Origin of the sequence: Pseudomonas fluorescens (assembly GCF_902497625.1) — a bacterium.
Taxonomy (GTDB): domain Bacteria; phylum Pseudomonadota; class Gammaproteobacteria; order Pseudomonadales; family Pseudomonadaceae; genus Aquipseudomonas; species Aquipseudomonas fluorescens_BQ.
The window spans coordinates 57,672-102,147 of the sequence record NZ_CABVGX010000021.1 but is presented as its reverse complement, the minus strand read 5'-3'; the positions used below and the strand labels follow the sequence as shown (position 1 = coordinate 102,147).

General features: G+C 58.5%; 41 protein-coding genes and 1 pseudogene (1 of these 42 running past the window's edge). 25 read left to right on the top strand and 17 right to left on the bottom strand.

Going from position 1 to position 44,476, the window contains the following annotated elements:
- Nucleotides 1-80: 80 nt before the first annotated feature.
- Genes F8N12_RS14765 through F8N12_RS14740 form a run of 6 tightly spaced genes read left to right on the top strand, consistent with a single transcriptional unit; the run spans nt 81 to nt 6,388 of the window.
- On the top strand, nt 81-1,334 hold the full coding sequence (locus tag F8N12_RS14765) for an MFS transporter (protein WP_150581085.1): 1,254 nt from the start codon (nt 81-83) through the stop codon (nt 1,332-1,334).
- A 13-nt stretch (nt 1,335-1,347) separates the two neighbouring features.
- Entirely contained in the window at nt 1,348-1,932 is a 585-nt protein-coding gene (locus F8N12_RS14760) for a cupin domain-containing protein (protein ID WP_150581084.1), read from the top strand.
- Nucleotides 1,932-2,915 (top strand): fumarylacetoacetate hydrolase family protein, encoded by a 984-nt coding sequence (locus F8N12_RS14755; RefSeq protein WP_150581083.1) that lies wholly within the window; start codon nt 1,932-1,934, stop codon nt 2,913-2,915. The genes F8N12_RS14760 and F8N12_RS14755 overlap by 1 nt, the downstream gene beginning before the upstream one ends.
- A gap of 10 nt (nt 2,916-2,925) precedes the next feature.
- Entirely contained in the window at nt 2,926-3,927 is a 1,002-nt protein-coding gene (locus F8N12_RS14750) for an NAD-dependent epimerase/dehydratase family protein (RefSeq protein WP_150581082.1), read from the top strand.
- The gene (locus F8N12_RS14745) at nt 3,905-4,699 is read left to right on the top strand and encodes a cyclase family protein (protein ID WP_150581081.1); all 795 of its coding nucleotides are present in this window, start codon (nt 3,905-3,907) and stop codon (nt 4,697-4,699) included. The genes F8N12_RS14750 and F8N12_RS14745 overlap by 23 nt, the downstream gene beginning before the upstream one ends.
- Nucleotides 4,700-4,744: 45 nt before the next feature.
- On the top strand, nt 4,745-6,388 hold the full coding sequence (locus F8N12_RS14740) for an arylsulfatase (RefSeq protein WP_150581080.1): 1,644 nt from the start codon (nt 4,745-4,747) through the stop codon (nt 6,386-6,388).
- Between the two features lie 98 nt (nt 6,389-6,486).
- On the opposite strand, the gene F8N12_RS14735 is transcribed toward F8N12_RS14740, so the two are convergent.
- The gene (locus F8N12_RS14735) at nt 6,487-7,560 is read right to left on the bottom strand and encodes an aromatic ring-hydroxylating dioxygenase subunit alpha (RefSeq protein WP_150581079.1); all 1,074 of its coding nucleotides are present in this window, start codon (nt 7,558-7,560) and stop codon (nt 6,487-6,489) included.
- A gap of 37 nt (nt 7,561-7,597) precedes the next feature.
- Nucleotides 7,598-8,551 carry a PDR/VanB family oxidoreductase gene (locus F8N12_RS14730; protein WP_150581078.1) on the bottom strand — a complete coding sequence of 318 codons (954 nt, stop codon included), beginning with the start codon at nt 8,549-8,551 and terminating at the stop codon, nt 7,598-7,600.
- A gap of 292 nt (nt 8,552-8,843) precedes the next feature.
- Between F8N12_RS14730 and F8N12_RS14725 the strand changes: the two genes are divergently transcribed.
- The 6 genes and pseudogenes from F8N12_RS14725 to F8N12_RS14700 all read left to right on the top strand — a co-directional run bounded on the left by F8N12_RS14725 (nt 8,844) and on the right by F8N12_RS14700 (nt 13,575).
- On the top strand, nt 8,844-9,314 hold the full coding sequence (locus tag F8N12_RS14725) for a MarR family winged helix-turn-helix transcriptional regulator (protein WP_150581077.1): 471 nt from the start codon (nt 8,844-8,846) through the stop codon (nt 9,312-9,314).
- 429 nt (nt 9,315-9,743) lie between these two features.
- Nucleotides 9,744-9,932: pseudogene (locus F8N12_RS14720) on the top strand (FAD-dependent oxidoreductase); the annotation flags it as partial.
- Nucleotides 9,933-10,012: 80 nt separating this feature from the next.
- The gene (cynR, locus tag F8N12_RS14715) at nt 10,013-10,897 is read left to right on the top strand and encodes a transcriptional regulator CynR (RefSeq protein ID WP_150581076.1); all 885 of its coding nucleotides are present in this window, start codon (nt 10,013-10,015) and stop codon (nt 10,895-10,897) included.
- Between the two features lie 135 nt (nt 10,898-11,032).
- Nucleotides 11,033-11,662 (top strand): glutathione S-transferase family protein, encoded by a 630-nt coding sequence (locus F8N12_RS14710; protein WP_150581075.1) that lies wholly within the window; start codon nt 11,033-11,035, stop codon nt 11,660-11,662.
- Nucleotides 11,663-11,743: 81 nt separating this feature from the next.
- A complete protein-coding gene (locus F8N12_RS14705; RefSeq protein WP_150581074.1) occupies nt 11,744-12,664 on the top strand; it encodes a LysR substrate-binding domain-containing protein in 921 nt (306 codons plus the stop codon).
- Entirely contained in the window at nt 12,664-13,575 is a 912-nt protein-coding gene (locus tag F8N12_RS14700) for a LysR family transcriptional regulator (protein ID WP_150581073.1), read from the top strand. Before F8N12_RS14705 ends, F8N12_RS14700 begins: the two co-directional genes overlap by 1 nt.
- Nucleotides 13,576-13,612: 37 nt before the next feature.
- On the opposite strand, the gene F8N12_RS14695 is transcribed toward F8N12_RS14700, so the two are convergent.
- Nucleotides 13,613-14,389 carry an alpha/beta fold hydrolase gene (locus F8N12_RS14695; protein WP_150581088.1) on the bottom strand — a complete coding sequence of 259 codons (777 nt, stop codon included), beginning with the start codon at nt 14,387-14,389 and terminating at the stop codon, nt 13,613-13,615.
- Between the two features lie 270 nt (nt 14,390-14,659).
- Between F8N12_RS14695 and F8N12_RS14690 the strand changes: the two genes are divergently transcribed.
- Nucleotides 14,660-15,283: a DJ-1/PfpI family protein gene (locus F8N12_RS14690; protein ID WP_263596518.1), complete on the top strand. Its 624-nt coding sequence runs from the start codon at nt 14,660-14,662 to the stop codon at nt 15,281-15,283.
- 39 nt (nt 15,284-15,322) lie between these two features.
- A complete protein-coding gene (locus F8N12_RS14685) occupies nt 15,323-17,395 on the top strand; it encodes a pyridoxamine 5'-phosphate oxidase family protein (RefSeq protein ID WP_150581071.1) in 2,073 nt (690 codons plus the stop codon).
- Nucleotides 17,396-17,467: 72 nt separating this feature from the next.
- On the opposite strand, the gene F8N12_RS14680 is transcribed toward F8N12_RS14685, so the two are convergent.
- The 4 genes from F8N12_RS14680 to F8N12_RS14665 all read right to left on the bottom strand — a co-directional run bounded on the left by F8N12_RS14680 (nt 17,468) and on the right by F8N12_RS14665 (nt 20,195).
- Nucleotides 17,468-18,130 (bottom strand): carbonic anhydrase, encoded by a 663-nt coding sequence (locus tag F8N12_RS14680; protein WP_150581070.1) that lies wholly within the window; start codon nt 18,128-18,130, stop codon nt 17,468-17,470.
- Nucleotides 18,131-18,164: 34 nt separating this feature from the next.
- Nucleotides 18,165-18,413, bottom strand: a complete 249-nt coding sequence (locus tag F8N12_RS14675) for a DUF2790 domain-containing protein (RefSeq protein ID WP_150581069.1) — start codon at nt 18,411-18,413, stop codon at nt 18,165-18,167.
- Nucleotides 18,414-18,515: 102 nt separating this feature from the next.
- On the bottom strand, nt 18,516-18,983 hold the full coding sequence (cynS, locus tag F8N12_RS14670) for a cyanase (protein ID WP_150581068.1): 468 nt from the start codon (nt 18,981-18,983) through the stop codon (nt 18,516-18,518).
- A 288-nt stretch (nt 18,984-19,271) separates the two neighbouring features.
- A complete protein-coding gene (locus tag F8N12_RS14665) occupies nt 19,272-20,195 on the bottom strand; it encodes a LysR family transcriptional regulator (RefSeq protein WP_150581067.1) in 924 nt (307 codons plus the stop codon).
- Nucleotides 20,196-20,306: 111 nt separating this feature from the next.
- Between F8N12_RS14665 and F8N12_RS14660 the strand changes: the two genes are divergently transcribed.
- Nucleotides 20,307-21,176 carry an SDR family oxidoreductase gene (locus F8N12_RS14660; RefSeq protein WP_150581066.1) on the top strand — a complete coding sequence of 290 codons (870 nt, stop codon included), beginning with the start codon at nt 20,307-20,309 and terminating at the stop codon, nt 21,174-21,176.
- A gap of 50 nt (nt 21,177-21,226) precedes the next feature.
- On the opposite strand, the gene F8N12_RS14655 is transcribed toward F8N12_RS14660, so the two are convergent.
- Nucleotides 21,227-22,123 (bottom strand): LysR substrate-binding domain-containing protein, encoded by an 897-nt coding sequence (locus tag F8N12_RS14655; protein ID WP_150581065.1) that lies wholly within the window; start codon nt 22,121-22,123, stop codon nt 21,227-21,229.
- A 103-nt stretch (nt 22,124-22,226) separates the two neighbouring features.
- Between F8N12_RS14655 and F8N12_RS14650 the strand changes: the two genes are divergently transcribed.
- The 4 genes from F8N12_RS14650 to cydB all read left to right on the top strand — a co-directional run bounded on the left by F8N12_RS14650 (nt 22,227) and on the right by cydB (nt 27,931).
- Nucleotides 22,227-23,138, top strand: a complete 912-nt coding sequence (locus tag F8N12_RS14650) for an SDR family NAD(P)-dependent oxidoreductase (RefSeq protein ID WP_150581064.1) — start codon at nt 22,227-22,229, stop codon at nt 23,136-23,138.
- A gap of 240 nt (nt 23,139-23,378) precedes the next feature.
- A complete protein-coding gene (locus tag F8N12_RS14645; protein WP_150581063.1) occupies nt 23,379-25,427 on the top strand; it encodes a pyridoxamine 5'-phosphate oxidase family protein in 2,049 nt (682 codons plus the stop codon).
- Nucleotides 25,428-25,540: 113 nt separating this feature from the next.
- Nucleotides 25,541-26,917, top strand: coding sequence for a cytochrome ubiquinol oxidase subunit I (locus F8N12_RS14640; RefSeq protein ID WP_150581062.1), 1,377 nt, complete (start codon nt 25,541-25,543; stop codon nt 26,915-26,917).
- A gap of 12 nt (nt 26,918-26,929) precedes the next feature.
- The gene (cydB, locus tag F8N12_RS14635; RefSeq protein ID WP_150581061.1) at nt 26,930-27,931 is read left to right on the top strand and encodes a cytochrome d ubiquinol oxidase subunit II; all 1,002 of its coding nucleotides are present in this window, start codon (nt 26,930-26,932) and stop codon (nt 27,929-27,931) included.
- Nucleotides 27,932-28,066: 135 nt separating this feature from the next.
- On the opposite strand, the gene F8N12_RS14630 is transcribed toward cydB, so the two are convergent.
- On the bottom strand, nt 28,067-28,996 hold the full coding sequence (locus tag F8N12_RS14630) for a universal stress protein (protein WP_150581060.1): 930 nt from the start codon (nt 28,994-28,996) through the stop codon (nt 28,067-28,069).
- A gap of 502 nt (nt 28,997-29,498) precedes the next feature.
- On the opposite strand from F8N12_RS14630, the gene F8N12_RS14625 reads away from it, so the two are divergent.
- Both F8N12_RS14625 and F8N12_RS14620 read left to right on the top strand, forming a co-directional pair.
- On the top strand, nt 29,499-30,737 hold the full coding sequence (locus tag F8N12_RS14625) for an MgtC/SapB family protein (RefSeq protein WP_150581059.1): 1,239 nt from the start codon (nt 29,499-29,501) through the stop codon (nt 30,735-30,737).
- Between the two features lie 105 nt (nt 30,738-30,842).
- Complete coding sequence (locus F8N12_RS14620; RefSeq protein ID WP_150581058.1) at nt 30,843-31,766, top strand: universal stress protein; 924 nt, start codon at nt 30,843-30,845, stop codon at nt 31,764-31,766.
- A gap of 54 nt (nt 31,767-31,820) precedes the next feature.
- Here F8N12_RS14620 and F8N12_RS14615 read toward each other — a convergent pair whose 3' ends face one another.
- Complete coding sequence (locus tag F8N12_RS14615; RefSeq protein ID WP_150581057.1) at nt 31,821-32,384, bottom strand: GNAT family N-acetyltransferase; 564 nt, start codon at nt 32,382-32,384, stop codon at nt 31,821-31,823.
- Between the two features lie 223 nt (nt 32,385-32,607).
- On the opposite strand from F8N12_RS14615, the gene F8N12_RS14610 reads away from it, so the two are divergent.
- From F8N12_RS14610 to F8N12_RS14600, 3 genes are read left to right on the top strand one after another with little or no spacing between them, the layout of a single operon-like run.
- On the top strand, nt 32,608-33,519 hold the full coding sequence (locus F8N12_RS14610) for a universal stress protein (protein ID WP_150581056.1): 912 nt from the start codon (nt 32,608-32,610) through the stop codon (nt 33,517-33,519).
- 48 nt (nt 33,520-33,567) lie between these two features.
- Nucleotides 33,568-34,452: a universal stress protein gene (locus tag F8N12_RS14605; RefSeq protein WP_150581055.1), complete on the top strand. Its 885-nt coding sequence runs from the start codon at nt 33,568-33,570 to the stop codon at nt 34,450-34,452.
- 2 nt (nt 34,453-34,454) lie between these two features.
- Nucleotides 34,455-35,396 carry a universal stress protein gene (locus tag F8N12_RS14600; protein WP_150581054.1) on the top strand — a complete coding sequence of 314 codons (942 nt, stop codon included), beginning with the start codon at nt 34,455-34,457 and terminating at the stop codon, nt 35,394-35,396.
- A 186-nt stretch (nt 35,397-35,582) separates the two neighbouring features.
- On the opposite strand, the gene F8N12_RS14595 is transcribed toward F8N12_RS14600, so the two are convergent.
- Nucleotides 35,583-36,335 (bottom strand): cyclic nucleotide-binding domain-containing protein, encoded by a 753-nt coding sequence (locus F8N12_RS14595; protein ID WP_150581087.1) that lies wholly within the window; start codon nt 36,333-36,335, stop codon nt 35,583-35,585.
- 222 nt (nt 36,336-36,557) lie between these two features.
- Between F8N12_RS14595 and F8N12_RS14590 the strand changes: the two genes are divergently transcribed.
- Nucleotides 36,558-38,930 (top strand): phosphoketolase, encoded by a 2,373-nt coding sequence (locus F8N12_RS14590; RefSeq protein WP_150581053.1) that lies wholly within the window; start codon nt 36,558-36,560, stop codon nt 38,928-38,930.
- A gap of 170 nt (nt 38,931-39,100) precedes the next feature.
- Here the strand turns inward: F8N12_RS14590 and F8N12_RS14585 are convergent, their stop codons facing one another.
- The 6 genes in view from F8N12_RS14585 to F8N12_RS14560 are tightly spaced (at most 11 nt apart) and all read right to left on the bottom strand, a layout consistent with a single transcriptional unit that may run on beyond the window.
- Nucleotides 39,101-40,471 (bottom strand): ATP-binding protein, encoded by a 1,371-nt coding sequence (locus tag F8N12_RS14585; protein WP_150581052.1) that lies wholly within the window; start codon nt 40,469-40,471, stop codon nt 39,101-39,103.
- A complete protein-coding gene (locus F8N12_RS14580) occupies nt 40,471-41,130 on the bottom strand; it encodes a response regulator (protein WP_150581051.1) in 660 nt (219 codons plus the stop codon). The genes F8N12_RS14585 and F8N12_RS14580 overlap by 1 nt, the downstream gene beginning before the upstream one ends.
- Before the next feature lie 11 nt (nt 41,131-41,141).
- Nucleotides 41,142-41,786, bottom strand: a complete 645-nt coding sequence (locus tag F8N12_RS14575; RefSeq protein ID WP_150581050.1) for a tetratricopeptide repeat protein — start codon at nt 41,784-41,786, stop codon at nt 41,142-41,144.
- Nucleotides 41,783-42,592 (bottom strand): SDR family oxidoreductase, encoded by an 810-nt coding sequence (locus F8N12_RS14570; RefSeq protein WP_150581049.1) that lies wholly within the window; start codon nt 42,590-42,592, stop codon nt 41,783-41,785. The genes F8N12_RS14575 and F8N12_RS14570 overlap by 4 nt, the downstream gene beginning before the upstream one ends.
- Nucleotides 42,579-43,253, bottom strand: a complete 675-nt coding sequence (locus F8N12_RS14565; RefSeq protein ID WP_150581048.1) for a TenA family transcriptional regulator — start codon at nt 43,251-43,253, stop codon at nt 42,579-42,581. The genes F8N12_RS14570 and F8N12_RS14565 overlap by 14 nt, the downstream gene beginning before the upstream one ends.
- On the bottom strand, nt 43,250-44,476 hold the 3' portion of the coding sequence (locus F8N12_RS14560) for an AMP-binding protein (protein ID WP_150581047.1). 255 nt of this gene lie beyond the right edge of the window; 1,227 of the gene's 1,482 nt are visible here — the last part of the coding sequence; the start codon falls outside the window, past its right edge; it ends in the stop codon at nt 43,250-43,252. The genes F8N12_RS14565 and F8N12_RS14560 overlap by 4 nt, the downstream gene beginning before the upstream one ends.

Here is a 44,476-nt window from a genome sequence, read left to right as displayed (position 1 = left end):
CGTCAACGTACTCAACGTTGCGGCACCGGACACGGCATTGATCGCCGACAATCAACCGTTGCGCACCCGGGAGAGTTGCCATGGGCGCTGAAACCAGTAGTGCAAATCACGCCCGCCAAGCCGGCCTGACCCAGTCCTTGCTGCTGCTGTTGGGCAGCTGCCTGCCGGTGCTGGGCGCGGTGTTGCTGGCACCTGTTTTACCGAAGATGCAGGCGCACTTCGCCGAGGTCACCGGCAGCGCCGTGCTGGTGCCGATAGTGCTGACGCTGCCAGCGTTGATGATCGCGCTCCTGGCGCCTTTCGCCGGGGTGATTGTTGACCGTCTGGGGCGCAAACCCTTGTTGCTGGCAAGCATGGCGTTGTATGTGGTCTGCGGTGTGCTGCCGCTGTGGCTCGACTCGCTGCCGGCGATCGTCGCCAGTCGTGCGGGCATCGGCCTTGCCGAGGCGGGCATCATGACCTGCTGCACGACGCTGATGGGCGACTATTACAGCGGCGCCCGACGCGAACGCCTGTTCGCCTTGCAAATGGTTGCGACCTCGTTGTCTGCGGCGGTGTTCATCGCCCTGGGCGGCTTTCTCGGCCAAAACGACTGGCGCACGCCGTTCGCCCTGTATGCCGTGGGCCTGGTATTTCTGCCGTTGATGGCCTGGAAACTCTGGGAGCCTCAACCGCGAGCAGCCAGCGAGCAGCCTTCACCCCTCGCGGCCGTCGCGGCGGCAACCTTCCCTTGGCGTGCCCTGATGCCGATGTATGCGGTGTCCATGCTGGCGGGCCTCAGCCTGTTTATCGTGCCGGTGCAGGCGGGGTATCTGCTGAACCTGCTGCATGTGGATGCGCCACAGCAAATCGGCATGACCATGGGTGCGAACCAGTTGGGCGTGCTGGTCGGCGCGCTGAGTTTTCGGCTGTTCAGCGGCGTGCGCAGTCAGCATCTGTTGTTGATCGCCTATGTACTCGCCGGTGCGGGCGGCCTGTTGATGGCGAATGCCGCCAGTCACGCGCAGGTGGTCGTCGCCGTGTTGATCAACGGCCTGGGCATCGGTTTGATGCTGCCGACCCTGATCACCTGGATCATGGCGCAGGTCGATTTTCATCAGCGGGGCAGGGCGGCGGGCTGTTTCACTGCGGCCATCTTCGCCGGCGAATTTATCAGCCCGCTGGTGGTACTGGGTATCAGCGCCGGCGTCACGTCGGCGTTACCCCAGGCGCTGGCCGTCATTGGCTGGTTGCAGATTCTGGTGGCGCTTTTCTGCCTGGCGGTGCCGAGGCTCTGTGGTCTGACGCTCAGCGCCACCGCGTCTGGTCGCAGCACAATTGGCAATGGCCACTGAACGAGGAAAAATCATGCAAGCACTTCCAGAATTCAAACGCGTGGTCACCGGACACAACGGTAAAAGTCAGGCCGTGGTGGTCAGCAGTGGCCCGGCCGCCAACGTCTTCCCGTTAGCGGCGGTGCCCGGCACGGTGTTTCACGAGCTGTGGAGCAGCAGCGCCAGCCCGGCAGTGCTGGATAACGCCGATGACCCCACGGTAAAACCCCTGCAACTGAGCCCCGCCCCCCACGGCAGCGTGATCCGCGTGGTGGACATCCCGCCGGACAGCCTGCACAGCGCACTGAGCGCGGAAAATGCTGCGGCGGTCTTTGCCGAAATTGGCGAGTGCCAGGCCGGCACCGGCCAGACCAACGCGCGGCACAAACTCATGCACCGCACCGAAACACTCGACTACGGCATCGTCACTGAGGGCGAGGTATGGCTGGTGCTGGATGAGGGCGAGGTTCACCTCAATCGCGGCGACGTCGTCGTGCAACGCGGGACCAATCACGCCTGGAGTAACCGCACCGAAGCCATGGCACGCATGGTCTTCATCCTTCTCGACGGACGCTTTGCCGCCGAGTTCGAGCCACGCAATGACCATGGAGCTGAATGATGAAACTGGCAACCCTGAAAGACGGCAGTCGTGATGGTCAACTGGTGGTGGTGTCGAGTGACGGGCTATGGGCGCTGGATGCCAGTCACGTAGCGCCGACCTTGCAGCACGCGATCGAACACTGGAGCAGTGCCGCACCGCAGTTGCTTGCTCTGGCCAACGCGTTGAATACCGGAGATGTTGATCAACGGCTGCCGTTCGATCCAGCTCGGGCCATGGCGCCGTTGCCGCGCGCTTATCAGTGGTGCGATGGCTCGGCGTTTCTCAGCCACGGCGCGCTGATGCAAAAGGCTTTCAATCTAGAGCCCATCGACGGTGCTGAAACCACACCGTTGATGTATCAGGGCGCCGGCGACGATTTTATCGGCGGGCGTGACGACATTGCGCTGCCGAGCGAAAGTCAGGGCATCGACTTCGAAGGCGAGTTCGTGGTGTTGGTGGATGACGTGCCAATGGGCTGTTCGGCCGAGCAGGCACTGACACACATCAAACTGATTCTGCAGATCAATGACGTCAGCCTGCGCGCCTTGGCACCAAGGGAAATGCGCACCGGTTTCGGTTTCCTGCAGGCCAAACCGTCGTCCAGCTTCGCCCCTCTGGCAATCACTCCGGATGAGTTGGGCGATGCCTGGCACGACGGTCGTGTGCACCTGCCACTGCAAGTGCAATGGAATGGCCAATGGTTCGGCCAGCCGCACGGCGCGCAGATGACCTTCGATTTTGGCCAGCTGATCGCCCACGCGGCACTGACTCGCCGCCTGGGCGCAGGCACGTTGATTGGTTCCGGCACTGTGTCCAACGCCGAACGCAGTGCCGGATCGGCCTGCATTGCCGAGCGCCGGGCCATCGAGATGATCGAGCATGGCGCGGCCAAAACCGCCTACATGCGCTTCGGCGATCGCGTGCACATGGACGTACTCGGCAGCGATGGCAAGTCGTTGTTCGGGGCGATCGACCAGCGTGTCGTTCAGGCTCAAGGCTGAGGAGCGGCATATGCGTGTGTTGATTACCGGCGCCAACGGTTTTGTCGGTCGCGAGTTGGTCCGCTGCCTGTTGGCACGGGGCCGTTTGCGCGAACGGACGATCCGCGCGTTGTTGGTCCTGGATACAGAGTTACACGGCGTACCCGAGGACCCGCGAGTGCGCCGTCACCCCGGCAGCCTCAGCGACAAGACATTAATGCGTCGGGTGCTGGCCGACGGCATCGACGTGGTGTTTCATCTGGCGAGCGTTCCGGGCGGCGCCGCTGAAGACCACTATGAATTGGGTTATCAGATCAACTTGCTGGCCAGCCTTGAGCTACTCGATCAACTGCGCGACAAGGAGCGGCCGCCGGTGTTGGTGTACGCCAGCAGCGTCGCGGTGTACGGCGGCCAGTTGCCGGCGAAGATGAATGAGCACGCCGAACTGCGGCCCGAACTCTCTTACGGCGCGCACAAAGCCATGGTCGAGGCCGCTGTGATTGACCTGGGTCGACGTGGCGATGTCGACGGGCGTGCGCTGCGCCTGCCCGGTATCGTCGCCCGCCCGCGTGAGCCCAACGGATTGCGCTCGGCGTTCATGAGCGACTTGATGCGCTCGTTCGCCGAAGGCGTTGTCTATCGTTGCCCGGTGTCGCCAGAGGCCACCGCCTGGTGGATGTCGGCACGTTGCTGCGTGAATAACCTGATCCATGCGGCCGAGATGGACAGCGCCGCACAGCCTGGTCGGGTGTGGCAATTGCCGGTGCTGCATTTGTCGATCGGGCAAATCGTCGATGCCCTGGCGACGGCGTACGGCCAGGATCGCCGCCAGCTGATCAGCTACGCCGCCGACCCCGCCCTCGAAGCCTTGTTCGGGCGCATGCCTGCGCTGAAAACCCCACAAGCCCGCGCCGCCGGTTTCAGCCATGACGGCAACGCTGCCGGGCTGATTCGCAACGCCCTGAATCCCGCACCCCCACGGCACCTGCCGATCACCGGAGAGACTCTTGATGTCACAGCCAGCCAAGCCTGAGCGGCGCCTTGTCGACCTGTCGGTCACCCTCGACAACAATCCTTACACCGATCCGCCGCCGCTGCTGCCCAGGATCGATTACATGGACCATCAGCAAGGCTGGCCGGAAATGGCCGCGATGTTTCCCGGGCTGCAACTGGAGCAGATGCCCGGCAACGAATCCTGGGCCGCCGAGCGCCTTCAGATCACCACCCACAGCGGCACGCACATGGACGCGCCTTGGCATTACGCCTCGACCACCGATGGCGGGCAACCGGCTTTCGGCATCGACGAGTTACCGCTGGACTGGTGCCTGCAACCGGGGGTGAAACTGGATTTCCGGCACCTGGCGGACGGTCATGTGGTGACGGCAGCGCAGGTCGAAGCCGAACTGGCGCGCATCGACCATGTGCTGCAGCCGCTGGACATCGTGCTGGTCAATACCCGCGCCGGTGCGTTATTCGGTCAACCGGGTTATCTGGACGCGGGCATCGGCATGGGCCGCGAAGCCACGATGTATTTGCTGGAGCGTGGCGTACGTGTGGTCGGCACCGATGCGTGGAGCTGGGACGCACCGTTCAAATACACCCGCGAGAGATTCGCCGCCGGTGGCGACGCTTCGATCATCTGGGAAGGGCACAAGGCCGGACGCGATATCGGCTATGGCCAGATGGAAAAACTCGCCAACCTGGAGTCCTTGCCAGCCAGCGGCTTCACGGTGTCATGCTTTCCCTACAAGATCCGGCACGCGTCGGCAGGCTTCGTGCGCGCGGTGGCCATTTTCGAAGCCTAATCCGACTGATGCAGGCGTTCGTTCAATGACAATAAGAGAAAACCGATGGCTTTATTACGACTGCCGCTGACGGCACTGTTATGCGCGCTGAGCTTGGGCAGCGGCGCGGCCACGGCCGCCAGTCAACCCAATATTCTGCTGATTCTCGCCGACGATCTGGGGTATTCCGACCTGGGCACTTATGGCGGCGAGATCCACACACCCACGCTTGATCAACTGGCCAGTCAAGGCGTGCAATTCACCAGCATGTACGCAGCGCCGACCTGCTCGATCACGCGTTCGATGTTGATGTCTGGCACCGACAATCACCTTGTCGGACTGGGCACCATGGAGGAAGCCCTGCAGCCGTTTCAACGGGGCAAACCGGGGTATGAGGGGTATCTGAACCCGCGTGCCTACTCGGTGGCCGAAATGCTCAAGGCGGGCGGCTACGGCACGCTGATGGTCGGCAAATGGCACTTGGGGCTGGAGGCAGATCAAGGCCCGGATCGGCGGGGTTTCGAGCAGTCTTTTACCTTGCTGGAAGGAGGGGCGGCGCACTTCAAGCCATCAGCGCTTGAACCGACCAAACTCGAGCAGGTGCAGTACCGTGAAAACGGCAAACCGGTGGAGCTCCCGGCGGATTTCTATTCCACCGATTTCTACACTGACAAGCTGATCAGCTACCTGCAGAATAACCGCAAGGACGGCAAACCGTTTTTCGCCTACGCCGCCTATACCGCGCCACACTGGCCGTTGCAAGCACCCAAGGACTACCTCGACAAATACCGCGGTCGCTTCGATCAGGGCTACGACACTGTGCGCCTGGCGCGTATCGAGCGGATGAAGAAGCTCGGTTTGCTGGCCAACGACGCTCAACCGGCGCAGCCACTGCCGGCCAATCCAAAGCTGCCGGGTTGGGAGCTATTAAGTGGCGAGCAGCGAAAGATCGAAGCGCGGAAGATGGAAATCTACGCCGCCATGGTCGATAACCTCGACCACAACATCGGGCGACTGGTGGATTACCTGCGCCAAAGCGGCCAGTACGACAACACCCTGATCGTGTTCATGTCCGACAACGGCGCCGCTGGAGAAAACCATGCCCGGTTCTACCCGCCCGGCGCGCGCACCGACAACAGCTTCGCCAACATGGGGCAGGCGGGTTCGCAGATCGATTATGGCCTGCGCTGGGCCGAAGTCAGCGCCGCGCCGTTTCACTTGTTCAAGGGCACCACGGCCGAAGGCGGAATCAGTGTGCCGGCCATCATGCACTTGCCTAAAACACTGAGCCGCCAAGGCGTGGAACGGGGCGTGACACGGGTGGATGACCTGGCACCGACCTTTCTCGAGCTGGCGGGCATCGCCCTGCCAAGCGAGCAGACAGGCGAGGCGGGCAAGCACCCGATCACCGGCAAATCAATCCTGCCCATGCTCGAAGGCAAAGGCAGCCCGCACCGCGATGGCAGCCTGGCCGGAGAACTGTTCGGCAACGCTTACTACCGCGAGGGCAACCTCAAGTTGCTGGGCATGCGCCCGCAAGCAGGGTTCGGCGACCAGGCCCAGCCGCCGCAATGGCAGCTGTTCGATATCGCGAAGGATCGCGGTGAGACCCACGACCTGGCCGCGTCCCAACCGCAAACCGTCGAACGCCTCAAGGTGGCATGGATGAACTATGCCCGGCAGGTTGGTGTGGTGTTCCCGCCGCGCTAGCGCAGCAACATGGGTGAGTGCGGCACCGGAGCTTCAGTCCGGTGCCGCCTCGCAACCGCTCTCTTCAGCAACATCGTTGGGTTAGCACGAACACCTGCTCAGCCAGCCGTATTGCGCAATCGCTCGATAATTCTACGGGCACGGTTGGCCCCCACGTCGACGTGAATATCGATCATCGGACGCGTGCCGAACCGGCACATGTTCTGGTATTGCGCTTCGATCACCAGCTTGTCTTCGTCGAACGTCAGCATGGTCTGCTCGATTACTCTGGCCTTGACCGCTTCGGGATCGCTCTCAGGATTGGTGGCCATGGTCCAGAAGTAATGGCTCGATGTTTCGGTTTCCGGGGTCACGCCGTGGAAGCCGCGCATATGAAAGCCGCCGCGATCAGGGTTGTGCAGATCGTCGGTCCCGGCGTCTATCGCGCCAGTCCAGATGCGCAAGTGATTGATGTGGAATTCGATTTCCTGCCAGCGATCAATGTTGCCTTTAAACGGGTAGGCGGCGGAATAGGTCGGGGGCGGCACTGAATCGGGCATATGACGAACCACGCGAACCATCGAGTCGTCGCCGTCCACATTCATTTGCGCGTTCATGTGGATGCTCGCGTTGCCGCCGATGGTGCGCAGATGCACATAGCCCAGATGGCTCAGGTCCATGAGGTTGTCGTGGATAAGCTGATAGGGCGCATCGTAGTGATAGACATCCCCGTCGAACAGGTATTTTCCGCTGCTATGGACGTCGTACGCCGGCGGCGCGAAGGTCGGTTCCGGATGATCGGCGCTGCCGAACCAGATCCAGATTATCTGATCCACCTCGCGAACGTGATAAGCCGGCACCCTGGCTTTGCTCGGAATCTTGTCCTGGCCGGGAATCTCGATGCATTGGCCGCCGTCGTTGAACAGCAGGCCGTGATAGCCGCAGCGCAAGCCACGTTCTTCCACCGTGCCGTTGGACAGTGGCAGCGCCCGGTGGCAGCAGCGGTCTTCGAGTGCGGCAACCTGGTTATCAGCCGTGCGAAAGAGCACCACAGGTTTGTTCAGCAGCGTGCGGCCGATCGGTTGATCCTTGAGTTCCCAGCCCAAGGCTGCGACGTACCATTGATCAAGGGGAAAACTCGGCACGGCGGGCGGGGCAATCTCAAGGGCAAGGGGCAGGGTAGCGGTAGTCATGGTGTTCTCCAGCGAGCGGTCACGGCTCGGGTCAGGGTCAAAGGTCCAATACCAGGCGCGGCGATTTGGCACGTGAACAGCAAGGCGTGAACCGGTCATTGCTGGCGTGTTCTGCGGCTGTGAGGAACTGGTCGCGATGATCGGCAATGCCGTCGAGCAGGCCGGTGATACAGGTCCCGCAGACGCCTTGCTCACACGAGGACTCGATCTCGATTCCGGCCTCATCGAGCACCTCGAAAACCGTGCGGTCGGCAGGGATATAAAAAATCTGCCCGCTGCTGGCGAGCTGAACTTCGAAGGGCGTATCGCCGCGTTGATCGATCGGCGCAGCAGCGAAGAATTCTCTGTGCACCTGGTCTTCGGGCCAGCCAGCTGCCTGCGCGGTGTCGAGGATGAAACTCATGAACCCGGCCGGGCCGCATACATACAGGTGGCTCGTACGGTCCGGCGCGGCGAGCAGCGCGGCGGCAGCAAGTTTCTGCTCGGGCGAACCGCTGTCGTCGTGCAAATGCACGCGACTGGCGAAAGGCGCTTGTCCAAGCAATTGAAGAAACGCCGCGCGCTCGCGGCATCGGAAGCTGTAATGGAGCTCGAAATCCGCACCTTGCTGGTGAAGCTCATGCGCCATCGCCAGCATCGGCGTGATGCCAATGCCGCCGCCAAACAGTAAGTGGCGTTGCGCTGAGTTATCGAGCGCAAAAAGGTTGCGCGGCGCGCTGATGCTGAGCGTCTGCCCTTGGCTGATCTGCTCGTGCATCGCACTGGATCCGCCGCGTGAGGCCGGGTCCTTGAGGACGCTGATCACATATCGATGGCGCTCCCTGGAGTCATTGCACAGCGAATACTGGCGGATGAGACCGTTGGCAATGTGTATGTCGATATGCGCACCTGCTTCGAACGCTGGCAGTGGACTGCCGTCGGCAGCGCACAGCTCGAAGCTGCAAATGCCGTCGGCTTCGACTGCTTTGCGGGTGACGTTGACTTGAAGCATGAGTTCTCCCTCCACAGTGAAGTGGCTGCTGAAAAAACGAGGCGCAAAAGGGGTGGCGCGGGTGACTAATCAACCAGGAGAAAAGGCGCAGGGAAGTGGGGAAGTCGCGGACACCAGGAAGAAGCACAATTGGCGAAGGTTCATGAGCAAGACCTGATAATTATTTTTTTGAGGTTGTGCTACGGCGTATCATGCGGGCTATTGCCCGTAGCGCCTGGCGGAGTAAATCTTCAGCCTAGATGGTTGCGGTGTCAACCAATTTTAATGGTCTTCGACCTGTGGTGTTTTGTTGATGTCTACTGATACACAACTGAACCTGTCGCGCTACGTGCCCGGCCTGGTGACCTTTTTGGCGAACAAACTCGCTACGGGTGCTTCCCAGTGCTACCGCAAACATTTCGGAATTGGCGTGGTGGAATGGCGAATGCTTTCGATGCTGGCCGTTGAATCCGACATCACCGCTAACCGAATCTGCCAGGCCATCGGGCTCGACAAGAGCGCAGTCAGTCGTTCATTGCAGAGCCTGGAAGCGGCCGGGCGAATCACCAGTCAGCTTGATCCAAAGGATGCACGACGTTACACCGTGCGCTTGACCGCCAGCGGTAAAGAACTGCATGACCGGGTGCTCAAAGTGGCGCTTGAGCGTGAAGCTCGACTGCTCAGCGGCCTGTCCGCCGCAGAGGTCGACACGCTGGTTGATCTGCTCGGTCGCCTGCATCTGCAGGTGCCCAATGTGAATAGTTACGACCCGTCCGAGATGTAAGCCGGTGAGCGTTCTTCAACAGGTCGCTCCCGCCATTGTTTCACCCTGCACAATTAAGCCATGACATCTCTGCCCGTTCTCTGAACTGCCTTTGTTGGTGAAACTGATCCCACACGCAAGCGACAACTTGAGTTGCCGCAGCGCTTTCTGCAACCGGGAGATTTCCAATGATTGGCACCACTGAACCTTGCACGCGTAGCGCTTATCCAGACACTTCAATCGTGCTTCATCGCGAGCATGAAGCGGGTTTCCTGCTGCCCCAATTCATGGGCGCTCTGGCGAGCGAAACCAGCGCACAAGGGATGACAGACGGCTGCCAGTCACGCTCAGACAAGGGCCTGCTCTCAAGGCTTTTCACCTCGGTGATACAGCGCTTGTTATCCCGTGAATGAAAACCTTGTGCAGTCCTGACAGAGAACTGAAATGAGCGAGCATGCGATTACCTCCAATGAAGCATTCTTCCTGAAACAACTACCTAAGCGCATCCTGGTGGTCAGCGGTGGTTACTTCGCGATGGAATTCGCTGGCATCTTTAATGGGCTGGGAGCCGACACCCGGCTGCTGTACCGAGGCGATCTGTTCCTGCGAGGATTTGCTCAGTCAGTACGAACCCATTTGGCAACTCTCGGCACGGCGGTGGTTAGTCAGTGAAGGGGCGATATACACTGCATTTCCGTCTTTAACCTTCAGGTAACCCCATGCTGCTGAGACATCTGCGGTATTTGCTGGCAGTTGCTGACCACGGTGGCTTTACCCGGGCTGCAGAAGTTCTTCATGTGTCTCAGCCGACATTGTCGCAACAGATACGGCAACTTGAAGAAACCCTTGGCGTCAGCCTGTTTGATCGAACTTCCCGTACTGTCAGGCCCACCGATGCAGGGCTGGCCTACATCGAGTGTGCCCGTCGCGTTCTGGTGGAACTGGCGGCGGGCAAACGGGCCTTGCACGACGTTAAGGACCTGTCCCGCGGCACATTAAGGCTCGCCATGGCCCCCACTTTCATGGCGTACGTTTTGGGCCCATTAGTGCGCGATTACATCTCGCAATTCCCGAATATTCATCTGGAGATTTTCGAGCTGTCGATGGGCGACATCGAAACGGGGCTCGTCAATGATTCGCTGGACATTGCGGTTGCATTTGACCAGGTGCGCAACGCCGATATCGAATCAATCCCGGCTTTCATTGAGACACTGGGGCTGATGGTCGGCCACGCTCATCCACTGTATGACTACCAGGACGCCTTGACGTCCGAGCAACTGGCGCAACTGGATTTCGCCTTGCTGACCCCGGATTTCGCCACCCGCGTGTGTATCGACGAATACTTCGCCCGGTTGAACATCACGCCAAAGGTGGCGATTCAGGTCAACTCCGTGAATACCTTGCTGGAAGTCATCCGCAACACGGCTGTCGCTACCATCCTCCCGGAACCCATCGCCACTCAGGATCGCGCGTTGCACAAACTGGCCTTGCTCGACAGAGCGCCTCAACGTGGCGTGTCGGTGCTCAGGCGCAAGAATAACTACCACAGCGCAGCCTCGGTGGCGTTCATGGATCTGATGCTGGGATCAGCAAGCGTGAAGTAACTGGAGCGTATTGATCATTACGCCGGATGAAATGCTGGATTGTGAATTGTGGTAATTCCGCTGTTTGGAAGACAGAGGCAAGATCGCTCCATCGACGCGATCACCGGGTCGAACTCATAACAACCGGAGCAGGTCATGTCCCAGCAACCTATCAAACTCTACCGTCACCCATTGTCAGGCCACGCGCATCGCGTCGAATTGATGCTGTCACTGCTCGGCCAGCCGACGGAGTTGATATTCGTGGATCTAATGAAAGGCGCGCACAAGACGCCCGAGTTCCTGGCGCTCAACAGCCTCGGCCAAGTACCAGTGATCGATGATAACGGCACCGTACTGGCTGACTCGAATGCGATTCTGGTCTATCTCGCTGCAAAATACGGGAACGGTGAGTGGCTGCCCAGCGATCCCGTTGCGCAAGCGAACGTACAGCGCTGGTTGTCGATCGCGGCCGGGCAGATCAACTCGGGCCCTGCTACAGCGCGACTGATTACTGTGTTCGGCGCTGGTTACAACGCTGAGGACGCAATCAGTAAATCCCACAGTTTGCTCACGGTCATGGAGCAAGAGTTGGGTAAGAGTAAATTCCTGGCGGGCGATAAACCGACCGTCGCTGATGTCGCGGCTTATACCTACATCTCACACGCCCCGGAAGGCAATGTGGCGTTGACTGACTATCCTAACGTGCGTGCCTGGTTAAGCAGTATCGAGGCGCTGCCCAATTTTGTGGGTATGCAACGCACTGCCAAGGGCTTGCAGCAAGTTTGATCGAAGTGTTGGAGCGGCCCGGGAAACCTGCCGGGCAGGCTCCATTGATCGTCCAGGATGTGTGTCACGGCAGAGTCGCCTATGGATCGCTTTCAAGAAATGCAGATTTTCATGACGGTCGCCGAAGAAGAAGGTTTCGCGGCCGCTGCCCGTCGTCTGAATATATCCCCGCCCAGTGTTACCCGTGCCATTGCCGCGATGGAGGAACGCATCGGCACTCAGTTGCTGTCGCGCACCACACGTAGCCTGCACTTGACCGAGGCGGGTCAACGCTATCTGGATGATTGCCGACGCATACTCGGTGAGCTCAGTGAAGCGGAGGAGGCCGCGGCCGGCAGTTATTCGATTCCCTGTGGTCACCTCACGGTGACCGCGCCCGTGCTCTTTGGTGAGTTGTACGTTGCGCCTTTGCTGGCTGAGTATCTGGATCAATTTCCTTCCGTTAATCTCAACGCGTTATTGGTTGACCGCGTGACGAGCATGGTCGATGAAGGCATTGATGTGGCGATCCGTATCGGCCACTTGCACGAGAATAATCAGCACGGCATCAAGGTGGGCGAAGTGCGCCAGGTGATTTGTGGCGCTCCGGATTATTTCCAGCGATTCGGCAGGCCCCGTCACCCTGGTGAACTAAGCTCGGCCAAAATCGTGATGTCTTCGGCGAGTCATTTGTTAAGCGACTGGCAATTCGAGCATGAAGGCAATCCATTGAGCTTTCGCTTCGATCCGCGTCTGGTGGTGACCGCTAATCAGGCGGCTATCAACATTGCCTGTCTGGGCTGGGGAGTGACGCGCGTGTTGTCCTACCAGGTGGCCAGTCAGGTGGCGGCCGGCGACCTGGAAGTGGTGTTGCAGGATTTTGAACCACCGGCTTTGCCCATTCAGGTCGTGTACCTCAAGAGCAACCGCGTGCCCGCAAAGGTGCGCACCTTTGTGGATTTCCTTACGGAACGTCTGAGCGCTGACAAAGCGCTCCGGCCCACTGCAAAAAGTATCCTCTGATGGATCGCTTTCATGAAATGCTCATGTTTGAAGCGCTGTCGGAGCGCCCGAGCCTGGCGGCAGCCGCACGTCGTCTGAATGTCTCCGGGCCGACAGTTGTTCGCGCAATTGCCCGGCTGGAGGCGCGTCTTGGCGTGGCGTTACTGCAACGAAGCACGCGTGGCGTCTCGTTGACTGAGCCGGGGGCGGCATTCATGGCCGATTGCTCGCGCATCCTCAAAGGCATCGAAGACGCAGAGGCATCTGCCAAAGGCCTGCATGTTCAGGCCCAGGGCAATCTGACGGTATTGCTCCCGCTTCTTTTCAGCCGCTATGTCATGACGCCGCTACTTGCCAATTACATGGAGGTTTATCCCGAGGTCAAAGTATTCGCCCATTACCATGATCGTTTTCCGAACATGAACGAGGAAGGTCTGGACGTGGCCGTGCTGGTGGGAAGACTGCCCAATTCATCGTTGATCGCACGACCTGTTGGCTACGTTCGTTCGATCGTCTGTGGAAGTCCCGAATACCTGGAAGCCAACGGTGTGCCTGTCGATCCGGAGGACCTGAAAAGTCATCGGCTTATTGGCATACAAACGTTCAGGGAGAAGATCCACTGGGATTTTTCCACACAAGGTATTCAGAGCACCTTAAAGGCCCGCTCACGTATCAGTTGCACCACTGCGCAAGCGGCTCTTGATGCCGCAGCGCACGGCGCGGGGCTTACGCGCTGTCTGAGTTATCCGGCTTACGATTATTTGCAAAACGGCCGATTGTGCCGGGTACTGCAACCTTTCGAGCTGCCAGCGCTTGCGGTGCATGTGGTTTACCGGGAAAGGCGCAGGGCCTCCATGAGAGTGCGCAGCTTCGTCGACTACATGGTCGAGGGCCTGCGCGAACATCCGGCACTGCTGCCGGATGCGCTGTAAACGATCAGCGACCCGAACCTTAAGTCGCTGACAACCATCATTTAGCGGTCGCTGCCTTTTCGATCAGGCTGGCAACCACTTTCGGGTTGGACACCATCACCACGTGCGACGCGCCTTTGACCACTACGGTCTGCTTCGCATGCGCCCGCTCAGCCATGAAGGCCTGCGCTTGTGCCGGGATGTTTTTATCCGCGTCGCCATAAACAAACCAGGAAGGAATGGTTTTCCAGGCCGGCTCGGTCGATGCTTCGTTGAGCGCGGCTACTGTGACCGGACGTTGAGTCGCGGCCATCAATCTGGCGTCCGCGTTAGAGACGTCCGCCGCAAATTGCTCGTGGAATTTATCTTGTTGGATATACAGATCCTTGCCGCCGTCAGCCAAGGCTACCGGAGGGGCGAGGGTCGGGCCCAGGGTGCCGCCGGGAAAACGACCGGACAATTGTGCAGTGGATTCGCCTGCTTCGGGTGCAATGGCGGCGACGTACACCAGCGCTTTGACGTTGGCATTGCCGTAAGCCGCTTCGCTGATGACCGGGCCACCATAGGAATGCCCGACCAGCACGACCGGCGTTTTGATGCTGGCGAGCACATCGGCCACCGACTGCGCATCACCCTTGAGTGAGCGCAGCGGGTTCGCAGCTGCGATCACGGGATAGCCATCTTTTTCCAGAATTTTGACAACGCCATTCCAACTGCTGGAATCGGCAAAAGCCCCGTGAACCAGTACGACCGTCGGTTTGACCGGCGCAGCCAGCGCAGCGTTGGCACTCACCATTGCGGCAGCCAGGGCAAGACCTGCAAAAATCTTTTTCATCGGATGTTCCTTTGAGAGCGCGGGATAGAAGCGACGGGGATATTTGAACCGGTCGTTGTGTTCCCTGTGTGTCCGATTCTCAGTGCCCTGCATGGAAACGTGTCTGAACCCTCAGTCGCTACATACCGATACAAACCAGCATTTCAGCCAGCGAAACAGTGGATTGCGTTTTATGGCCGTTCTCATCAAAGCGATAAAAGCAGAGCATGCGTCCAGGCAGTTTTTTAAAGGCTTCACCGCGGAGATAACTACCCGATGAAACGCGTACTCATGCTGCTCGCCAATGGCGTCGAACCGATGGAAATGGCCGCTTTTACCGACGTGCTCGGCTGGGCCGACCTGATCGGTGATTGTCCTCTAGAGTTAGTCAACGCAGGCCTTCGCAGAAAAATCGTTACCACGTTTGGTCTCAGCATTAATCCGGGATCTTTGTTGTGCGATCTCGATATCAGCAGCTTCGACGCGCTGGCATTGCCAGGCGGTTTTGAACCGGCGGGATTTTATGAAGAAGCACTCAGTGAGCCATTTCTGCAGACGATTCGCCATTTTGTCGAAGCCGGCAAACCCGTTGCCAGTGTTTGCGTGTCGTCGGTATGTCTGGGTGTAGCGGGGGTGTTGCGTGGCAGGAATGCGACGACCTATCACCAGGAAGGCGGCAAGCGTAAGAACCAACTGCTGGAAACAGGTGCACTGTTCGTCGATCGACCGGTCGTGGTTGACGACAACATTATTACTTCGAGCGGGCCAGGCACCGCCGCTGAAGTTGCTTTTGTGCTGCTGGAACAACTGACCAGTGCTGACAACGCGACGTACATCCGTCAGAAAATGCGCTTTGCCACGCCTGATCGTCATTGGTTCGAGACGCCACAAGTTGCAGAGCCCCTTATGCAGTAACGCAGCGACCACAAACAGGTGACCTACCAAGAGGTGATCATGAATACAACGGACGAGCCGGGGGCTTCACCCTGGCATGCCGGTGAGCGGCGGTTGCAGGAAAGTGTCGGCGTGGCGCAGCAGATGGAACACTTTGGGCGAAAGGTCGTTCGCGACTACATGCCGGATCAGCACCGTTCGTTTTACAGCCAGCTGCCTTATCTGGTGATGGGTGCGGTCGATGAGAACGGCATGCCCTGGGCGACGTTGATCGAGGGACCTCCAGGATTTGTTCACTCACCCGACCCACGCACTTTGCGACTCGACCGTCTGCCCGCGGACGGTGATCCGGTCAAGCCTGCCTTGCAAACGGGTGCCGCAATCGGACTACTCGGCATCGATCTGAAGACCCGCCGGCGCAATCGTATGAACGGCAACATCAGCGCCGCCTCAACGGGCGGTGTTGCCGTTTCCGTCGTGCACGCTTTCGGCAACTGCCCGCAATACATCCAGTTACGAAGTGTCGAGCCGGTCAGCGTTGGGCGTTCTTCAGCTGACGTTGCAGTGCAATGCCTTCACGAATTGGACGAGTCCGCGAAAGAGATGATACGCAAGGCCGACACTTTTTTTCTCGCCAGCTACGTCGACCTGGACGGCGACTCATCCAGGCGCTCGGTGGACGTCTCGCACCGCGGTGGTAACCCAGGCTTCGTCAGGGTCGAAGGCAATGTGCTGACGATCCCCGATTTTGCCGGCAATCTGCATTTCAATACGTTGGGCAACTTGTTGCTCAATCCCAAGGCCGGTCTGGTCTTTGTCGATTTCTCGTCAGGTGATGTGCTTCAGGTGGCCGGGCGCACTGAGCTTGTTCTCGACGGCCCCGAAATCGCAGCGTTTCAAGGGGCCGAAAGACTCTGGACCTTAACGGTGGAGCAGGTTGTCAGAAGGCCAGCCGTGCTGGCCCTGCGCTGGGCATTCGAAGGTTTCTCGCCGAACAGTTTGCTGACCGGCAGTTGGGAACAAGCCGAAGGTCGCTTACAGGCCGACGCCTTGCGCGATCAATGGCGGCATCTGCGCGTCACGCGAGTCGTCGAAGAGAGCAGCACCATCCGTTCTTTTTATCTGGAACCCGACGATGGCGCGGGATTGCCGCGATTCGAGGCGGGCCAGCATTTACCCGTCCGGTTTAGCCTGGTTGAAGGGCAGCCGCCCATTGTCAGGACTTACAGTGTGTCGAGCGCACCTTCGGATAATTTCTTGCGGATCAGCGTCAAGCGTGACGGGTTGGTTTCGTCGCACCTGCACAACCAGATCCGGGTCGGGGATCTCATCGAAGCCCGCGCCCCGCAAGGTCGATTCACAGTGCAGGCCGATGAGCATCGGCCATTGGTTTTACTGGCCGCTGGAGTGGGGGTCACGCCGCTGCTGTCCATGCTGCGCGAAGTCATCTATGAGGGAGAGCGAATTCGTCGCACCCGGCCGACCTGGTTTATCCAGAGTGCGCGTAGTCTGGCCGAGCTGGCATTTCGGGATGAGCTGTTTGAACTGGCGACCCGTGCGAAAGATAAAGTTCGCGCGTTACGACTTCTAAGTCAGCCGGAGCAACACGCTCGCGAGGGCGAAGACTTCGAATTGGCTGGGCGTGTAGATGTCGCTTTACTCAAGGCGCTGTTGCCGCTGGATGATTACGACTTTTACCTGTGCGGCCCAGGCGCGTTCACCCAGGCTTTATACGATGGACTACGCGAACTGCGCATTGGCGATGATCGCATTCACGCAGAAACGTTCGGGCCGTCGACGCTGGTGCGGTTACGCGATCAGCTGACCCCGGCGGTTGAGCAAGTTCCTGCAGCCAGTAGCCCGGTCAAGGTGCTGTTCGCGACTTCTGCGAAAGAGGCGCGTTGGGAGCCCGGCAATGGGAGCTTGTTGGAGTTGGCGGAAAGTCGTGGATTGAATCCGGACTTCAGTTGCCGCGGCGGTTCGTGTGGGACGTGTCGTACCAGATTGATCAGTGGCGAAGTGCACTATTTGAACTTGCCCGCTGAAATGCCGACGCAGGGCGAGGTGTTGATTTGCTGCGCAGTGCCAGCGCAAAGCAAGGAGGGCGATGCCCCCCTGGTGCTGGATTTGTAAACCGAAAGATCCTGGTGTGCTCAAGGGTGGTCCCCTGTGAAAATCTGCGGGTCTGTAGGTAGACCGCTGCTTTCAGGCGGCGGCTTCTTCCATGCGGCCGTGCATCGCGCAGGTATCAGGGTGCTGTGCCAATGATTTGAAACTGCGGTTGTCGCTGTCGAGTGCGTCGACCGATCCGGTTTCGATGTCATAAACCCATCCATGCAGGTTCAACAGGCCTTTTTCCTGCGCCAGACGCACGCTTGGATGCGTCTGGATGTTGGCCAATTGGGCGATGACATTTTCCCGAACCATCGAGCTGACTTTCGCCGCCTCATCGGCATGAGTGCGGGACTCGTTGATGACCTTTGCAGACTCCGCATGTTGCAACCAACCGGCCACAGCAGGCAGATGATCCATGCATTTGCACTGGGCAACAGCAGTCATCGCGCCGCAATCGGAATGGCCGCAGATCACAATATCTGTTACGCCGAGCACCGCCACAGCGTATTCCACCGTCGCCGACACACCGCCTGGATGAGGGCTGTATGACGGCACAATGTTGCCGGCGTTACGGATCACGAACAGCTCGCCGGGCTCTTGCTGGGTCAATAATTCAGGGACTACGCGGCTATCGGAACAGGTGATGAACAATGTGCCTGGATGTTGTTTGGTAGCCAGGTGTTTGAACAGGTCAGTGCGCTGCGGAAATGCTTCTTTCTGAAATTTAAGTAACCCTTCGATCAGCGTTTTCATAATGCGTGCCTATATAGTTGAATTTGCAGTGCGATCAGTTGGTGCAACCGCGACCTATTACGCTGTATTCAAGGATCCGGGTGTCGCCGTGGGAATCTTTGTAGGTCATTTGCACGGGCACCGGGCCGCAGACGTCTGCTGCCTGAGTAATGTCGATGACCTTGGCAATATCCAGGTGCATGCCATAAACATAGGGCGTGACTTGCGGGGCGGCCGAAGCTTGCTGTGCGTAGGCCGACAGCGATGCGGTCAGGGACAGGGCGAGAAACAGAATTTTTTTCATGGCGAATCCTCCAGGCGAATTTGGTGAACAGGTGAAATGAGTAAGTTGTGTTGAAGCAGGCCCGCGAAAGTTGTGGGCCCTATTACAGTTTCAGTCGCGTTATCAGAACGGACGTAGTGGCAGGAACTTGCCGTCAAGCGTAATCACTGCGCGGTGGCCACCTTCAGGATCTTCAACTTTTTTCATATCGAGCTTGAAGTTGATCGCACTGATGATGCCGTCGCCGAACTGCTCGTGAACCAAGGCTTTGAGCGTTGTGCCGTAGATCTGAATCATTTCGTAAAAGCGGTAGATGGTCGGGTCGGTAGGCACACCCGACAAGCTGCCACGCAGCGGAATGATCTGCAGACGTGCTACCGAGTCGGCGTCCAGGTCCAGCTTTGCGCCGATTACTTTGGCTGCATGCTCCGGCAGTGGGTGCTGGCCGAGCAGGGCCGCGGTCACGTAAGCCAGACCGAGGCCGGTACCTTCTGCCATGTCTTCGAATGAAAGGTTTTTGCGGGCTTTGACGTCGAGAATTCTTGCGGTCAATTCAAGGCTGGTGTCGTTGTAAGCGTGGGACTGTTGCATGGTGATACTCCTTTCGGAACGTTTGTTTGTGTAGCTGAGTAGGTGTTGTCTGGTGTGAAGCCATGTTCTGCCGTTTGCTCGATAGCGTCCAAGACCGATATGCAATGCTTCGCATAGGTCGTGCCTATAGATCGCAGCAGCATGTGTAGTTTTATGCAGGAGCGCAGTCATGAAAAAACCCGCACAAGGCGGGCTCAGTGGCAATGACTGCATTAGTCTGGGAAGCCGGTAGTCTGTATGTTCACCAATTGACCGACGGCAACCTGCGCATACCGAAACGTCACGTTTTCAACTTATTGCACTGAAGCGATCACTCAGCTCGCCTTGGAAGTGTTCCAACATAAAGTCTATAAACACCCGTGTTTTTGCCGGCAGTGCTTTGCGCGCGGAGTAGTACAAAGATATTGAGCCCAGATCAACGTACCAATCTGGCAGCAGTCGGATCAGCTCGCCGCGCTGTAACCAGGGCCAGGTCCGTTCCAACGGTACCAACGCCACGCCCAGACCCATCAGCGCGCACGCGTTCAAGGCTTCTGGATCATTCATGATTGCGGTGGGTTGCAGGCTCAAATCAAACGTCTCTCCACCCGCGTTGCGCAACGTCCAGGTACGTAATCTGTTGGTGTCGGTAGATCGCATGACGATACCTTCCTGGCCTTGTAAGTCCGCTGGCACAAGGGGCATTTGCCTGCCCTCAAGCCAGTCCGGAGCCGCGACAGCGACCAGGTGCAGTTTGGCCAACTCTCGCGCAACGACACCCGGGCTTAGTTCCATACCGCCGCCAATCGCAACGTCAAAACCCTCCCCGATCAAATCAACGCGGCGGATTTCAAGGTGCCAATCCGGCACAACCGCAGGGTAATGTTGCTTGAACGTTTTAAGCAGAGGCAGAACGTAATCGTAGGCAAACGACGGCGCCACGTTCACACGCAGTCGGCCCGCCGGCACATCACGTGCGTCACCCAGTTGAGCCAGGGCGCCCTGGCTGGTCTCGACACTGCTCGCTACTTGTTCATAAAGCGCCTCACCGGCTTCGGTGAGAGAGAGGCTTCGCGTGCTGCGCTGAAACAACCGGGTGCCTAGCCTCGTTTCAAGGCGAGCGATGTTTTTACTCACTGCGGCAGCGGAAATTCCCATCCTCCGGGCAGCTTCGGAAAAACTGCGAGCTTCAGCTGCTCGTACAAAAGATTCAAGATTTCCCAGATGGTCCACGCTGATCTCCAACTTTTGGTTGAAGCTGATTCTACCTATTCATGACTAATTGGCAGCGGCCGTTGAGCCCATAGTGACGTAGATTCATTTATCCGGAACAGGCGAAATCTAATGGGCAAAGTGTTGATTACCGGCGCGTCCGGCAAGTTGGGTAGTGCGGTAGTGCGATCGCTGGTGACGAAAGTATCCGCGGCTGATGTCGTGGCCATGGTGCGGGATACGAGCAAGGCGCAGCGGCTGGTGGACTTGGGCGTGGAAATTCGGTCAGGCGACTACATGAATTTCGAATCTTTGGTGAGTGCCTTTGCCGGGGTCGAGAAACTCTACTTGGTGTCGGCCGTCGCTTTCAGCGATCGTGTGCAACAGCACAAGAACGTCATCGATGCCGCACGTATGGCTGGCGTACGGCATGTGATCTATACGAGCATCCAGCGGATCAGCGATGACTTTTGCCCCATTGAGGGAGTGACCGCCAGCGACCTCGAAACCGAGGCGCTGCTGAAGTCATCCGGGCTGGATTACACCATCGTCCGGCATCCGCTGTACGCCGATGTGCTGCCCATGTATATCGGCGACGATGCTGCCAAGGAGGGCTTTAGTGCCCCTGCCGGTCAAGGTCGTGTGCCGCTGACAAACATCGACGAACTGGCCGAAGGCGGCGCTGTGCTGCTGAGCCAGTCAGGGCACGAACACCGCGTTTATCTGCTGAACAGTGGGCAAGCCTGGTCTTTTGCCGAAATCGCCGCCGCACTTTCGCGAATGACCGGGAAAGCCATTGGTTATCAGCCGATTTCGAACGAAGCTTTTATCGCTGCGCGGGAAGCTGAAGGCTGGCCTGCGCATGTCGCGAACTTTCTTGGCGGCTGGTTTAACGCCATCGAGAAAGGCGCATTTGATCAAACCAGCCGTACCCTTGAGGAACTCATCGGCCGCAAGCCCAAAGGGCTTGAAGCCATCATCCGGGACGCGTTCAAGCTCTGACATCCTTACCGCGCAACTGCTTGACTGCAGGATGACCATGGAGTCCGCGATCAACTCGAAACAATCTCGCGGACGACGTCGATGAACGCACGAAGTCCTGCCGGCTTGTGTCGGTTGGCGGGATAGTACAGGCGCAGGCCCGGATAGGCAGGTGTCCAGTCCTCCAATACGCGGATCAGTCTGCCTGACGCAATATGAGAAGCAGCGGCGAAATCATTGGTCCAGGCGATGCCGGCACCTTGCAGAGCGGCCTCTAACATCAAGTGATGACTGTCGAGCGTCAGCGATCCGCAGACATCTACCGATTGCTGTTCACCGCGCTTTTCGAATTCCCACTTATAGATCGTGCCGCTGGGGAAGCGTACACGTATGCAGTTATGCGCGAGTAGATCCGCCGGAACCTTTGGTTTTTTGCAGTTCGCGAAGTACTCGGGAGAACCCACTACCGCAAAACGCAGTGGGGGAGTGATCGCAACGGCGATCATGTCCTGCGGTACGCTTTCTGCCAGCCGAATGCCCGCGTCGAATCCGCCAGCAACGATATCGACCAGGCTTCTATCGGTGACGATGTCCACCCGCATGTCTGGGTAACGCCGTAAGTACTCAAGCACTACCGGGGTCAGCACCATCTGCGCGGCGCCTTCGGAGGTATTCAAACGCAGGGTTCCTGCCGGTGTATCGCGAAATTCGCTCGCCGCCTCCATGGCGGCCGATATGTCACGCAGCGCGGGCTGCACCCGAGCCAGAAACTGCTCACCGGCTTCGGACAGCGAAACACTGCGCGTGGTCCTGTGAAACAACCTCACGCCCAGGCGCTGCTCCAGCGCGGCGATCGCATGGCTCAGTGCTGATGGCGACATTCCCAATTCCACTGCCGCACGACGAAAACTGCGATGAGCCGACACCGCAACGACGGCGTTTAATTCAAGAAGCCCTGATTTCTGCATTGTCCTGATTCCTGCATCAGTTCATCCGATATTAGCCGGATTGTTCGCCACAGTAGTGAAGCTTATCTTGATCGCGGCAACTTAACAGTTCGAGGAAAAGCTAATGACGCGGATCAGCACACCCTTCGGGTTTCATTCAACTGCACAAGAGGTCATCAAAGGCGTCGACCTCACGGGGAAACGGGCAATCGTCACGGGTGGAGCTGCCGGTATCGGCATCGAAACTGTCCGCGCGTTGATCAGTGCCGGCGCACATGTGACGCTTGCCGTCCGGCGTCCGCAAGCAGCCGAATTGATCGCCGCAGAACTGCGCGCAGAGGGCAGGGGCACTGTTGATGTGCGTTCTATCGACCTGGCGGATCTATCTTCTGTTAGATCGTTTGCCGCAGCCTGGTCCGGACCCCTTCATATTCTGGTCAATAACGCGGGGATCATGGCCGTTCCCGAGCGGCAGCTGACATCACAGGGTTATGAGAGGCAGTTTGCGACCAACTTTCTCGGCCATTTTGCACTCGTGCTTGGGTTGCAGGACGCCTTGTTCAACGCAGAGGGCGCCCGAGTGGTGTCGCTGAGCTCAAGCGCGAACCTGCTAGGACCAGTCGTTTTTGACGATATCAACTTCGACTTCCGACCTTACGAGCCTTTCGCCGCTTACTCCCAAGCCAAGTCGGCGTGTGCGCTCATCGCGGTGGAGATCAGTCGGCGCTGGTCGGATCGGGGCGTTTTTGCGAATGCGGTGAATCCAGGTGCCATCGCTACCAACCTGCAAAAGCACACCGGCGGACTCAAAACCCCCGTCGAACGCCAGAAGACCGTGCAACAAGGCGCGGCGACCTCCGTTTTACTGGCAGCATCTGCATTGCTGGACGGTATGGGTGGGCGTTATTTCGAAGACTGTAATGAGGCGCAAGTGGTTAGCACGCGGCCTGCGGATTACACGGGGGTGGCGGCTTACGCCATTGATTCTGGTAACGCACGGCGGTTGTGGGAAGTTGCCACGCGAATGATTGAATGAAGGGACTGGTTTGACCAAGCCTCACCTGAGGCGCACAGCAGCCTGTCGCTACTCGGGCTAGCCGATGACCGTTCCATTTAGTGAAACAGTGGATTGCATTTTTTGCCCATTCTCCACCAGGTGCTTCAAGGCGAAGATGGCCACCCACGTCACCCTATCCGCTAGAGGAGGGGGAGGACGAAGCCCCTGGCCTTAGCCGCTGGCGCGAAAGTTGACGCTACGGGTATTAGGAGACACTGAATGGATGAACTCTCACAGCCCCAGTCGCCCTGGCATGAGGGTGAGCTGGCTTTGCAGCGAGCTGTCGGTGCGGTCGACATGATGGTTGGCGTCGGTCAGCGGCAAATGGCCCGTGCATGGATGCCCGACCAGCATCGCGAGTTCTATGCTCAGTTACCGTTCGTGGTGTTGGGGGCTGTGGATCAACAGGGCGATGTGTGGGCCACCATTCGTACCGGCCAGCCGGGCTTCATGAGTTCGCCAGCGCCCGAAGCACTGCACATCAAGCTCCAAGCCCAACACAATGACCCGGCTCAACAAGGGATGAAGCCGGGAGATGCCATCGGCATGTTGGGTATCGAACTGCATACACGGCGCCGCAATCGCATGAATGGCAACGTGCAGCAGCAGCGCGATGATGGTATTGAAATCTCCGTCACTCAGGCTTATGGCAATTGTCCGCGCTATATCAACCTGCGTCAGTTCGCCTTTGTTGAGCAGGCATCGGACACCTTGCTGGAACTAGAGTCTACCGACGCCAAAGTACGCCGTTTGATCACGGCGGCCGACTCGTTTTATGTCGCGACCTACGTCGTGCGCGAGGGCCAGAATCAGGTCGATGCTTCCCATCGTGGTGGTAAGGCCGGTTTTGTACGGATGGACGCTGATGGCACGCTGACCATTCCGGATTTTTCCGGAAATCTGTTTTTCAACACCCTTGGCAACATCGTGTTGAATCCGCGTGCGGGACTGCTGTTCATTGATTTCCACACGGGTGACTTGCTGCAAATGAGCGGCTCGGCTGAGGTGCTACTGGATGACCCGGAAATTGCCGAGTTCCAGGGAGCCGAGCGGCTATGGCGCTTCAAGCCGCAGCAGGTTGTGTACCGTCAGGCAGCAATCCCTTTGCGCTGGGTGGACAAGAACGAGGGTATCTCGCCTAATTCGTTGATGACTGGCAGTTGGGAGCAAGCCGCTCAACGACAGCAAGCCGAAGCCTTGCGCAACCAATGGCGACCGATGCGGGTTGTGCGCATCGTGGAGGAGAGCAGCAACATTCGATCTTTCTACCTGCAACCGAATGACGGCGCCGGCCTTCCCAGGTTTGAACCTGGTCAACACTTGCCCGTGCGGGCTTTGTTGGAGGGCCAGCAGGTACCATTGATTCGTCACTACAGCGTATCCAGTTCACCGTCGGATGACTTCTTGCGCATCAGCGTCAAGCGTGATGGAAGGGTGTCCTCGCACCTTCATGATCGGATTCAACTCCAGGACGTGATCGAAGCGCGCGCCCCCCAGGGCGATTTCGCAGTGGATGCCTCGCAGCGGCGTCCATTGGTGCTGCTGGGGGCTGGCATCGGCATAACACCTTTATTGTCGATGTTGCGCGAAGTGGTTTACCAAGGAGAGCGCATTAACCGGATGCGCCCGACGTGGGTGGTGCAGAGCAGTCGTTCGGTAAGTGATCTGGCGTTTCGAGATGAAATCGATGAACTCTCGGCTTGCGCTCCCGACAAGATTCAAACCCTGCGTGTTGTGAGCCAGATGCCCACCGGCGGCGCTGCCAATGGTTATGACAGGGCGGGCAGAATTGATGTTGAGCTGCTCAAGTCATTGCTGCCGCTCAATGACTACGATTATTACCTGTGCGGACCTGGCAGTTTTACCCAGTCGCTGTATGACGACCTGCGCAAAATGCGCATTCCCGATGATCGCATCCACGCTGAAACCTTCGGCCCGTCCACGCTGATTCGTGACGTCCTGGTCAATGTGCCAGCGGCACAGCAGGTAGCCATGGCCAACGAAGCAGTGAAGGTCTTGTTCGCCACATCCGGCAAGGAAGCGCGCTGGGAACCAGGCGCAGGGACGTTGCTTGAACTGGCTGAAGCAAGAGGACTGAATCCGGAATTCAGTTGCCGCGGTGGTTCCTGTGGCACTTGTAAAGTCCATCTACGAAAGGGAGAAGTGCATTACCTTAAAATGCCAGCGCAACGACTGGCTGCCGATGAAGTTCTGATCTGTTGCACAGTGCCAGCGCAAGGGAGCGAGACCGTTGTACTGGAGGTTTGATTCCGGGCAGGCAGGTTTTTGAACCGCACCGCAAACGCTCGATTCAATTGGAATGATCGGCCGCCATGAGAGTCCACCGACCACCACGGTTGCAACAGGTAGAGCCTTAGAGCATGGATACAGCGGATTCGGTATTGCTCGCGGCGCGTGCTCAGTTCGCGATCACCATCAGCTTTCATATAGTGCTGGCCGCCCTCACCATCGGCCTGGCCAACTTTCTCGTGGTGCTCGAGGCGCTCTGGTTGTGGCGCGGGCAACGGCTGTACCTGGATGTCTATCGTTACTGGTTGAAAGTATTCGCCCTCACCATAGCGGTGGGGACTGCTTCGGGACTGATTCTGGAATATCAGTTCGGCCTCAACTGGTCACGGCTCTCAACACAGGCGGGAGATATTCTTGGCCCGCTGATGTTCTACGAAGTGCTTGCGGCATTTTTTCTCGAGGCAGGCTTTCTCGGTATTATGCTGTTCGGATTAAAGAAGGTCGGTCCGCGCATTCACTTTTTTGCCACCTGCGCTGTCGCCATTGGATCGTTATTCAGCGCGTTCTGGATTCTTTCCGCCAATTCCTGGATGCAAACGCCTGCCGGCTACACCGTCGGGGTCGATGGCCGCTTGCTGGCCGACAACTGGTGGGCAATCATTTTCAACCCTTCGTTTCCTTATCGAATGGTGCACATGACACTGGCTGTGTTCCTCGGCACGGCCACGCTGATAGCCGGCGTCGCCGCCTGGCAGTTATTGAAGGAGCCAGGCAACCCGCGAGCACGCCTGCAATACTCAATGGCGCTGTGGGCGATAGTTGTGCTTGCCCCGTTGCAGATCGTCGCCGGTCACCTCCACGGTCAAAACAGCCTGGAGTTTCAGCCGCAGAAGATTGCGGCCGTCGAGGTCTCCTGGACGCGTCCGGCGCAAGGAGAGGGCGAACCCCTGCGCTTGTTTGCGATTCCAGATATGGCTGAGCGGCGTAATCATTGGGAAATTGCGATCCCGCGCCTGGGTTCGCTGTACCTGCGTCACGACCTGAGCGGCACCATCGCAGCGCTCGATGAGTTCCCGCCACAAGACATTCCGCCTGTGCCGGCTGTATTTTTCGCTTTCCGGATCATGGTGGGTCTGGGGATGTTGATGCTGGGGCAGGGCATCGCAAGCCTGGTGCTGCGCCGACGGCATCGGTTGTATGCCGCGCGCTGGATGCTTCGATGGGGTGTGTTGATGGCGCCGGCTGGTCTTCTGGCGATGCTCAGTGGCTGGGTGGTGACCGAAGTGGGTCGTCAGCCTTTTACCGTTTATGGATTGCTGCGTACTGCTGACAGCCTTTCCTCGGTATCCCGCGAGCAAGTGGTCAGCTCTACGTGGGGCATTCTCGCGTTTTATCTGGTGATATTCGGTATTGGCCTGTGGGTGCTGCTGCGAATTTTGCGAGAGCCACCGCACCCTGATGAGCCTGGTCCACAGCCTACACTGGCTGACGAGACAGGCAAGTCCTGAGGGGAGGAGTGCATGTTCGATAATGACGTCTTGACTCTGCTGTGCGCTGCAGCCCTCGGTTTCTCGATTTTGAACTATGTGCTGCTGGATGGCACAGATCTGGGTGTTGGCATGCTGCTCGGGCTGACCCGCGCCAGCCGCCAACGACGTGCAATGGCAGTGACCATTTTGCCGATCTGGGATGCCAACGAAACCTGGCTCGTATTGGGGGGCGGCGGACTGCTGGCGCTCTTTCCGGTGGCCTACGCGATACTGCTGCCGGCGCTTTATCTGCCTTTTATCATCATGTTCCTTGCGTTGATTCTGCGGGCCGTGGCGTTGGAGTTTCGCGACTACGCGCCCAGCGAAAGTGTGAAGCGCGCTGTTGACGGCTTGCACGCCTGCAGTTCGCTGCTGGCCGGCGGCGTTCAAGGAATCGTGTTGGGTACGCTGGTGCAGGGCGTGCCTCATCAAAACGGCCAGTACAACGGCGAAGGGTGGGAGTGGCTGAGCCCGTTCCCCCTGTTTTGCGGTGCGGTTCTGGTGGTGGGCTATACGTGGCTGGGTGCCTGTTGGCTGTACTGGCGTACCGAGGGAGATCTCCAGCTGCGATCGGTTCGACAGGCCAAGGTGCTGTCGATCGTGACATTGATTTTGTTAAGCGTATTGGCAGCGTGGACGGCGACACTTCAGCCTCAATATGCGCAGCGGCTCGCTGCGCATCTGGTCTGGCTGCCGGCCGCAGCATTGCTCACCGCGATGCTGAGCGGTTTTGTCTTCGGCTTTCGCAGCCGTCGGCATTACTTGCCGCTGTTCGCTGCACTTGGGGTTTTCGTGGTCGCCTTTGCCGTGATGGTCGCGGTGCTTTTCCCACTCATCATTCCACCGACCCTTACGTTACAGGCTGCCGCCTCAAGTCCGACCAGCCAGATGTTCATGCTGATCGGTATTGCCGTGCTGATACCGGTGACATTGGTCTACAACACCTACGGTTTCAGGGTGTTCAGCGGAAAGGTGGGTGCTGCTCGGGATTGATGATCCAAAGCTTGAGCGCCGCGGTGCAGTCCCAAGATTCCATGGCGAGGTGACCAATGCTATCGGGTGTTAATGAGGAGGACCGCGACCGGCGCTTCGAGCAATTTTACAGTCGGGGAAATCACCTGACGCGCTTTATGCTTCGCAGATATTTTCCGGGGAAACCACCCACACGCTGCAGGGTAACTTGTACAGTAGATTTTCCACCGTACTGCCAACCATGCGTTCCATGCTGCGGTGTCCGACACGTCCCATGACAATCACATCGGTGGCGTAGGCCTCGGCGTAACTGGTCAGCACCTTGGCTGGATTGCCCATGATCATGTGCTGGCGTTCCGGCGGTATTGCGTTGCGTTCAGAGAGTTCGCGAAACGCATCAGCCTGCGCATCGAACAAGTTTTTGGCTTTGGCCGAGGAGAAAAACGCCGAGCCAGTACTGAAACCGAACTCGCTCGCGCTGATGCTGGAAAGGTCATGGGCATAAATCACGTCGAGTTCTGCGTTACAGATGCTCGCCAGTTTGGAGGCCTCCCGCAGGATCCTGTCATTGAATCCTTTGTATTGATCGTCAGAGTGGAACGGGTCAACGGCTGCGACGATCTTGCGTGGCAGAACATTGCGCAAGTGACTGACAAAATGCAGTGGCACCGGGCATTCGCGCAACAGATGGATGTCCAGTGGCGTAAACATCAGGCGTGACAGCAATGATTCGTGCTCGAGGGCCTTGATCAATACGGCCATCGGCTGTTCTTTGATATGAATGAGGATCTCCTGCAAGGGTCTTTCTACCCAGACGACTTCCGTGGTGACGTGCACACCGATCTTGCGCAAGGGGCGGGCCTGGTCTTCGAGCCATTGACGATGGCGCTCTACATAGCCCAGGCGCATTTGCTCCAAGGCCTGTTCGTTGACCATTGCGGCAGTCGCCAGCCCTTCCAGATAATCGAACGCCACAATGTGCAGGGCAGCGCCTGAGGCCTTGGCCAAGGCAGCGGCACGGTCGAAGGCAGGGCTGTTTTCCATCAGCGGTGAGACGACCAGCATGAAACGCAGTTGATCGGACATGACAGATCTCCGGTAGATAATCGCTGGCCCCGACGGCTGCGGTGTTATCGGGCAGTGAAGCCTTGAACCTAGCCTGCCTCTCATCAAGGCGGCGGGCTTGATCTTTGTCAAATCCAATGGAAAGGACGGTATTACCTGACGTGCGGCTGTCCGGGCTTCGTCGCTTGAGGATTTGTTGACCATTATCAATTTTTCATAGGACTCCCCGGCGCAGTCTTGGGCTCATACAGGCTGCTGCTTACTCGTTTGGAGCGGCGGGTGACCCGTGGCGCAGAGTCCACACCACTTCGTTGTACGACCGCCATCGAGCTCCGCATGCACTCCTTCGCGCCCGGGCACAGGGTAGCGGCTGTCAGAGCTGATCTTGAGGCAATTGGGAGGTCTGCATGTTCATTGATATCACGCAAAATCCGGCCAGCCATTGCTGGGTCGTTTGCATGGATGCCTTGCTAGTGCACTTCAACAGGCTGGGAGAAGCGCAAGCGTGTGCTGAGACAACCCAATGACCGGAGCTATCGGCCTGACGGGCGCCGCCGCCGCACTAGGGATTGGCATGCTCATCGGTCTTGAGCGCGAACGGCATAAGGGGCAGGGTGAGACGCGCGCTTGTGCCGGTTTGCGAACCTTCTCCATCACTGCGTTGCTGGGGCATGTAGCGATGCAGGTCGGTGGCGGCTTGCTGGTGGGAATCGTGGCCATTGCTCTGGGATTGCTCGTCACAGTGGCTTATTGGCGAAGCCTGAGCGACGACCCCGGGATTACCAGCGAAGTGGCGTTATTGACGGTGTTGGTGCTGGGAGCGTTGTGCGGCACGAGCCCCGAGCTGGCGATCGCTATCGGCGTAGTGCTGGCGGGGCTGCTGACTTATCGAGAGAAGCTTCACCACTTTGCACGCAGCCAACTGACTGAGGCGGAGCTAAGCGATGGCCTCATTCTACTGACGGCTGCGCTAGTCGTTTTGCCTTTGGCACCTGACCGTTTCATCGGTCCCTATGCTGCGATCAATCTGCGTACGATTTGCAGCCTGACCGTGCTGCTCATGGCGGTGGGAGCGGTTGGGCATATCGCCGTTCGAACCTTGGGCAGCCGCTATGGATATGCAATCAGCGCCATTGCCTCCGGATTTGCCTCCAGCACCGCAACGATCGCTGCCATGGGCCATCTTGTCGCCCGGCAACCGGATAACGTAAAGGTACTGAGCGCAGCTGCAATATTGTCCAACATGGCCACCGTCATTCAGGTCGGCCTGATTCTGGCGGCAGTCGACCCCGGCCTGCTGCGCCACCTGTGGGCGCCCCTGACAGGCGGCGCTGTAGCAGCTGCCCTGTATGGCTTGTTTCTGATGTTCCCGAAACCGGCGTCCCGCACGAACCAGCCGATTCAGGTCGGTGGCGCGTTCAATCTCAAGCTGGCTCTGATGGTCACATTGACCATGACCGGCATCGCCATTATTTCCTCCAGCATGCTCAGCCATTTCGGTCAGGTAGGTGTGATGCTGACGGCCACGTTCAGCGGGTTTGCGGATGCGCATGCCTCCACGGCATCGATCGCCACGCTGGCCAAATCCGGCCAGTTATCGTTCGATGCCGTTGTCGCTCCGGTGCTGATTGCGATCAGCAGCAATTCCATCAGCAAATGCGTGGTGGCGTGGGTCAGCGGCGGCCGACGCTTTGCCGCTTGGGTGATTCCGGGCCAAGTGTTGATGACACTGGTCATGTGGGCAGGCATAGGGATTGGCTGACGGACATGGCGCACGTTACTGACAAAAATCAAATGCTCAAAACCGCCAGCGATCAGTCTGTGACTTTATTACTGGATTGCAAATGGCCGCGTGCCGAGGTGCCCCATGTCGCAGACTCATCGTTTACTGTTGATCGCTCCTCCAGCCATGACTCGTACCCCGGCCTTCGATCGGGCTGCAGCGTTGGCGGTGGCAATGCAATTACCTGTGCACATCGTGGCGTATGACTATTCACAGGCCTTGGCGGTGGCCGGGTTGTTCGCTCCGGAACAATTTGCTCGCGCCCGGGATGGCTATCTGCAAACCCATCGCCAATGGCTCGCCGATCAGGCCGGACTGATGAGCAAGCATGGCGTGGAGGTCACCAGCGAGGTGGTGTGGGTTCAACATCCTTACGAGGAAATAATCAACTTCATCAATGAGATGCCGCTGACGTTGATCATCAAGGACGCTCGAGAAGAATCGGCGCTCAAGCGAGTGTTTTTCACTCCACTGGATTGGCAGTTGTTGCGTGATTGTCCAGTGCCGGTGCACCTGGTGACCACGCCGTTGAATGCCCGGCCTCGCAATGTATTGGCCATCATTGATGTGCTGCGAGATGAGGATCAGGACCATGTGTTCAACGACCAGATTATCGATGCAGCCGCAAAACTGGCAACCATCTGCGATGCCAATCTCGAATTACTGCATGTGTATGACTGGACAGCTGTCTACGTCCAGGACATGGGTTTTGGCGCGTTGCCGTTGGCCACCGGTATCTATGAAATATTGGGTACGGCCCAGCAGCACGCATTTGCGGCCATTGCTGAACGCCACGGAGTGCCACCGGAGCGCAGGCACTTCAAAGAAGGAGCCCCGGTAGCCGGTATCTGTGAATTTGTCAGTGAGCACGACATCGATGTCATTGTCATGGGCACGGTGCAGAACAGGGGTTTAAGCAAACTGCTGGGCACCACGGCCGAGCAACTTCTGCATCGAGCGCCGTGCAGTGTATTGGCGATCAAGCCGGGCAGAGTGCTGCAATCCTGAGGGGCTGATCGCCCCACGATGAGCCGTTGGCCGAAACATCGTGGGGCGATTTTGTTACAGGTAAAGCCGGTGAATGACTTGACGGCTGTCATCGGGATCATTGCTCGTGTCAAAACCCAGCGACTTGGCAAGGTCGCGCATCGGCGCATTGCTGGCGGCATCCACCGAGTACATCTGATGAAAGCCGTTTTTTTGGGCAGCCTTGATCAGATGCTCCATCAGTAACGTGCCCAGCCCCAGATGGGTCCATTCATCCGCGACCGTTACGGCACATTCACACTCATGCTCGCGTGTGGCTGCGTATCGACTGACGCCGATCTCGATCAGCTGCCCGTTGTCATGGACCAGGGCGATATAGGCCACACGCTGCTTGTTGTCGGTGTCCATCAACTGATTGAGCATCGCGGCGCCGGGTTCATTGACCTGTGCGAGAAAGCGCATGTGCCGGGATTCGAGGGACAGCCGTTTGATGAATGCGTATTCACGGTCGCGATCCTTTTGCGCCAGTGGCCGGATCAACACATGGCGCCCGTCCTTGAGCGCTTCAATCCAGTGTTGCCCAATGACCGCGGTGTAAGCGGCGGCGGCCCGATCATTGTGATCTTTGACGGTAAGCATGGGGGGTACTCCTCCAGTACGGTAAGCAAGCCGGGAGCGCGACAAAAATGCCGCGTGTGATGCTTTTCTACACCGTTGGAAACGCTGCTATCTGATCTGGATCAGACAGCTGTGTCAGTGGCACTTGTTGACCTGCGCTTGATGTAAATCAAACGGCGCCAAATGAAGGCGCGCAGCATTGACCATATCGACACGCAATGGCCGACGCCGAAAGGAGACTGTGGTGGGAAAATATCAACGTTTTCTATTGATCGCTGATCAAACTCTGCACCCGTCACCTGCACAACAGCGCGCCGTCTCATTAGCCATCGCGGCCGGAGCCGTGCTGGATGTACGAGCCTTTGTCGAACCTGTGCCGGTGGTTCACTATTGGGAAGAAAAGGTGGACGACGCTGAGCTACAGCGCTATCTGCGTCGTTACCGCCGCTGGGAGGTCGAAGAGCTGGATCGGCTCAGCGAACGGGGGCTTGAGGTGACGGTAAAAGCCATCTTCACCACCCACCCGTTGCTGGACATTCTGAAGACGGTCGAAGATCTGAAACCCGATCTGCTGATCAAGGATGTCACCCTTGAGCCCGCGCTCAAGCGGGTTTTCATCACTCCACTTGATTGCCACTTGTTGCGTGAATGCCCGGTCCCCGTGCATCTAGTCAACCACGTTCGCTACGGCCTGCCTCACAGGGTTGTCGCGGCAGTCGACCCGTTCGACCCTTCGACCCAGTCCAGCGAACTGAACGACACCATCATTCAGACAGCTAACGCCTTGGCGCTGCAATGCGATGCGCCTTTACACCTGCTGTACGCCTACGATTTATCGCCCGCTTTCGATAGCGAAACACCCTTGGCCGGGGGGGGCTGGGGCGTGGACTTGGTCGAGGAGCTGCGACAATCCTTGCACCAGGCGTTCATGGCACTGGCGGAGCGTTATGGCGTGCCTCCCGAACGCCGACATTTCGTCATGGGGCTGCCGGTGCCTGTGATCGGCGAATTCGTCGAGCAATACCTGGCCGATGTCGTGGTGATGGGCACGGTGCACCGCACGGGTGTAGACCGGCTGATCGGTAGCAACACAGAGCGAGCGCTGTACTCTCTGCCAGGCAGCATCCTGGCGGTCAAGGCCAGTCACGGACGTTAACCTGTAGCGGGTTGCGTCGAAATAACCACCGTCACTTGGAGATTGATCATGAGCCAGTATCAACGTCTGTTGCTGATCATCAATCCGGCGCTGCGTCATTCCCCGGCCATGCATCAAGCATCATCACTGGCCAAGGCCAGCGGCGCGAGTTTGCATATCGCGGCGCTGATCCCTTCGCTCAAATGGTTATCGCTGCTTGAGGAGGGCGATCGAACATTGGCCCGCGAGCAATACCTGCAGGATCATCGCAATTGGCTTGAGGCTCAGGCGCAGAACTTGCGTGGCCAGGGAATTGTGGTGACCATCCAGGTAACGTGGGCGCAGGACATGAAGCAAGACATCATCGATCACGTCACGGACATTCATCCCGACTTGTTGATCAAGGAAATTGACCATGTGTCCGTGCTCAAGCGGGCGTTCTTCACGCCTTTGGACTGGCATTTGTTGCGTCACTGTTCGGTACCGGTTTATCTGGTGGGCGGCGGTGGCTTGAGCTTGCCGCGCAAGGTTGTCGCGGCAGTCGAGGTCACGGATGCCGAGTCGACCGACGACGAACTCAATGAGCGAATCATCAAGCAGGCGTGCTGTCTTGCCATGCAGTGCGATGCCGAACTGCATTTGCTTTTCGCCTGCGATATCTCGGCCGCTTTCCTGGCGGACATGGGCGGCCTGACGCTCGCGGAGCTTACTCAAGCGCTTCGCACGGACCTGGAAAAGTCTTTCGTTCATTTGGCAGGACAGTTCGGTGTGCCCCCGGATCACCGACATTTCGTAGACGGACATCCGGTCAGGGTATTGAGTGAATTTGCTGATGCACACAGCGTGGATGCGATCGTGATGGGCAGAGTTCAGTCCCATGGTTTGCACAAACTCCTGGGAAGCACCACCGAGCATATTTTGTATCAGGTGCCATGTTGTGTTTTGGCGGTTTAGATATGCTCAAGCTCAAACGTATTCTGTTGATAGCCCCGAGCGAAATGACCTACACACCGGCCTTTGGGCGAGCCCATGCCTTGGCATGTGCAACCGGTGCGCAGCTGCATTTTGTTGCGTTCGATTATGTTCAAGCGTTGGCGGTAGTCGGTCTGCTGGACCACGATGCGATGGCCCAGGCACGGGAAGGTTATTTGCAGGTACACCGTCAATGGCTGGAGCAGCGTGCCCGCTTCTGCCGATGCGCCGGCCTGCAGGTGAGCGCCGAAGTGGTCTGGGCAAGGTCGAGCCTGGCCAACCTGCTGGAATACGTCAGTGACTTCCATCCGGACCTGGTGATCAAAGACAGCCATTACGTGCCGGCACTTGACCGGGCATTTCACCGGCCTCTGGACTGGCGCCTGCTGCGTGAGTGTCCGACGCACCTGCATCTGGTAACCAGTGCCAGAAATCCCAAGCCCTTGAAAATCCTGGCGGCGATCGATTTGTCCCATCTGGAGGAGCTGACGCAGGGTTTGAATGACCGGATAGTCGATCTGGCTTCTACCCTGGCGGCCAGCTGCGGCGCCGAGCTGCACTTGCTTAACGTCAGTCGTTGGTCAGAGATCAGCGATGCACTGAAGAGTGTGCCGACAGGCAGTCTTGATGACAGCTTCAGGGATGCGATTGAGGATGCTCAGCAAGAGGCTTTCGATGTGCTTGCCGAGCGCTATTGCATCAAGGATGCACATCGACATCTCCTGACGGGCATTCCCCACAAGGTCATTGGATTGTTCGCACAACAGCACGCCTTCGACATGGTGGTGCTGGGCACGATTTATCATCAGGCGCCTGAACGGTTTCTTGGCGATACCGTCGAGAGCCTGTTGAACCGCGCGCCTTGCAGTTTGATGATCGTCAAGCCTTTACGCTCATTGAACGACGGCCATCGAGTCGGCTGTTGATAAAGCGCGAGAGTCAGTCATGGCAAACCACAAGTTATCCAGTCGGTATCAGGCGGTTCAGCACAGGAGCAGGGAAGCGGCGCACAAGTACCTGTGCCGGACCGGTAGCCTTTCCTGGAAGGGTGAGGCAATCCTCTTGCTTCACCGTGGCGGGCAGTATTGATGCTTCGCCCTGAAAGAGTGCCATCAGCGACGGTCAGGAGGAGGGCGATGGCAGCCAGCAATCAACTGTTTGAGACCTTCCAGATCGCGGATGTGGACGTCACGGCCGGAAATTTCCACGAGTGCCTGATCCCGCAGGTGGGCGATGCCCCGACAAATGGTTTCCAAGCGCAATCCAAGGTACGAACCAATCTCCTCGCGGCGCATTTTCAAGACGAAATCCGTCGATGAATACCCACGGGTTTTCAACCGTTGCGACAGGTTCAACAAGAAAGCTGCCAGACGCTCGTCCGAGTTCATGTTGCCCAGCATCATCAACATGTCGTGATCGCGAACGATTTCCCGGCTGAGGATTTTGTTGAAGCTGTGCTGCAGTGACGGCAGCTCATGGGCCAACTCTTCCAGGCGATTGAAGTTGATGGGGCAGACCTCGCTGTCTTCGAGGGCAACCGCGTTGCACGCATGCAAGTCCGTGCTGATAGCGTCCAGCCCCAACATTTCGCCGGGGATCTGGAACCCCGTGACTTGCTCGCGGCCATCGATAGAAAGAACGCTGGTCTTGAACGAGCCGGTTCGCACCGCATAAAGCGAGCGTAGCGGCTCACCAGCACGATAGAGCGCCGCTCCTTTTTTGAGCTTGACGCGTTGCACGATCAACGTGTCCAGTCGTTCGACTTCCGGGCCTGTCATACCGATCGGCAGGCATAGCTCCATCACGCTGCAAGTTGAGCATGCAGCCTTCAGGTAACGGGGTTGCAGAGCGCGAACGTCTGGCATGAGTAGTGAGGTCACTTGGGGGGCTCACTAAGGATAGGCGGCATGTCGTCTGACACGCCTGGGATTCTTCGCAATAGCAATGTAATAGACGAACGGAACATCCATTACCAACGTATACCCAAGCCCGACCTGGATATTTGATGTAGATCAAGTATCGAGTTGCCCAGACTCGCAGAATTGTTTAGTGCCTATCGATGGCCCGGTCCCTTGGCGGAGAGATTCATGAGCGATTTCCTGAATGCTGAACAACTGGCAGGGCTGGATGCTTATTGGCGGGCGTCCAATTACCTGGCCGTCGGCCAGATCTACTTGAGGGCCAACCCGCTACTCAAGCAACCCCTCACTCTGGCGCACATCAAGCCGAGACTGCTGGGCCACTGGGGGACGACGCCTGGGCTGAACCTGATCTATACGCATCTGAATCGCTTGATCAACCAGTACGACTTGAGCATGATTTTCATTGCCGGCCCCGGCCACGGTGGGCCGGCGGTGGTCGCTCAGACCTACCTGGAAGGCACTTACACCGAGTTCTGCCCCTCTGTGGAATGCAACGAAAACGGCCTGCTGCGCCTGTTTCGCCAGTTCTCCTGGCCCTACGGCATCTCCAGCCACGTTTCGGCACAGATTCCTGGATCAATCCACGAAGGTGGCGAACTGGGCTATAGCCTGGCTCATGCCTACGGTGCCGCATTCGATAATCCGGATCTGATTGTCGCCTGCGTCATCGGAGACGGCGAGGCTGAAACAGGAACGCTGGCAGCCAGTTGGCATTCCAACAAATTTCTCAATCCAGCGCGGGACGGAGCGGTATTGCCCATCTTGCACCTCAATGGCTACAAAATCGCCAATCCCACTCTGCTTGCCAGAATCAGTGAGGATGAGCTTTCAGCCCTGTTGTATGGCTATGGCTACGACCCTTACTTTGTTGAAGGTGATGACCCGATGCGGGTGCATCAGGCGCTGGCGCAGACGCTGAGCACGATGATTCTGAAGATTCGTGACATCCAGCTTGAGGCGCGGCGGCCGGGACGATCGACGCCGGCGCAACGGCCACTGTGGCCAATCCTGGTCTTACGGACACCCAAAGGCTGGACCGGTCCGAAGTTCGTCGATGGTCATCGGGTCGAAGGGACTTGCCGTGCTCATCAAGTGCCATTGGCCGATTTCCAGCAACCGCTGCATCTGCGTCAATTGGAGGAGTGGCTCGGCAGCTACCGCCCTGAGGAGCTGTTTGATGATAACGGTTCGGTGCTGCCCGAGATCACGGCACTGGCACCGACCGGGCAACGGCGAATGAGCGCAAACCCCCACGCCAATGGGGGTGTGTTGCTGCGCCCCCTGGATTTACCGCGATTCAGCGACTATGCCGTGAAGTTTGAAACACCCGGCAACCTGCGCGCGGAGGCCACCCGGGTAATGGGTAGGTACTTGCGCGATGTAATGAAAAACAACCTGACCTCCGGCAATTTTCGCCTGTTCGGCCCGGATGAGACCGCCTCGAACCGCCTTGATGCAGTTTACGAGGTCAGCGCCAAGGCGTGGATGGAGCCTCTGGAGCCGGATGATAGCAATCTGGCCGTCGAGGGGCGCGTCATGGAGATTCTCAGCGAGCAGGTCTGCGAGGGCTGGCTCGAGGGTTATCTACTGACTGGACGCCATGGGTTGCTGTCGTGTTACGAAGCCTTTATCCATATTGTCGATTCGATGGTCAACCAGCATGCCAAATGGCTGAAGACCGCCGCTGAGGTGCCGTGGCGCCGACCTATTGCTTCACTGAATTTTTTGCTGACATCCCACGTATGGCGTCAGGACCATAACGGCTTTTCCCACCAGGACCCGGGGTTTATCGATCTTGTGGCCAATAAAAAACCGGACATCGCGCGGATCTACCTGCCCCCCGATGCCAACTGCCTGTTGTCGGTGACGGACCACTGCCTCAGAAGCCGCAATTACATCAATGTCATCGTCTGCGGCAAACAACCGGAATGGCAGTGGCTGGATATCGATGCGGCCATTCGGCATTGCCAGAAGGGTATCGGTCGATGGGAATGGGCATGCCGTAATGATGAGGATCCCGACGTGGTCATGGCCTGTGCCGGTGATGTACCGACCCTGGAAACGCTCGCCGCCGTGACCTTGTTGCGCGAGTACGCGCCGGATTTGCGGGTAAGGGTGGTCAATGTCGTGGATCTGATGGTACTGCAGCCGCCATATCAGCATTCCCATGGCATACCGGACAGTGAATTCGATGATTTATTTACGCTGGACAAACCGGTGATTTTCGCTTTCCACGGCTACCCGGCGCTGATTCACCGTTTGATCTACAAACGCAGGAACCATGAGAATTTCCATGTGCGAGGCTTCAAGGAGGAGGGTGCGACGACCACTCCTTTCGACATGGCGGTGATCAACAATCTGGACCGTTATCGCCTGGCGCTGGATGTCATCGAGTGCGTGCCCCGTCTGCAGGATCAGATCCCGGTCAACAGGGCGCGATATTGGTCGACCATGGAGCGGCACAAGCTTTACCTCATCGAGCATGGGCAGGACCTGCCCGAAGTCCTGCATTGGCAATGGGCGCCAGCGGATCATTGACCATTACACGGCAGTCGCTGACGGCGCGGCGGCTTCTTGTCTGACCGGCGTCAGTGACGTCGCGACGTAGTGCAATCGAAGTGACTGCACACGTGCTCAGGGGCAGGCCACGATAAGGATATGCGCTGCTACGACCGTGCAAAACGAAACACCAGGTTGATGCTTTGCAATTATTCACTGGCTGGAATTGATAACGTCGCCCGCAAGCCTCCCTCTGCCCGGTTTACCAGTTCGATACGACCGTTCAAACGCTTGGCGATTGTGTTGACGATGGTTAACCCCAACCCGGCACCTTGCACAGTGCCACGGCTGTAGAAACGCTCAAACAATCGGTCTTTACTTGATTCATCAATTCCGGGGCCCTGGTCGTCGACGGTCAAATGACAGTAGCCATCAGCCTGGCTCAGTTGCACAGTGATTGCCCCGTGCTCGGGGGAGAAGTTGGCTGCGTTGGTGATCAGGTTGTTCAGCGCGATGTCGATGGCGGCGGGGTTGGCGAATACGTGAAAGGGCTGGTCGCTGACGTCGAATATCAGTTCAAGGTTTTTGCTCAACAACCAGGGTGTCAGCTGCACGAGGCTGTTGCGCACGGTTTCGCTGAGGTCGATGCGTTGTAGCGGTGGCGGATCGGGTTTGGGTTCCAGTCGCGCCATGGTCAGTAACTGGTTGACTAGACGGCTGGTGCGATCAACGCCCGAGATAAGGAATTCCAGCGATTCACGACGTTCCTGTTCGGTGCCTGCCTCCAGCAGGTTTTGCGCGTGCACTCGCAGCACGGCGAGTGGCGTACGCATTTCGTGGGCAGCGTCGGCAATGAAGCGTCGTTCGCGGCCAAGCACTTCTTGAATCTGTGCGAGCATGCGATTGAGTGCCGCCTGCATGGGCTCAAGTTCGCTGGGCAACGGTGCCAGTTGCAATGGCTCAAGGGAACCGCTGTGGCGGGCACGCAGGGTCTCAGCCATGTTTGCCAGGGGCTTCAAGCCCCAGCCGATAGCGAGCCAGATCATCGCCGCGAGGAGCAAACTGCCGACGATGTTAGGCCAAAGCGTATGACGCACGATGCGGCCGACCAGATCCGCGCGCACATCATCACGTTCACCGACCCAGATGCGCATGCCGTTTTGTGGGTCTTCAAGGAGGAATGCGCGCCAATGACGATGGTTCAAATCCACCACATCACTGAAACCCGGTTGCGTCGGCGGTGAACTGAAGGATGGCGCGCTGGCGGTGTGCACCAACACTTCACCGCCAGGGTTCCATACCTGAAAGGCAATTTTCCGTTCGTAAGGATGACCGTCGCCGCGCGGCACTGCTTCACCCAGCGCGGCGTTGAACGCCCGGTACAGTTCGGCATGCTGTCTGGATGCCAGCGGCATGCGCATCACGCCCTGCAACAGGCGCGCGTTCTGCGCGAGCTGAGCATCGTAGACTTCAGCGATTTCATGGTGGCTATCGTGCAGATTGAAAAGGCTGAGCACCGCCAGACCGGCCAGTAACAGGCCGATAATCAAGGTCAGTGTGCGGCGGCGGATCGAAGTCATCAGCGTTCCTCCACCAGATAGCCCACCCCGCGAATGGTGCGGATCAGCTCAGTGGAGAACTTCTTGCGCAGGTGATGGATGTGAACTTCCAGCGTATTGCTTTCAGCTTCTTCACTCCAGCCGTAAAGCAGTTGGATCAGTTGATCTCGAGTCATCACTCGACCCGGAGGTGAAAGCAGTTCATGCAGCAACTGATATTCCTTGGGCGTAAGTGCCACAAGCTGGCCGTGATAGCTGACTTGCCGAGTGCCTGGATTGAGACAGATGCCGGCATGTTCGATCAGCGCTTGCGCACGCCCGGCGCTGCGGCGCAACAAGGCCCGCAGTCGAGCTTTGAGCTCGTCCAGGTCGAACGGTTTGATCAGGTAGTCGTCGGCGCCGGCATCCAGCCCGGCAATGCGATCTTCGGTGGCGTCACGGGCGGTAAGAATCAGCACCGGCAGGTTCGAGCCGCTGGCGCGCAAGCGTCTCAGTACTTCCAGACCATTCATGCGTGGCAAACCGAGATCCAGCACGGCGACATCGAACTTTTCGCTAAGTAAGGCATGCAGCGCGCTGCTGCCGTCCTTGAGCCAATCTACCGTGTAACCCCCACGCCCAAGCGCTTGCTGAATGCCTTCACCCAGCGCCACGTCGTCCTCAATCAATAATAAACGCACGCAAACTCCTGTCAGTCGAGTTTCTTGTTGACGTCCACCAGCAGGGCGGCGATCTCCTTGCGGCGCCCCGCATCGGCCGTTTCACGGCCGCGCCGCGGGGCCGCTTGCAAGGCTTTTTGCAGCGCGGCTTTTGCTTCAGCGTAGCGTTTCTGACGGTAGAGGTGATCACCCCAGAAGTACAGGCTGTCGATGCCATCGGGATTGAGTTGCAGCGCCTGCTTGAGCAGTTGTTCAGCTTTGTCGCTGTCGCCGAAACCGATGGGCCAGCCGGGCACCCGATCATACAGCGCCGCCAGGCTGGTATAGACAGAGCCTTGCAGGGCCTTGGGGTCGAGGGTCAGGGATTTCTCCAGGTCAGCCTTGGCCTCCTTGGCTTTGCCCAGCGCGCCGAGTCCGCCTTGGGCGCCGGCCCAACTGCTGGTGACGATGCCTTTCCAGATCCAGGCTTCGGCCACCGCCGGGCGCTGCGTAGTGAACGCCAAGGTTTCGGTGGACAATTGCTCAAACGCGTCGGCGCGCTGTTTTTCGGCCACTTCATATTGGATGTGCGCCCAGCTTTGTTGAATGCCACTCAGGCGCTGCTGGTCGGCCGCCTCCAGCGCCCAGACACTTGGGCTGAGAATTGCGATTAGCAGGCACGCAAAGATTCTTTTCATGGCTTAAGGGTCTCGTTATCGGTTTTTTCGCTAAGGCGGCGGATCAGCGGCAACTGCTTGCGCAGACCTCGATCGACCAGATGTGGCAGAAGATTGTTGAGGCGCACAAAAAAGCGTTCGGGCCAGCCCAGATACAGGTCGCGGCGGTCGCTGGCAATGGCGTGGATCACCGCCGAGGCCACGGATTGCGGATCATCGACGTTGGCCTTGAGCGCATCGTTCAGGGCTTGCGTCGCCGCGCTGTTCATCGACGTGCGGGTGGCCCGCGGTGCGACGTAGAGCACGCTGACCCGGGTGTCGGCCAGCTCCCGGCGCAACGCTTCGGAAAATCCGCGCAGGGCAAACTTGGTTGCACAATAGCTGGCGTATCCGGCATAACCGATCGAGCCATAGGTCGAGCCGACGTTGACTACCATGGCGCTGTCGGCCTGCTTGAGCGCCGGCAGCAACAGCTTGGTCAGGCAGATCGGCGCGCTGACGTTCACCGCGAGCATCGAGCTGATCTCGCTGTCGTCGAGCTGTTCGAGCATGGCGAAGTGATTGACCCCGGCAGCGTTGATCAGCATGTTGACGCCCCCAAGCGCTTCGGCGGCGGCGAGCACTTTGCGTCGGTCGCTGAGAAACGTCAGGTCAGCCGCTACCCAGCACAGGTTGTCGGGGTAGCGCTTGAGCAGCGGCGCCAGGGCTGCCTGATGCCGCGCCACGGCCAGTACCCGAGCACCGGCGGCGCACAAGGCATCGGTTATGGCCATGCCAATGCCACCACTGGCACCGGTCAAGACCACGCGCGCGCTACGCAGCTGCATGTTCAGCCTCCGCGTCACGCGGCAAGCCACGAAACATCTCGGTGTAGAGTCGGTAGACGACCTTTGAGGCATGAATCACCGCCGCTTGATCCTCGGGCTCGTCCAGCTGATTCATCAGGCGGCGGTAGGTTTGCATGTGTCCAATGTCGAGCGAACCGTGAGAACTCAGGTAACTGAAGGCGGTTTCCGGCAACGCCAGACGCTCCCGGATGCTCCCCGCCGCGTGCGTGGCCAGGGCAATGCTGGTGCCTTCAAGCACGTTGACCATGCCGAACAGACCCACCGGGTTGCCACGTGCGATCAGGTCATAAAGGAAGCTCACCATCAGCTCAATCGGCAGCGACGGCTGGCCATCAAGCACGGCCCCTCGATCACCTCCGCAGGCGGCAATGTCGTCGAGCACCCACTGTTCGTGGCCGTATTCGTCTTCGATGTACTCGCACACCGCTTTGCGCAACCATTCCAGACGCGTCGGCAAACGTGCGCCGCACGCCATCATCAACGGTACGGTGTGTCGCACGTGATAGAAGGCCTGTGCGAGAAAAGCCCGATAGCTATCGAGGCTGACCTTACCGTGCAACGCATCGAGGATGATCGGCAGGTTGAACAGCTCGTGGCGTTCACGCTGTGTGGCCTCTTGCAGGGTGTCGAAAAAACTCATGATGCGGATTCCTCCAAGACAACGGATTCGGTCAATTGGGCTTGGTACTGCGCGACAATGGCGTCGCGGCGTGGGCGGCCATTGGCGGTTAGAAAGCCATTGGCGGTGGTGAAGGGTTGCGGCAGGCGCGTCCACTGATGCACCTGGGCATAATCGGGCAACGCCGCGTTGGCTTCGGCGACGGCAGCGGCCAGTTCGGCATCGGTGCAGTCCGGGCGATGCGGCCAGAGCAGGGCGTGATTGCGCGGCGAGGCCTCGCCGTAAACGAACGCCTGGGCGATGTGGCGGCGCTGGGTCAGCTCGGACTCGACCCATTCCGGGTTGACGTTGCGCCCGTAGCTGGTGACGAACTGATGCTTCTTGCGGCCCTTGAGATAAAGAAAACCTTCCGGGTCGAACTCGCCCAGATCGCCGCTCGGCCACCACTCATCGGCGCAGGATGCGTCCCCTAGATAGCCGAGCAGTGTCGAACCCTTGATTAGCACTTCACCGTCCTCGGCCAACCGCACTTCGACATGGGGCAGCGGTCGACCGACGCTGCCGGGTCTCAGTGCACCCGGGCGGTTGAGGCACACCACCGAAGCGCATTCGGACAAACCGTAACCTTCAAAAACGGGCAGGCCGATCCGTTGCGCCCGGTACAGCAAATCTTCGGAGACACGTGCACCACCGACCGCCGCAAAGCGCAGGGTTTGAGGGGTGAACGCTTCCTGTTCGGCGGCGTTGACCAGTATCAGCAACAGCTGTGGCACCAGAATAAGGCTCTCCGGCGCACGCCCGGCGAGATAACCCAACAGGTGCGGGACATCGACGCCACTGGCGCCCTGAATGCCGAGGGTTCTCTGGCTCGGCAGGCTGAGCATCGCACCGGCATACAGCGCGGCGTAACAGCCGAGGTTCTCCAGCAGTATTGCCAATGGCAGCAGCGCCAAATGATGTTGCGCGCCGGTAGGTTCACTAGCCTGATCCAGCTCTCGTGCGACCCGCAACAGGCTTTCGGCACTCAGGCAAACACCTTTCGGCGTGCCGGTGGTGCCGGACGTGAAGGTCAGCTTGGCAGTGCCGATCGGCATGCGGCTGTGGCTGCTGAAGGCGCGGCACCAGAACTCGCCGCGTTGCTCATAACCGGCAGCGCGCAGTTCGGGTCCCAGCTGCGGTTCGGCAATCACGCGTTCGGCCTGACTCTGCTCCAGACAATGGGCGCGTTGTGCCGGGCTGAAAAA

What these genes read in the sequence shown, in the direction of transcription:
- F8N12_RS14765 (WP_150581085.1), top strand. Translation starts at nt 81, where the DNA reads ATGGGCGCTGAAACCAGTAGTGCAAATCACGCCCGCCAAGCCGGCCTG.
- F8N12_RS14760 (WP_150581084.1), top strand. Translation starts at nt 1,348, where the DNA reads ATGCAAGCACTTCCAGAATTCAAACGCGTGGTCACCGGACACAACGGT.
- F8N12_RS14755 (WP_150581083.1), top strand. Translation starts at nt 1,932, where the DNA reads ATGAAACTGGCAACCCTGAAAGACGGCAGTCGTGATGGTCAACTGGTG.
- F8N12_RS14750 (WP_150581082.1), top strand. Translation starts at nt 2,926, where the DNA reads ATGCGTGTGTTGATTACCGGCGCCAACGGTTTTGTCGGTCGCGAGTTG.
- F8N12_RS14745 (WP_150581081.1), top strand. Translation starts at nt 3,905, where the DNA reads ATGTCACAGCCAGCCAAGCCTGAGCGGCGCCTTGTCGACCTGTCGGTC.
- F8N12_RS14740 (WP_150581080.1), top strand. Translation starts at nt 4,745, where the DNA reads ATGGCTTTATTACGACTGCCGCTGACGGCACTGTTATGCGCGCTGAGC.
- F8N12_RS14735 (WP_150581079.1), bottom strand. Translation starts at nt 7,560, where the DNA reads ATGACTACCGCTACCCTGCCCCTTGCCCTTGAGATTGCCCCGCCCGCC.
- F8N12_RS14730 (WP_150581078.1), bottom strand. Translation starts at nt 8,551, where the DNA reads ATGCTTCAAGTCAACGTCACCCGCAAAGCAGTCGAAGCCGACGGCATT.
- F8N12_RS14725 (WP_150581077.1), top strand. Translation starts at nt 8,844, where the DNA reads ATGTCTACTGATACACAACTGAACCTGTCGCGCTACGTGCCCGGCCTG.
- cynR (WP_150581076.1), top strand. Translation starts at nt 10,013, where the DNA reads ATGCTGCTGAGACATCTGCGGTATTTGCTGGCAGTTGCTGACCACGGT.
- F8N12_RS14710 (WP_150581075.1), top strand. Translation starts at nt 11,033, where the DNA reads ATGTCCCAGCAACCTATCAAACTCTACCGTCACCCATTGTCAGGCCAC.
- F8N12_RS14705 (WP_150581074.1), top strand. Translation starts at nt 11,744, where the DNA reads ATGGATCGCTTTCAAGAAATGCAGATTTTCATGACGGTCGCCGAAGAA.
- F8N12_RS14700 (WP_150581073.1), top strand. Translation starts at nt 12,664, where the DNA reads ATGGATCGCTTTCATGAAATGCTCATGTTTGAAGCGCTGTCGGAGCGC.
- F8N12_RS14695 (WP_150581088.1), bottom strand. Translation starts at nt 14,389, where the DNA reads ATGAAAAAGATTTTTGCAGGTCTTGCCCTGGCTGCCGCAATGGTGAGT.
- F8N12_RS14690 (WP_263596518.1), top strand. Translation starts at nt 14,660, where the DNA reads ATGCTGCTCGCCAATGGCGTCGAACCGATGGAAATGGCCGCTTTTACC.
- F8N12_RS14685 (WP_150581071.1), top strand. Translation starts at nt 15,323, where the DNA reads ATGAATACAACGGACGAGCCGGGGGCTTCACCCTGGCATGCCGGTGAG.
- F8N12_RS14680 (WP_150581070.1), bottom strand. Translation starts at nt 18,130, where the DNA reads ATGAAAACGCTGATCGAAGGGTTACTTAAATTTCAGAAAGAAGCATTT.
- F8N12_RS14675 (WP_150581069.1), bottom strand. Translation starts at nt 18,413, where the DNA reads ATGAAAAAAATTCTGTTTCTCGCCCTGTCCCTGACCGCATCGCTGTCG.
- cynS (WP_150581068.1), bottom strand. Translation starts at nt 18,983, where the DNA reads ATGCAACAGTCCCACGCTTACAACGACACCAGCCTTGAATTGACCGCA.
- F8N12_RS14660 (WP_150581066.1), top strand. Translation starts at nt 20,307, where the DNA reads ATGGGCAAAGTGTTGATTACCGGCGCGTCCGGCAAGTTGGGTAGTGCG.
- F8N12_RS14655 (WP_150581065.1), bottom strand. Translation starts at nt 22,123, where the DNA reads ATGCAGAAATCAGGGCTTCTTGAATTAAACGCCGTCGTTGCGGTGTCG.
- F8N12_RS14650 (WP_150581064.1), top strand. Translation starts at nt 22,227, where the DNA reads ATGACGCGGATCAGCACACCCTTCGGGTTTCATTCAACTGCACAAGAG.
- F8N12_RS14645 (WP_150581063.1), top strand. Translation starts at nt 23,379, where the DNA reads ATGGATGAACTCTCACAGCCCCAGTCGCCCTGGCATGAGGGTGAGCTG.
- F8N12_RS14640 (WP_150581062.1), top strand. Translation starts at nt 25,541, where the DNA reads ATGGATACAGCGGATTCGGTATTGCTCGCGGCGCGTGCTCAGTTCGCG.
- cydB (WP_150581061.1), top strand. Translation starts at nt 26,930, where the DNA reads ATGTTCGATAATGACGTCTTGACTCTGCTGTGCGCTGCAGCCCTCGGT.
- F8N12_RS14630 (WP_150581060.1), bottom strand. Translation starts at nt 28,996, where the DNA reads ATGTCCGATCAACTGCGTTTCATGCTGGTCGTCTCACCGCTGATGGAA.
- F8N12_RS14625 (WP_150581059.1), top strand. Translation starts at nt 29,499, where the DNA reads ATGACCGGAGCTATCGGCCTGACGGGCGCCGCCGCCGCACTAGGGATT.
- F8N12_RS14620 (WP_150581058.1), top strand. Translation starts at nt 30,843, where the DNA reads ATGTCGCAGACTCATCGTTTACTGTTGATCGCTCCTCCAGCCATGACT.
- F8N12_RS14615 (WP_150581057.1), bottom strand. Translation starts at nt 32,384, where the DNA reads ATGCTTACCGTCAAAGATCACAATGATCGGGCCGCCGCCGCTTACACC.
- F8N12_RS14605 (WP_150581055.1), top strand. Translation starts at nt 33,568, where the DNA reads ATGAGCCAGTATCAACGTCTGTTGCTGATCATCAATCCGGCGCTGCGT.
- F8N12_RS14600 (WP_150581054.1), top strand. Translation starts at nt 34,455, where the DNA reads ATGCTCAAGCTCAAACGTATTCTGTTGATAGCCCCGAGCGAAATGACC.
- F8N12_RS14595 (WP_150581087.1), bottom strand. Translation starts at nt 36,335, where the DNA reads ATGCCAGACGTTCGCGCTCTGCAACCCCGTTACCTGAAGGCTGCATGC.
- F8N12_RS14590 (WP_150581053.1), top strand. Translation starts at nt 36,558, where the DNA reads ATGAGCGATTTCCTGAATGCTGAACAACTGGCAGGGCTGGATGCTTAT.
- F8N12_RS14585 (WP_150581052.1), bottom strand. Translation starts at nt 40,471, where the DNA reads ATGACTTCGATCCGCCGCCGCACACTGACCTTGATTATCGGCCTGTTA.
- F8N12_RS14575 (WP_150581050.1), bottom strand. Translation starts at nt 41,786, where the DNA reads ATGAAAAGAATCTTTGCGTGCCTGCTAATCGCAATTCTCAGCCCAAGT.
- F8N12_RS14570 (WP_150581049.1), bottom strand. Translation starts at nt 42,592, where the DNA reads ATGCAGCTGCGTAGCGCGCGCGTGGTCTTGACCGGTGCCAGTGGTGGC.
- F8N12_RS14565 (WP_150581048.1), bottom strand. Translation starts at nt 43,253, where the DNA reads ATGAGTTTTTTCGACACCCTGCAAGAGGCCACACAGCGTGAACGCCAC.